This window comes from Streptomyces sp. NPDC002817 (assembly GCF_053592055.1).
This window is the reverse complement of the sequence record NZ_JBSFUY010000026.1, coordinates 1-57,671: the sequence shown is the minus strand read 5'-3', so window position 1 is coordinate 57,671 and position 57,671 is coordinate 1. Positions and strand designations below refer to the sequence as shown.

At 70.0% G+C, this 57,671-nt stretch carries 48 protein-coding genes, 1 pseudogene and 2 riboswitches (1 of these 51 running past the window's edge); of the genes and pseudogenes, 23 read left to right on the top strand and 26 right to left on the bottom strand.

Going from position 1 to position 57,671, the window contains the following annotated elements; genetic code table 11:
* A protein-coding gene (locus ACWD3I_RS35480) for an alpha/beta hydrolase (protein ID WP_365396205.1) crosses the window boundary here: on the top strand, positions 1 to 271 show its final stretch. The gene continues 950 nt to the left of window position 1, outside the view; only the last 271 of its 1,221 coding nucleotides appear in the window; the start codon falls outside the window, past its left edge; it ends in the stop codon at positions 269 to 271.
* On the opposite strand, the gene ACWD3I_RS35475 is transcribed toward ACWD3I_RS35480, so the two are convergent.
* The 9 genes from ACWD3I_RS35475 to ACWD3I_RS35435 form a co-directional block, all read right to left on the bottom strand.
* The gene (locus ACWD3I_RS35475) at positions 180 to 836 is read right to left on the bottom strand and encodes a trimeric intracellular cation channel family protein (RefSeq protein ID WP_046261652.1); all 657 of its coding nucleotides are present in this window, start codon (positions 834 to 836) and stop codon (positions 180 to 182) included. The two genes, ACWD3I_RS35480 and ACWD3I_RS35475, sit on opposite strands and share 92 nt — an antisense overlap.
* Before the next feature lie 66 nt (positions 837 to 902).
* A complete protein-coding gene (locus ACWD3I_RS35470) occupies positions 903 to 2,135 on the bottom strand; it encodes an ABC transporter ATP-binding protein (RefSeq protein ID WP_365396202.1) in 1,233 nt (410 codons plus the stop codon).
* 11 nt (positions 2,136 to 2,146) lie between these two features.
* Complete coding sequence (locus ACWD3I_RS35465; protein WP_266821713.1) at positions 2,147 to 3,244, bottom strand: ABC transporter ATP-binding protein; 1,098 nt, start codon at positions 3,242 to 3,244, stop codon at positions 2,147 to 2,149.
* A complete protein-coding gene (locus ACWD3I_RS35460; RefSeq protein WP_266887773.1) occupies positions 3,241 to 4,239 on the bottom strand; it encodes an ABC transporter permease in 999 nt (332 codons plus the stop codon). Before ACWD3I_RS35460 ends, ACWD3I_RS35465 begins: the two co-directional genes overlap by 4 nt.
* A gap of 110 nt (positions 4,240 to 4,349) precedes the next feature.
* Complete coding sequence (locus ACWD3I_RS35455) at positions 4,350 to 6,149, bottom strand: ABC transporter substrate-binding protein (protein ID WP_365396197.1); 1,800 nt, start codon at positions 6,147 to 6,149, stop codon at positions 4,350 to 4,352.
* 69 nt (positions 6,150 to 6,218) lie between these two features.
* Positions 6,219 to 7,229, bottom strand: a complete 1,011-nt coding sequence (locus tag ACWD3I_RS35450; protein ID WP_046261648.1) for an ABC transporter permease — start codon at positions 7,227 to 7,229, stop codon at positions 6,219 to 6,221.
* Positions 7,230 to 7,542: 313 nt separating this feature from the next.
* A complete protein-coding gene (locus ACWD3I_RS35445) occupies positions 7,543 to 8,343 on the bottom strand; it encodes an enhanced serine sensitivity protein SseB C-terminal domain-containing protein (RefSeq protein WP_365396194.1) in 801 nt (266 codons plus the stop codon).
* Between the two features lie 150 nt (positions 8,344 to 8,493).
* Positions 8,494 to 9,267 (bottom strand): enhanced serine sensitivity protein SseB, encoded by a 774-nt coding sequence (locus ACWD3I_RS35440; protein WP_365396191.1) that lies wholly within the window; start codon positions 9,265 to 9,267, stop codon positions 8,494 to 8,496.
* An 80-nt stretch (positions 9,268 to 9,347) separates the two neighbouring features.
* Positions 9,348 to 10,010, bottom strand: coding sequence for an AAA family ATPase (locus ACWD3I_RS35435; RefSeq protein WP_365396188.1), 663 nt, complete (start codon positions 10,008 to 10,010; stop codon positions 9,348 to 9,350).
* A gap of 221 nt (positions 10,011 to 10,231) precedes the next feature.
* A riboswitch (glycine riboswitch) is annotated at positions 10,232 to 10,341 on the top strand.
* Positions 10,342 to 10,447: riboswitch (glycine riboswitch) on the top strand.
* 38 nt (positions 10,448 to 10,485) lie between these two features.
* Here ACWD3I_RS35435 and gcvT point away from each other — a divergent pair.
* The 6 genes from gcvT to ACWD3I_RS35405 all read left to right on the top strand — a co-directional run bounded on the left by gcvT (position 10,486) and on the right by ACWD3I_RS35405 (position 16,046).
* Entirely contained in the window at positions 10,486 to 11,601 is a 1,116-nt protein-coding gene (gene gcvT, locus ACWD3I_RS35430) for a glycine cleavage system aminomethyltransferase GcvT (RefSeq protein ID WP_365396185.1), read from the top strand.
* 118 nt (positions 11,602 to 11,719) lie between these two features.
* Positions 11,720 to 12,097, top strand: a complete 378-nt coding sequence (gene gcvH, locus ACWD3I_RS35425; RefSeq protein WP_266887787.1) for a glycine cleavage system protein GcvH — start codon at positions 11,720 to 11,722, stop codon at positions 12,095 to 12,097.
* A gap of 16 nt (positions 12,098 to 12,113) precedes the next feature.
* On the top strand, positions 12,114 to 13,385 hold the full coding sequence (gene glyA / locus ACWD3I_RS35420; protein WP_451084272.1) for a serine hydroxymethyltransferase: 1,272 nt from the start codon (positions 12,114 to 12,116) through the stop codon (positions 13,383 to 13,385).
* 56 nt (positions 13,386 to 13,441) lie between these two features.
* Complete coding sequence (locus ACWD3I_RS35415; protein ID WP_451084271.1) at positions 13,442 to 14,809, top strand: L-serine ammonia-lyase; 1,368 nt, start codon at positions 13,442 to 13,444, stop codon at positions 14,807 to 14,809.
* Positions 14,810 to 14,925: 116 nt separating this feature from the next.
* Positions 14,926 to 15,483, top strand: a complete 558-nt coding sequence (locus ACWD3I_RS35410; RefSeq protein ID WP_365406932.1) for a glycoside hydrolase family 25 protein — start codon at positions 14,926 to 14,928, stop codon at positions 15,481 to 15,483.
* Between the two features lie 20 nt (positions 15,484 to 15,503).
* On the top strand, positions 15,504 to 16,046 hold the full coding sequence (locus ACWD3I_RS35405) for an MOSC domain-containing protein (protein ID WP_365406935.1): 543 nt from the start codon (positions 15,504 to 15,506) through the stop codon (positions 16,044 to 16,046).
* An 80-nt stretch (positions 16,047 to 16,126) separates the two neighbouring features.
* Here the strand turns inward: ACWD3I_RS35405 and ACWD3I_RS35400 are convergent, their stop codons facing one another.
* Entirely contained in the window at positions 16,127 to 16,810 is a 684-nt protein-coding gene (locus tag ACWD3I_RS35400) for an NADPH-dependent F420 reductase (protein ID WP_451084275.1), read from the bottom strand.
* 59 nt (positions 16,811 to 16,869) lie between these two features.
* Positions 16,870 to 17,247: a zinc-binding dehydrogenase gene (locus ACWD3I_RS35395; protein WP_365406941.1), complete on the bottom strand. Its 378-nt coding sequence runs from the start codon at positions 17,245 to 17,247 to the stop codon at positions 16,870 to 16,872.
* Positions 17,248 to 17,287: 40 nt separating this feature from the next.
* Here ACWD3I_RS35395 and ACWD3I_RS35390 point away from each other — a divergent pair.
* A pseudogene (locus ACWD3I_RS35390) lies at positions 17,288 to 17,563 on the top strand (helix-turn-helix transcriptional regulator); the annotation flags it as partial.
* Here ACWD3I_RS35390 and ACWD3I_RS35385 read toward each other — a convergent pair.
* Positions 17,511 to 18,248, bottom strand: coding sequence for a FadR/GntR family transcriptional regulator (locus ACWD3I_RS35385; protein ID WP_365406944.1), 738 nt, complete (start codon positions 18,246 to 18,248; stop codon positions 17,511 to 17,513). The pseudogene ACWD3I_RS35390 and the gene ACWD3I_RS35385 sit on opposite strands and share 53 nt — an antisense overlap.
* Positions 18,249 to 18,458: 210 nt before the next feature.
* On the opposite strand from ACWD3I_RS35385, the gene ACWD3I_RS35380 reads away from it, so the two are divergent.
* Both ACWD3I_RS35380 and ACWD3I_RS35375 read left to right on the top strand, forming a co-directional pair.
* Positions 18,459 to 20,108, top strand: a complete 1,650-nt coding sequence (locus tag ACWD3I_RS35380; RefSeq protein WP_365406947.1) for a 2-isopropylmalate synthase — start codon at positions 18,459 to 18,461, stop codon at positions 20,106 to 20,108.
* Complete coding sequence (locus ACWD3I_RS35375) at positions 20,105 to 20,884, top strand: ABC transporter ATP-binding protein (RefSeq protein ID WP_365406950.1); 780 nt, start codon at positions 20,105 to 20,107, stop codon at positions 20,882 to 20,884. Before ACWD3I_RS35380 ends, ACWD3I_RS35375 begins: the two co-directional genes overlap by 4 nt.
* A gap of 50 nt (positions 20,885 to 20,934) precedes the next feature.
* Here ACWD3I_RS35375 and ACWD3I_RS35370 read toward each other — a convergent pair whose 3' ends face one another.
* Positions 20,935 to 21,147, bottom strand: coding sequence for an EF-hand domain-containing protein (locus ACWD3I_RS35370; protein ID WP_266821747.1), 213 nt, complete (start codon positions 21,145 to 21,147; stop codon positions 20,935 to 20,937).
* A 51-nt stretch (positions 21,148 to 21,198) separates the two neighbouring features.
* A complete protein-coding gene (locus ACWD3I_RS35365; protein WP_365406954.1) occupies positions 21,199 to 22,116 on the bottom strand; it encodes a helix-turn-helix domain-containing protein in 918 nt (305 codons plus the stop codon).
* 50 nt (positions 22,117 to 22,166) lie between these two features.
* Between ACWD3I_RS35365 and ACWD3I_RS35360 the strand changes: the two genes are divergently transcribed.
* Entirely contained in the window at positions 22,167 to 22,835 is a 669-nt protein-coding gene (locus ACWD3I_RS35360; RefSeq protein ID WP_365406957.1) for a GNAT family N-acetyltransferase, read from the top strand.
* Here the strand turns inward: ACWD3I_RS35360 and ACWD3I_RS35355 are convergent.
* From ACWD3I_RS35355 to ACWD3I_RS35325, 7 genes are all read right to left on the bottom strand, one after another.
* Positions 22,789 to 23,382, bottom strand: a complete 594-nt coding sequence (locus ACWD3I_RS35355; RefSeq protein ID WP_365406960.1) for an ADP-ribosyltransferase — start codon at positions 23,380 to 23,382, stop codon at positions 22,789 to 22,791. The genes ACWD3I_RS35360 and ACWD3I_RS35355 overlap by 47 nt on opposite strands.
* Before the next feature lie 76 nt (positions 23,383 to 23,458).
* Positions 23,459 to 24,649, bottom strand: a complete 1,191-nt coding sequence (locus tag ACWD3I_RS35350; protein ID WP_365406962.1) for a YncE family protein — start codon at positions 24,647 to 24,649, stop codon at positions 23,459 to 23,461.
* Positions 24,649 to 25,404: a polysaccharide deacetylase family protein gene (locus tag ACWD3I_RS35345; protein ID WP_365406965.1), complete on the bottom strand. Its 756-nt coding sequence runs from the start codon at positions 25,402 to 25,404 to the stop codon at positions 24,649 to 24,651. Before ACWD3I_RS35345 ends, ACWD3I_RS35350 begins: the two co-directional genes overlap by 1 nt.
* Before the next feature lie 92 nt (positions 25,405 to 25,496).
* Positions 25,497 to 26,000 carry an ATP-binding protein gene (locus ACWD3I_RS35340; RefSeq protein ID WP_365406968.1) on the bottom strand — a complete coding sequence of 168 codons (504 nt, stop codon included), beginning with the start codon at positions 25,998 to 26,000 and terminating at the stop codon, positions 25,497 to 25,499.
* A 287-nt stretch (positions 26,001 to 26,287) separates the two neighbouring features.
* The gene (locus ACWD3I_RS35335) at positions 26,288 to 27,055 is read right to left on the bottom strand and encodes an enoyl-CoA hydratase/isomerase family protein (RefSeq protein WP_365406971.1); all 768 of its coding nucleotides are present in this window, start codon (positions 27,053 to 27,055) and stop codon (positions 26,288 to 26,290) included.
* A gap of 77 nt (positions 27,056 to 27,132) precedes the next feature.
* Entirely contained in the window at positions 27,133 to 28,377 is a 1,245-nt protein-coding gene (locus ACWD3I_RS35330) for a L,D-transpeptidase (RefSeq protein WP_365406974.1), read from the bottom strand.
* Between the two features lie 167 nt (positions 28,378 to 28,544).
* Complete coding sequence (locus tag ACWD3I_RS35325) at positions 28,545 to 29,765, bottom strand: L,D-transpeptidase (protein ID WP_365406976.1); 1,221 nt, start codon at positions 29,763 to 29,765, stop codon at positions 28,545 to 28,547.
* Positions 29,766 to 29,951: 186 nt separating this feature from the next.
* Between ACWD3I_RS35325 and glgX the strand changes: the two genes are divergently transcribed.
* From glgX to ACWD3I_RS35310, 3 genes are all read left to right on the top strand, one after another.
* Positions 29,952 to 32,195 carry a glycogen debranching protein GlgX gene (gene glgX, locus ACWD3I_RS35320; RefSeq protein WP_365406979.1) on the top strand — a complete coding sequence of 748 codons (2,244 nt, stop codon included), beginning with the start codon at positions 29,952 to 29,954 and terminating at the stop codon, positions 32,193 to 32,195.
* 80 nt (positions 32,196 to 32,275) lie between these two features.
* Positions 32,276 to 35,344: an NACHT domain-containing protein gene (locus ACWD3I_RS35315; RefSeq protein ID WP_365406982.1), complete on the top strand. Its 3,069-nt coding sequence runs from the start codon at positions 32,276 to 32,278 to the stop codon at positions 35,342 to 35,344.
* A gap of 89 nt (positions 35,345 to 35,433) precedes the next feature.
* On the top strand, positions 35,434 to 36,852 hold the full coding sequence (locus ACWD3I_RS35310; RefSeq protein ID WP_365406985.1) for a sulfatase family protein: 1,419 nt from the start codon (positions 35,434 to 35,436) through the stop codon (positions 36,850 to 36,852).
* On the opposite strand, the gene ACWD3I_RS35305 is transcribed toward ACWD3I_RS35310, so the two are convergent.
* The 4 genes from ACWD3I_RS35305 to ACWD3I_RS35290 are packed head-to-tail and all read right to left on the bottom strand — an operon-like array spanning position 36,849 to position 40,389.
* On the bottom strand, positions 36,849 to 37,478 hold the full coding sequence (locus ACWD3I_RS35305; protein ID WP_365406988.1) for a response regulator transcription factor: 630 nt from the start codon (positions 37,476 to 37,478) through the stop codon (positions 36,849 to 36,851). The two genes, ACWD3I_RS35310 and ACWD3I_RS35305, sit on opposite strands and share 4 nt — an antisense overlap.
* The gene (locus ACWD3I_RS35300) at positions 37,468 to 38,721 is read right to left on the bottom strand and encodes a sensor histidine kinase (RefSeq protein ID WP_365406991.1); all 1,254 of its coding nucleotides are present in this window, start codon (positions 38,719 to 38,721) and stop codon (positions 37,468 to 37,470) included. The genes ACWD3I_RS35305 and ACWD3I_RS35300 overlap by 11 nt, the downstream gene beginning before the upstream one ends.
* A gap of 25 nt (positions 38,722 to 38,746) precedes the next feature.
* A complete protein-coding gene (locus ACWD3I_RS35295) occupies positions 38,747 to 39,481 on the bottom strand; it encodes an ABC transporter permease (protein ID WP_365406994.1) in 735 nt (244 codons plus the stop codon).
* Positions 39,478 to 40,389, bottom strand: coding sequence for an ABC transporter ATP-binding protein (locus ACWD3I_RS35290; protein ID WP_365406997.1), 912 nt, complete (start codon positions 40,387 to 40,389; stop codon positions 39,478 to 39,480). Before ACWD3I_RS35290 ends, ACWD3I_RS35295 begins: the two co-directional genes overlap by 4 nt.
* Positions 40,390 to 40,585: 196 nt before the next feature.
* On the opposite strand from ACWD3I_RS35290, the gene ACWD3I_RS35285 reads away from it, so the two are divergent.
* From ACWD3I_RS35285 to ACWD3I_RS35255, 7 genes are all read left to right on the top strand, one after another.
* Positions 40,586 to 42,367 (top strand): ABC transporter ATP-binding protein, encoded by a 1,782-nt coding sequence (locus ACWD3I_RS35285; RefSeq protein WP_365407000.1) that lies wholly within the window; start codon positions 40,586 to 40,588, stop codon positions 42,365 to 42,367.
* A complete protein-coding gene (locus tag ACWD3I_RS35280) occupies positions 42,364 to 44,226 on the top strand; it encodes an ABC transporter ATP-binding protein (protein ID WP_365407003.1) in 1,863 nt (620 codons plus the stop codon). Before ACWD3I_RS35285 ends, ACWD3I_RS35280 begins: the two co-directional genes overlap by 4 nt.
* A gap of 19 nt (positions 44,227 to 44,245) precedes the next feature.
* The gene (locus ACWD3I_RS35275) at positions 44,246 to 46,030 is read left to right on the top strand and encodes an ABC transporter ATP-binding protein (RefSeq protein WP_365407006.1); all 1,785 of its coding nucleotides are present in this window, start codon (positions 44,246 to 44,248) and stop codon (positions 46,028 to 46,030) included.
* Positions 46,027 to 47,778 carry an ABC transporter ATP-binding protein gene (locus tag ACWD3I_RS35270; protein ID WP_365407009.1) on the top strand — a complete coding sequence of 584 codons (1,752 nt, stop codon included), beginning with the start codon at positions 46,027 to 46,029 and terminating at the stop codon, positions 47,776 to 47,778. The genes ACWD3I_RS35275 and ACWD3I_RS35270 overlap by 4 nt, the downstream gene beginning before the upstream one ends.
* Before the next feature lie 304 nt (positions 47,779 to 48,082).
* A complete protein-coding gene (locus tag ACWD3I_RS35265; RefSeq protein ID WP_451084274.1) occupies positions 48,083 to 50,092 on the top strand; it encodes a M4 family metallopeptidase in 2,010 nt (669 codons plus the stop codon).
* 297 nt (positions 50,093 to 50,389) lie between these two features.
* Positions 50,390 to 52,057, top strand: a complete 1,668-nt coding sequence (locus ACWD3I_RS35260; RefSeq protein ID WP_365407015.1) for a M4 family metallopeptidase — start codon at positions 50,390 to 50,392, stop codon at positions 52,055 to 52,057.
* Positions 52,058 to 52,127: 70 nt separating this feature from the next.
* Positions 52,128 to 52,634 (top strand): DUF1990 family protein, encoded by a 507-nt coding sequence (locus ACWD3I_RS35255; protein ID WP_266887848.1) that lies wholly within the window; start codon positions 52,128 to 52,130, stop codon positions 52,632 to 52,634.
* Positions 52,635 to 52,679: 45 nt separating this feature from the next.
* On the opposite strand, the gene ACWD3I_RS35250 is transcribed toward ACWD3I_RS35255, so the two are convergent.
* Positions 52,680 to 55,298, bottom strand: coding sequence for a glycosyltransferase family 1 protein (locus ACWD3I_RS35250; RefSeq protein WP_365407018.1), 2,619 nt, complete (start codon positions 55,296 to 55,298; stop codon positions 52,680 to 52,682).
* Between the two features lie 294 nt (positions 55,299 to 55,592).
* Between ACWD3I_RS35250 and ACWD3I_RS35245 the strand changes: the two genes are divergently transcribed.
* A complete protein-coding gene (locus ACWD3I_RS35245; protein ID WP_365407021.1) occupies positions 55,593 to 56,795 on the top strand; it encodes a S8 family peptidase in 1,203 nt (400 codons plus the stop codon).
* Between the two features lie 204 nt (positions 56,796 to 56,999).
* Positions 57,000 to 57,671: maltotransferase domain-containing protein (locus tag ACWD3I_RS35240; RefSeq protein ID WP_365407024.1), on the top strand; the 672-nt coding region annotated here is incomplete at its 3' end.

The following is a 57,671-nucleotide window of genomic DNA, read 5'->3' as shown; positions in this document are numbered from 1 at the left end:
CGACGGCTACGAGGCGGCCACCGGCCTCGAACAGGTCGCGAAGGCACCGACGACCGTGCACGTCGTCTACGTCCCGAAGAGTGCGGGCGGCCACAACATGGCGCTGTGGCGGCCGCAGGTGGTCCCGGCGTTCCGCTGGCTGACCGAGGAGATGGGACTGCTGCACGGCCGGGCGGGAGCTACTCCTCGCGTACGGTCGAGCGCCGGTTCCAGGCCCGCGGAGCTCGCCAGTGGAACCGCATCGCCAGCAACCGCAGCACGAAGGCCGTGAGGGCCGCGAGCCCGCTGGTGAACGAGGTGAGGGCGTCGTAGCGGATGCACAGGGCGACCATGGTGGCGCCGACGATCGCCGGGACCGCGTACAGATCGCGGTCCCAGCGCAGCAGCGAGGGCACCTCGTTGGCGAGCACGTCCCTGAGGACACCACCACCGACGGCGGTGGCGAGGCCGAGGGTCACCGACTGGGTGAGGCCGAGCCCGTACTCGTACGCCTTGGTCGTCCCGGCGACGCAGAACAGGCCGAGACCGGCCGCGTCGAAGACGTTCACGCCGACCTGGATGCGCTCCACATGCGGGTGCAGGAAGAAGACCAGGAGGGCGGCGAGCAGCGGGGTGACGAAGTACCCCAGGTCCGTGAAGGCCGCGGGCGGTACCGCGCCGATGATCAGGTCCCGGAACAGTCCACCGCCCAGCGCCGTGACCTCGGCGAGGACGGCGATGCCGAAGACGTCGAAGTTCTTGCGGACGGCCAGCAGCGCGCCGGAGATGGCGAAGACGAAGATGCCGATCAGGTCGAGCGTGTGCTGGACGGAGGGGCTGAACAGATTCTGGAACACCCCCATATTCTCACCCAGCAGTAAGCCCCCGCCTTACAAATGAAGGCGGGGGCTCGCTGGCAGGACTTACTTCTCCTTGGAAGGAGCCTCAGGCTCCTCGGAAGGGGCTTCCGGCTCTTCCGTCTCCTCGGCGGTGAGCTCGGCGACCTCCGCCGCCACCGCCGCCGACGTCTCCGCCGACTCCGCGAGCACCTCGTCCGCGACCAGCTCGGCCGCTTCCCTGGCGACCGTCAGCAGGACGGTGTCCTGCGGGGCCTGGTCCTCGAAGTTCTCCGGGTGGTGGCAGGCGACCTGCTGACCGGGCTTGAGCTCGATGAGCTTCGGCTCGGTCGTCTTGCAGATCTCCGTCGCCTTCCAGCACCGGGTGTGGAAGCGGCAGCCGCTCGGCGGGGAGATCGGCGAGGGCACGTCGCCCTTGAGCAGGATGCGCTCGCTCTTGGCGTTCCTGCGCCGCGGGTCCGGGATCGGCACCGCCGACATGAGCGCCTTGGTGTACGGGTGCATCGGCGCCCGGTACAGCGACTCACGGTCCGCCAGCTCGACGATCTTGCCGAGGTACATCACCGCGATCCGGTCCGAGACGTGCCGGACGACCGAGAGGTCGTGCGCGATGATCACGTACGTCAGACCGAGCTCCTGCTGGAGGTCGTCCAGCAGGTTCACGACCTGGGCCTGGATCGACACGTCCAGCGCGGAGACCGGCTCGTCGGCCACCACGAGCTTCGGGTTGAGCGCGAGCGCGCGGGCGATGCCGATGCGCTGGCGCTGACCGCCGGAGAACTCGTGCGGGTAGCGGTTGTAGTGCTCGGGGTTGAGACCGACCACCGACAGCAGCCGCTGGACCTCCGCCTTGATGCCGCCCTCGGGCGTGACGCCCTGGAGCTTGAAGGGGGCGCCGATGATCGTGCCGATGGTGTGGCGCGGGTTCAGCGACGAGTACGGGTCCTGGAAGATCATCTGCACATCGCGGCGCAGCGGACGCATACCGCCCACCCCGAGGTGGGTGATGTCCTTGCCCTCGAACTCGACCGTGCCGGCGGTCGGTTCGAGCAGCCGGGTGATCAGCCGGCCCATCGTCGACTTGCCGCAGCCCGACTCGCCCACGACACCGAGGGTCTCGCCGGACTTGACCTCGAAGTCGATGCCGTCGACCGCGCGCACCGCGCCGACCTGCCGCTGGAGCAGGCCCTTCTTGATCGGGAAGTGTTTCTGGAGCCCGGTCACCTTCAGCAGGGTCTCGCCAGGGGCGGCGTCGCCCTTGGTGATCACCGTGCCTTCGCTCTGCGCAGGGATGCTCACTTTGTCCTCGCTCACAGCTTCGGCGCAATCTCTTCGATCCAGATACGCTCCCGCTGCTCCTGCGACATGTGGCAGGCGGCCCAGTGCTGGCTGCCCACCTCTGACAGCTCGGGGCGGACCGTGCGGGTGACGTCGTCCTTCGGGATGTCCGCGTACGGGCAGCGCGGGTTGAAGGCGCAGCCGGACGGGATGTTGATCAGCGAGGGCGGGGAGCCCTTCACCGGGATCAGGCGCTCCTGCTGGTCACGGTCCAGGCGCGGCATCGAGCCGAGCAGACCCCAGGTGTAGGGGTGGCGGGGCTCGTAGAACACCTTCTCCGCCGGACCGCGCTCGACGCACCGGCCGCCGTACATCACCAGGATGTCGTCGGCGAGCTCGGCGACGACGCCCAGGTCGTGGGTGATGATGATGACCGCGGAGCCGAACTCCTTCTGCAGATCCCGGATCAGGTCGAGGATCTGCGCCTGGACGGTCACGTCCAGGGCGGTCGTCGGCTCGTCCGCGATGAGCAGTTCGGGGTTGTTGACCAGCGACATCGCGATCATCGCGCGCTGGCGCATACCGCCGGAGAACTCGTGCGGGTAGCTGTCCACCCGCTTGTCCGGCTGCGGGATGCCGACACGGTCGAGCATCTCCACGGCACGGCGCTTGGCGGTCTTCTTGTCCACCTTGTGGTGGATGCGGTACGCCTCCACGATCTGCTGGCCGATCGTGTAGTACGGGTGCAGCGCGGACAGCGGGTCCTGGAAGATCATCGCCATGTCACGGCCGCGCAGCTTGCGCACGTGGTCCGGGTCGGCGGTGAGCAGCTCGGTGCCGTCCAGCCAGATCTCGCCGGAGATCTGCGCCTTGCGCTTGCCGTACTGGCCGGCGGTGTGCAGGCCCATGATGCCGAGCGAGGTCACCGACTTGCCGGAGCCGGACTCGCCCACGATGCCGAGGGTCTTGCCCTTCTCCAACTGGAAGCTGAGCCCGTCGACGGACTTGACCAGACCGTCGTCGGTCGGGAAGTGCACCTTCAGGTCGCGCACTTCCAGGAACGCGGTCGGCGCGGGCGAAGCGGGGGTGGGCTCGCCCACGGCCGCTCCGCTCTTGCTGAGTTCGGTCATGCGAGCCTCACTCGGGGGTCGATCACGGCGTACATGACGTCCACCACGAGGTTGGCGATCAGCACGGCTACGGAAGTGATCAGGGTGACGCCCAGAATGATGGGCAGGTCCTGGTTCTTGATGCCGTTCAGCACCGCCTGGCCGAGGCCGGGGAGGCTGAACGTGGTCTCGGTCAGGATCGCGCCGCCGATGAGGGCGCCGAGGTCCATACCGAGCATGGTCAGGATCGGCGTCATCGTGGAGCGCATGGCGTGCTTGCCGATGACGACCTGTTCCTTGAGGCCCTTGGCGCGCGCGGTTCTGATGTAGTCCTCGCCGAGGATCTCCAGCATGGTCGCGCGGGTGATCCGGGCGTACATCGCGGCGTAGAGGAACGCCAGGGTGATCCAGGGCAGGATCATGCCGCCGAGCCAGCCGGTGAAGCTGTCCTCGAGGGGTACGTACTCGCCCTCGATCCAGCCCAGGCTGTAGGAGAAGATCGCCAGGCTCAGCAGACCGGTGAAGTAGATCGGGAGGGAGACACCCGCGAGGGCGACGACCATCGCACCGCGGTCCCAGAGGCTGCCCCGCTTGAGTGCGGAGAGCACACCCGCCGAGACGCCGAGGATCAGCCACAGCACGGCGGCACCGAGCGCGAGACCCAGGGTCACCGGGAAGCGGTCGGTCAGCACCGGCCAGACGGCCTGCTCGCTGCGGAAGGAGTAGCCGAAGCACGGCGCGGAGCAGTGGATGACGTCGCCGCCGCCCACATAGGTGCGGCCCGCGAAGATGCCCTTGAAGAACTCCCAGACCTGAGCGTAGATCGGGTCGCCCAGTCCCAGCTTCTGCCGCACGCCCTCGACAGCGGCGGGGTCGGCCTGCTTGCCCACGAAGCTCAGGGCGACGTCGACACCCGCCCACTTGGGGACGAGGAAGAAGATGCCGAAGACCACCATGATGATGACCACGAGCATCACTGCGGCGGCAAACAGCCGCCTGATGAGGTAAGCGAGCACAGCTCTCGGCCCGCCGCGGATCGCGGGCCACCGGAGGTCGTCCGGTGGCCCGCGATCACACGTCGCCGGCCTTCACCTGCCTTTCGTGCCGTTCGGCGGGTGTGCCGGGATTACTTCGAGGACTTCAGACCGAGGTTGACGAAGTCGTACATGCCGCTGTAGTTGTCCGACGTGTAGACGTTGGCCAGGCGGTCACCGCGCCAGTTCACGAACTTCTCGAAGACGAACGGCAGGTAGTAGCCACCGTCCATCACCGCGTGGTTGATGTCCTTGGCGAGCTGCAGCTTCTCCGCGTCACCCTGCGTCTTCACGTAGGTGTCGAACAGACCGTTGATCTTCTTGTCGTCGATCAGCGCGAAGTTGTTGTTGCCGCTCTCGAGGATGTACTTGCCGTCCCACAGCGGCAGACCGAAGCCCTGGACGGACGGGAAGTCCGCGCCCCAGCCCATGATGATGATGCCGAAGCCCTTCTTCTTCACGTTCGAGGGGCTGCCGATGATGCCGGAGGTCTGCGAGCCGTCGTACTGCTCGATGTCGACGTCGACGCCGATCTTCTTCAGCGAGGCCTGGAGGGACTCGGCGGTGGCCACCTCGACCGGCTTGTTGTTACGCACCGCGATGGTGGTCTTGAAGCCGTTCGGCTGACCGCAGGCCTTCAGCTCTTCCTTGGCCTTGGCGACGTTGCCGTTCTTGTTGGCACCGGCGAGCTCGTACGGGTCGTAGGACTGGCCCTCGGAACCCGGGACGGTCGGCGGGAGCATGTTGGTGCCGATGTCACCACCGGCGACCGGGCCACCGCGCGCGGTCTGCAGCGAGACGTGGTCGGCGCCGTAGATCACGGCCTTGCGGCAGTGCTCGTTGTCGAACGGCTTCACGCTCTGCGGGAAGACCGCGTAGCGGATGTAGCCGGAGACCGGGTTGTCCAGGTTGGCCTTGTGCTCCTGGAGGGCGGTGGTGCGGCCCTGCGGGGACAGACCGGTCTGGTTGATGTCCAGGTCGTAGTCACCGGCGAGCAGACGGGCGTCCAGGTCGTTGGCGTTCGAGAAGAACTTGACCGAGATCTTGTCCGGGTACGCCTTGCGGATCGGGTCCGAGGCCTGGTCCCACTTGTCGTTGCGGACCAGGACCAGGTCCTTGCCCGGGCTGTACGACTGGAACTTGTACGGGCCGGAGGAGAACGGCTTCAGGCCGTACTTGGACTTGGTGTCCTTGTCCTGGCGGACCGGGGAGGCCGAGACCAGGGCGAGGATCTCCTGGAAGTCGGCGTTGGCCTCGGGCAGCTTGAAGACGATGGTCTTGTCGTCCGGCGTCTCGATCGCCTTCAGACCCAGCTTGTCCGCGGAGGTGTCCTTGTACGGACCCTTGTACTCGCCCTTGGGGTCGAGGACGTCCTTCAGGTACACCGGACCGCCGGACAGCACGTCCTGCGCCCAGACGCGCTCGATGCCGTACTTGACGTCCTTGGACGTGATCGGCTTGCCGTCCTCCCACGTGACGCCGTCACGCAGGGTGTACGTGTAGGTCTTGCCGTCGTCGGAGACCTTGGCGAGACCGTTGGCGAGGTCCGGCGTGAGCTCGGTGCCCTTCTCGCCCGGCGCGGCGGCACCCGTCACGAGCTGACGGCTGTAGTAGCGCGCAAAGTTCCACATGAAGCCGTAGTAGCCACGCGTGGTGTCCCACGAGTCGGCGTCCTGGGCACCGGCGAACTTCAGCTCGCCGCCCTTCTTGGCCAGCGAGGCCTGGGCGACCTTGTTGTTCGCGGCGTTGAAGCCGGCCGCGCCCGAGCTGTTGTTGTTGCTGTCGCCGTCATCACCGCCGCCGCCGCACGCCGCCGTGGTCAGCAGCGCGGCGACCGCGGCGACAGCGGCAAACGCCTGCTTCCGCCGCCCTGAGGTGCGTTGGGTAGTCACGATCTCGGATCCTCCGGATTTGATGAGAGACCCCGTGTTGGTGCCACGGGACGCTTTGTGTACGGCAGTTCAGCGGGAACCCTTCGGGTCCAGCGCGTCACGCACGCCGTCGCCGAAGAGGTTGAAGGCAAGAACGGTGATGAAGATCGCTACACCGGGGACCACCATGTACGTGGGGTCCGACTTGTAGTAGTCGATCGCGTTCGAGAGCATCTGCCCCCAGGAGGCCGTGGGCGGCTTGACGCCCACGCCCAGGAAGCTGAGCGCCGCCTCGGTGAGGATGTTGGTGGGGATCATCATCGTCGTGTAGACGATGATCGGCGCGACCAGGTTGGGCAGCAGCTCCTTGAACAGGATGTAGAACCGCCCGGCGCCGAGCGAGCGGGCCGCCTCGACGTATTCGCGCTCGCGCAGCGAGAGCGTCTGGCCGCGCACCACGCGTCCGATGTAGGGCCACCCGAAGAAACCGATGACCAGGATCATCACGAACAGGCGCACGTCGGTGCCGGTCAGTCCCAGCATCTCGTTCGGCATGACGGAGACCAGCGCGATGATGAAGAGCAGCTGCGGGAAGGCCAGCAGGCCGTCCATGACCCGGCTGATGGCCGAGTCGATCCAGCCGCCGAAGAAGCCGGCCAGGATGCCCAGGACCGTGCCGATGACGACGGCGACGATCGCGGACAGGAAGCCGACGAGCAGGGAGATACGGGCGCCGTAGAGGACCCGGGCGAAGATGTCCCGACCGTTGACCGGCTCGACACCCAGCCAGTGGTCGCCGCTGACGCCACCGAAGGACCCCTTGGGGGTGCCGAACAGCGGGTCGATCAGGTCTTTGTCGTTGTACGTGTTCGGGTCCTGCCCGTACAGGCTGGTGATCACCGGCGCGAGCAGAGCGACGACGATGAGGAAGAGCACGACAATGCCGCCCGCGAGCGCGAGTTTGTCCCGCTTCAGTCGCTCCCAGGCGATCCGTCCCAGGGAACGCCCCTGTACGGCCTTGGCGTCGGCGCTGATAACCGCCGCTTCTTCGGCCGCGCTCGGGGCCGCTTCCGCGGTCGGCTCGTGCAATGGTGCCGTCATCTGGCAGGGGCCCCTCTCAACCGGCGGTAGCCGGCCTTCACTTGCCGCTGTGGCGGCGTGATCAGTCCGTCGTACACAGGGGCGAACCCACCCCTGCTGCGGGAGTCTTCAACGCTTTGGCGATCTGTTGCCAGACTTGGCGATGAAAGGATGCATAAACGTGATGCGGCTAGGAGGGTTCCGTTATCCGGACGCCGGGTAACGGCCGCCGGACGGGGACCAGTTGGGACAATGAGGGCCTCATAGGGGTCTTCTGCCCTCATCTACGCGCGCAGATACACTCCCGTAACAGAACAGCCTGTGCCGGTCTGGATCAGTAGCCGCCGGGCGCCGGAGGGTAGCCGTACCCGGCCGCCGGGGCCTGCGCCGGAGCCGCGGCATGTGCCTCGCGGTCGTAGAAGGGGCGGGCGCTCCCGCGCATCCACATCGCGACCGGGTCGTACTCGTCGGACATGGCGACGGTCGACACCGGCAGCCCGTCCGGGACCGCGCCGATGGACTGCTGCATCATCGCGCGCACCGAGTCCACGGCGGGCGGACTGGTGTCGTACACATCCAGACCGATGGCGAGATACGGCGCCCCGAGCGCGGGCTGCACCCAGGCGCGGCGCAGCGAGCGGACGGCCGGGGTGCGGTGGGCGTTCTGCACGATCAGGCCGTAGAACTGCGGAATCTCGATCCCGGGCTCCGACAGCCGCAGCGGGCCGGCGGGCTGGCGCTCCAGACCGGTGGCGATCCGGCGCAGGTCGAGCCAGGGGATGCCGACGCCGCCGCCGGGGGCGTGCGGGTTGAGCCAGAGGCCGAAGTGGTCGGGGTAGAGGGTGCGGGCGACGTCGACCCCGTCGACGACCTCGTAGGAGCGGTTCCACCCACTGGCGCTCAGCTCCTGGGCGGAGGTGACGCACGGGGCGTATCCGTACCCGCCCACCTCCATGTTTCCGTACTGCGCGTCGGGCGAGCCCGACTGGCCGTGCCAGAGGAGCATCCAGACCTGGCCGGAGGAGGGGGTGGCGAGGGCGCGGAGGAGTGCCTCGTAGGCGTCGTATCGCCCCGGCGTCACCTGGCGCAGCATGTGCTCGACCTGGCCGGTCGCGGCGGTGCCGCTCGCGCTCACCTTCTACCGCCCCTTCGGGAAAGTTGCGTGTGTCTGCCGACAGCTTAAGCGGTGAGAGCTCGGGGCTTGCGGTGGTCTGTCGGCTGCGGGTGTGTGGGGGTCGATCGCGCAGTTCCCCGCGCCCCTTGGCGGCGATGCCCCCAGCGGCGTCTACAAGGCACCCTGGAAGAAGGGCCTCACCTTCTCGCGCATCCAATGACCGACCGGATCATCGGCTACGTCCAACAGGACCAGGTTCACCGGCCACCGCACCGGGGTCTGGGTCAGGGCGCGGGCCAGTGCGTCCATCGGGAGGGTACGCAGGTCGCCCTCCCATTGGGAGAGTTCGACGCCCACGAACATCACGGGCTCCGCCGTCTCGATCGAGGCCAGACAGCGGCGGGCCGTGCGGACCACGCCGGTCGCGGCGAACTCGGCGGAGGCGGTCGCGAGGAAGTCGACCGGGTCCTCCTGCCAGTCCGGCTCGTAGAGCTTGACGCGGCCGCCGGTGCCGCCGGGGCCGTCCAGCGGGGTGCGGCCGATGCGGCAGAGCTCGGCGACGGCGGGCGGCGGGAGCGGGACGCCGACCACACCGTCCGGGTTCACGGCGATCCCGATGTGCGGGGGCAGACCGCGCGCGAACTCCACCGCGGGCGCGATCGTGTACGCCATGTGCCCGCCCGCGACCTGCCGGAACTGCTCCTCGGAGCTGAAGACCGGGACGTACGCCTGGCCCTCGATCTCCATGCTGGGCAGGTCGAGAGGGCCGCTGCGCGGGCCGCCGCCGTTCGGCAGCGGGATCCAGACGAAGCTCCGGCCCAGGACCTCGATGATCCGGCCGCCGGCCGCGGGCATCCCGAGGGAGGCCGAGAGCACCTCCTCCAGCTCGTTGCCGGGCCATCCGCCGCCGTGCGGATGGGGGTGCGCCTGTGCCGGGAATGCCATCTGTCCGTCCGCCTGCCGAGTGCTGCCGCTTGTGGCTTGTCTGTGGCTGAAAAGGCTAGCGGGTACGGCGGCGGCTGAGGTCAGCCCGTGAAACCGACCCGGCGCAGGGTGTCCGCCGCGTCCCGGTCGAGCAGCACCGCCGAGCCGACGCCCTGCGGCAGATCGCCCTTGGCCACGGAACGGATCAGCCGGGCGGCCGCCGTGCGGTGCCGCAGGAAGGCGTACTTCGAGACGCCGCGGCCGCGCTCGCGCTGGCCGGCCAGCGCGGTGTCCGGGGCGACGTCGAGCAGCAGCAGATGCAGGGTGCCGCCACGGCGGCGGGCCTCGCGGGCCAGCCAGCCGCGCACCCAGGACTGGGTGCCGCAGTCATGCACGACGACGCCCTTGCCGGAGCGCAGGGCACGGAACAGACCGAAGTAGTGGGCGACGCGGACGAGGGGGCGGTAGATCGCGTACGGCAGGAAGCGCGGCGCCCGGTCGTCCCAGCGGTCGCGGGTGTCCTGGGAGTCGATCCGTACGCCCTTGACCGCCCGGCGCATCAGGGTGGACTTGCCGCTGCCGGGCAGGCCGGTGATCACGACCAGGTCGTCCGGGGCGAAGAGCAGGGCGTGCGGGCTGTGGCCGGCGCGGTCGCGCAGGTCCCGGACGACCGGTTGCGCCGCGCACGTCTCGCGGGCCGGAGCGGCCGGCTGTGCGGGCAGCGCGACGGCCGAGGTCGTGGCGTACGCAGTGGTCCTGTTCACCGTGATCGTCCTCCCCTGGGGCGGGTCACGAGTTCCCCTCCCCGTCGAGTGTAAAGAGAAGGTAATCCGCGGCGCCTCCTGTTTCCGTCCGTTTCTCGCAACAGGCCTGCTACAGCGTGCGGCGAGTGACGGTGGAGGCTGCGCGACCCCTGTGGGAGCCACCCCTGCCCCGCCGGACGGATGCGTGCAATGATGTCCGCGCCAACTGCATACCGGCCGTTTGAATCCGCGCGGGAGAGTTCCGGGCCGTACGTTCTCGTACGAGTGCCCGGGCGCCGAAGGAGCAAGTCCCTCCCTTGAATCTCTCAGGCCCCGTTACCGCGCGGGCGAGGCACATCTGAAAAGCGAGCCGCCCACCGGCGGCTCCACCCAAGGTGCAAGTCATGTCCCCTGCGGTCATGGCGAACCTCTCAGGTTCCGATGACAGATGGGGAGGAACGACCTCGCCCGTCATGCCTTGGGAGACAACCGTCCGATGAGCAATGAACCCCGCCTTACCGCGCTCGATGCCCTGCATCGCTCGCTCGGCGCGACGATGACCGACTTCGCCGGCTGGGACATGCCCCTGCGCTACGGCTCCGAGCGCGACGAGCACAACGCCGTGCGCACGAAGGCCGGACTCTTCGACCTCTCGCACATGGGCGAGATCACGGTGAGCGGACCGCAGGCGGCCGCTCTCCTGAACCACGCCCTGGTCGGCAACATCGCCTCCGTCGGCGTGGGCCGCGCCCGCTACACCATGATCTGCCGCGAGGACGGCGGCATCCTCGACGACCTGATCGTCTACCGGCTCCAAGAGACCGAGTACATGGTCGTCGCGAACGCCTCCAACGCCCAGGTCGTCCTGGACGCGCTCGTGGAGCGTGCGGCCGGCTTCGACGCCGAGGTGCGGGACGACCGGGACGCGTACGCGCTGCTCGCCGTCCAGGGCCCGGAGTCGCCGGGCATCCTCGCCTCGCTCACCGACGCCGACCTCGACGGACTGAAGTACTACGCCGGGCTGCCCGGCACGGTCGCCGGCGTCCCCGCACTGATCGCACGCACCGGCTACACGGGCGAGGACGGCTTCGAGCTGTTCGTGAAGCCCGAGCACGCGGTCGAGCTGTGGCAGGCCCTGACCAAGGCGGGCGAGGGCGCCGGTCTGGTCCCCTGCGGTCTGTCCTGCCGGGACACGCTGCGCCTGGAGGCGGGCATGCCGCTGTACGGGCATGAGCTGTCGACCGAGCTGACCCCCTTCGACGCGGGCCTCGGGCGCGTGGTGAAGTTCGAGAAGGAGGGCGACTTCGTCGGGCGCGAGGCGCTCACCGAGGCCGCCGCCCGGGCTCAGGACAGCCCTCCGCGCGTCCTCGTCGGCCTGATCGCCGAGGGCCGCCGTGTCCCCCGCGCCGGGTACGCCGTGGTCGCCGACGGCCAGGTGATCGGCGAGGTCACCTCCGGCGCCCCCTCGCCCACGCTGGGCAAGCCGATCGCGATGGCCTACGTCGACGCCGCGCACGCCGCGCCGGGCACCACCGGAATCGGTGTGGACATCCGGGGCAGCCACGAGCCCTACGAGGTCGTGGCTCTGCCGTTCTACAAGCGCCAGAAGTAGACACTGGACGCGAGGTCGCGCGCCCGCGCGTGACCCTGCGCACATTTCCGCTGCTCACGCACGTTCCCAGCAGTCCCCCATCCACCAGCACTCCCCCGCGTACAGGAGAATTCAGGCCATGAGCAACCCCCAGCAGCTGCGCTACAGCAAGGAGCACGAGTGGCTGTCGGGCGCCGAGGACGGCGTCTCGACGGTAGGCATCACGGAGCACGCGGCCAACGCACTCGGCGATGTCGTCTTCGTGCAGCTCCCGGAGGTCGGTGACACGGTGACCGCGGGCGAGACCTGTGGCGAGCTGGAGTCGACCAAGTCGGTCTCCGACCTGTACTCCCCGGTCTCCGGTGAGGTCACCGGGGTCAACGAGGACGTCGTCAACGACCCGTCGCTGGTGAACTCCGCCCCCTTCGAGGGCGGCTGGCTGTTCAAGGTACGCATCGCGGACGAGCCGGCCGACCTGCTCTCCGCCGACGAGTACACCGCCTTTTCCGCCGGCTGAGAGGTCGTAGCACCACATGTCCGAGAAGTCGCTTCTTAACCAGACCCTGCACGAGCTGGACCCGGACGTCGCCGCCGCGGTCGACGCCGAGCTGAACCGCCAGCAGTCCACGCTCGAGATGATCGCCTCCGAGAACTTCGCGCCCGTCGCGGTCATGGAGGCCCAGGGCTCGGTCCTCACCAACAAGTACGCCGAGGGCTACCCGGGCCGCCGCTACTACGGCGGCTGCGAGCACGTCGACGTCGCCGAGCAGATCGCCATCGACCGGATCAAGGAGCTGTTCGGCGCCGAGTACGCCAACGTCCAGCCCCACTCCGGCGCCTCCGCCAACCAGGCCGCGCTCTTCGCGCTGGCCCAGCCCGGCGACACCATCCTCGGTCTGGACCTGGCCCACGGCGGCCACCTGACCCACGGGATGCGGCTGAACTTCTCCGGCAAGCAGTTCAACGTGGTCGCGTACCACGTGGACGAGGCCGGTCTGGTCGACATGGCCGAGGTCGAGCGGCTCGCCAAGGAGCACCGCCCGAAGGTGATCATCGCGGGCTGGTCGGCGTACCCGCGCCAGCTGGACTTCGCGGAGTTCCGCCGGATCGCCGACGAGGTCGAGGCGTATCTGTGGGTCGACATGGCGCACTTCGCCGGTCTGGTCGCCGCCGGGCTGCACCCGAACCCGGTCGAGTACGCCGACGTCGTCACCTCCACCACCCACAAGACGCTGGGCGGCCCGCGCGGCGGCATCATCCTGGCGAAGAAGGAGTTCGCGAAGAAGCTGAACTCCTCGGTCTTCCCGGGCTTCCAGGGCGGTCCGCTGGAGCATGTGATCGCCGCGAAGGCGGTCTCCTTCAAGGTCGCGGCTTCGGAGGAGTTCAAGGAGCGCCAGCGGCGTACGGTGGAGGGTGCGCGGATCCTCGCCGAGCGCCTGACAGCCGCGGACGCCCGCGAGGCCGGGGTGAACGTGCTCTCCGGTGGCACCGACGTGCACCTGATCCTCGTCGACCTGCGCGAGTCCGAGCTGGACGGCCAGCAGGCCGAGGACCGTCTCCACGAGGTCGGCATCACGGTCAACCGCAACGCCGTCCCCAACGACCCGCGCCCGCCGATGGTGACATCGGGTCTGCGGATCGGTACGCCCGCCCTGGCCACCCGTGGCTTCACGGCCGAGGACTTCACCGAGGTCGCGGACGTCATCGCCGAGGCGCTCAAGCAGTCGTACGACGTGGAAGACCTGAAGGCCCGGGTCAAGGCCCTGGCCGACAAGCACCCGCTGTACCCCGGTCTCAACAAGTAGTTCCCCGGCGGGGGCACCCGACGACGTGTGCCCCCGCCCTTTCTCTAGGAGTTCCCGTGGCCATCTCGGTCTTCGACCTGTTCTCGATCGGCATCGGCCCGTCGAGCTCCCACACGGTCGGCCCGATGCGTGCGGCCCGTATGTTCGTCCGCCGTCTGCGCAACGAGGGGCTGCTGTCCGCCACCGCCTCCGTGCGCTGCGAGCTCTACGGCTCCCTCGGCGCGACCGGCCACGGCCACGGCACCCCGAAGGCGGTACTGCTGGGCCTCGAGGGGGCGTCTCCCCGCACGGTCGACGTGGAGGGCGCGGACGAGCGGGTGGAGCAGATCAAGCAGTCCGGTCTGCTGAGGCTGCTGGGCGAGGTCGAGATCCCGTTCTCCTTCGACGACGACCTGGTCCTGCACCGCCGCAAGGCGCTCCCGTACCACGCGAACGGCATGACGATCTGGGCGTACGACGCTGCCGGTACGGAGTTGCTGTCCAAGACGTACTACTCGGTGGGCGGCGGCTTCGTCGTCGACGAGGACGCAGTCGGCGAGGACCGCATCAAGCTGGACGACACGGTCCTGAAGTACCCCTTCCGCACGGGCGACGAGCTGCTGCGCCTGACGAAGGAGACGGGTCTGTCGATCTCCGCGCTGATGCTGGAGAACGAACGCTCCTGGCGCACCGAGGACGAGATCCGGGCCGGCCTGCTGGAGATCTGGCGCGCCATGCAGGCGTGCGTCTCGCGCGGCATGTCCCGCGAGGGCATCCTGCCGGGCGGACTGCGCGTCAAACGCCGGGCGGCGGTGACGGCCCGTCAACTCCGGGCGGAGGGTGATCCGCTGGCGCACGCGATGGAGTGGATCACGCTCTACGCGATGGCGGTGAACGAGGAGAACGCGGCGGGCGGCCGGGTCGTCACGGCCCCGACGAACGGCGCTGCCGGCATCATCCCGGCCGTCCTCCACTACTACCTCAACTTCGTGCCGGGCGCCGACGAGGACGGGGTCGTGCGGTTCCTGCTCGCCGCGGGCGCGATCGGCATGCTCTTCAAGGAGAACGCCTCCATCTCCGGCGCCGAGGTCGGCTGCCAGGGCGAGGTCGGCTCCGCCTGCTCGATGGCCGCGGGCGCGCTCGCGGAGGTCCTCGGCGGCTCCCCGGAACAGGTCGAGAACGCCGCGGAGATCGGCATGGAGCACAACCTGGGGCTGACCTGCGACCCGGTGGGTGGCCTGGTCCAGATCCCCTGCATCGAGCGCAACGGCATGGCCGCGGTCAAGGCGGTCACCGCGGCCCGGATGGCGATGCGCGGGGACGGCTCGCACAAGGTGTCCCTGGACAAGGTCATCAAGACCATGAAGGAGACCGGGGCGGACATGTCGGTGAAGTACAAGGAGACCGCGCGGGGCGGGTTGGCGGTCAACATCATCGAGTGCTGAACTCCCCTTCGCCTGGCGGAGGGCGGCGTTCCTCTCAGCAGAAGCCGACGCCCATGGTGCCTAAGGTATGGGGTACTCCAACTCCTGTCCCCCTACGGCATTTCGAGGAGTCCCCCATGCTGCGCGGCATCGACGTCAGCTCGTACCAGTCCTCCTCCTACGACACGGACGGCATCTCCTTCGTCTTCATCAAGGCGACGGAGGGCCGCACGTACACCAACCCCAAACTGGCGGCCCAGACGAAGACGGCCCGCGACGCCGGCCTGATCGTCGGCCACTACCACTTCCTCTGGCCCGGCAATCTCACGGCCCAGGCGGAGTACTTCGTGAGCAAGGCACCGGAGCGGGCGGGCGACATCCTCGCGGTGGACTGGGAGACGACCGGCGACGGAACGCATGCGACCAACGCGGAGAAGGACCGGTTCATACGGAAGCTGAAGGAGCTGCGGCCGAACAACAGGGTCGCCCTCTACTGCAACCGCAATTTTTGGCTGAACATCGACAAGACTTCCTATGCCGGCGACGCCCTCTGGATCGCCGACTACGTGACCGCGGGGAAGCCCCGCATCAAGGCGAAGTGGCTCTTCCACCAGTACACCGACGATCCGGTGGACAAGAACGTCGCGGACTTCGCGAGCAAGGCCGATCTGCGGGCGTGGGCGGCCAACGCCTGACCCCGTTTATGCTGCTCGGCATGGGTGGGACAGTCGCTGCGGTGAGCAGCAATGGGACGTACTCGTTCACCAAGCCGAACCGGGAGAGCATCACGCTGCTCGCCGGGCTCGGGGTGGAGGGGGATGTGCATGCCGGGGAGACGGTGAAGCATCGGTTTCGGATGGAGAAGGATGCTTCGCAGCCGAATCTGCGGCAGGTGCACCTCATCCATGAGGAGTTGTTCGCGGAGGTGCGTGAGGCCGGGTTCGACGTCGCCGCCGGGGAGCTCGGGGAGAACGTCACCACTCGGGGGATCGATCTGCTCGGGCTGCCGGTCGGGGCTCGGCTGCATCTTGGGGCGCAGGCCGTTGTCGAGGTGACGGGGCTGCGGAATCCCTGTGCGCAGATCGACAACTTCCGGAAGGGGCTCATGAAGCAGGTCGTCGGGCGGGACGAGAGCGGCGTGGTGCGGTTCAAGTCCGGGATCATGAGCGTCGTTCTCGAAGGCGGCGTCGTGCGGCCCGGGGATGCCATCAAGGTCGAGCTTCCCGACGGGCCGCATGTGCCGCTGGAGATCGTCTGACGTCGGCCGGGAACCCCGCGACCAGCCACGACGGCGTCACTGACGAGCGACCGCACATCGCGGCTGGTCCAGCGGAGCGCTCAGCCGCGGAAGTCCGCCGGGCGCTCCGGGCTCGCCTCCGCCAGCGCCTTCGTGACCGCCTCGACGCCGTCCCGCAGTCCGTACACCGGCGTGTCCGGCTGCTGGCGCCAGGACTCGTCGAGGCCGCCCGAGTCGACCGTGTCGAAGCCGAGTTCGTCGATCAGGGCGCGGACCTTCGACTTGGCCGCCGCGTCGTCGCCGGCGACCGGGAGTGCCTGGCGGTCGGCGGTGCCGGCCGGGCGGTGGCGGTCCAGGATGTCCTGGGCGTAGGTGCCGTTGAAGGCCTTGATCAAGGGATGGCCGAGGTGCTGTTCCGTCCAGCGGCTCTCCGTGAGGCCCTCGTCCTCGATCGCGGCGATCCGGCCGTCGCGCTGCCGGGGGTAGTAGTTGCCGGTGTCGATGACCGCGACGCCGTCCGCCGCCTCGGCGAAGAGGCCCGAAGGCAGGTCGGGGATCGCTTTCAGCGGGATCGTGACGACGACCACCTCCGCGCCGCGCGCCGCCTCCTCGACCGGGACGGGCGTCGCACCTGTCTCCTTGGCCAGGTCGGCGAGCGTGTGCGGGCCGCGGGAGTTCGCGACGGACACCTCGTGACCGAGAGCGGTGAGCCTCCGGGTCAGGTTGCCGCCGATCTGTCCCGCGCCGATGATGCCGATCTTCATGAGAGCCCTCTCAAGGTCGATGCATGTGCATGCTTCTGAGCAGGGCAACCCGGGAGAGCCGGGGGGTATTCCGGGCGGCCTCAGATCCGTACGACGATCTTCCCCGTGTGCCGGTTCGACTCCATCAGCCGATGGGCGTCCTGGATACGGTCCAGCCCGTCGAAGACCTCGGCCACCACCGGCCGGAACCCCCCGTCCGCCAGCCCCGCGTTCAGGAACGCCGTGGAGCGGCGGCGGCCTCCCGGTGTCGCGGTGAGGGCCGTGTTGGCGTACGTGTGGATCGTGAACGGCCAGCTCCAGGGGATCTCGGCGGGACGGCGGTCCAGCCAGCCGTAGACCAGGACCGTGCCGCCCTCCGCGAGCGCTTCGGCGAGCGGGCGGAACCCGGGACCGCCGATCGCGTCGAAGATCACCTCGGCGCCCCGGCCGCCGGTGAGCCGTCCGACCTCCTTGGCCACCGTCTCGGCGTCGCCCCCGGAGACGATCACCTCCGCCGCCCCGGACCGCCCCCGGACGGTGGAGGAACTCGGCGCCCACGGCGGCCTGTCCCGCGCGGCCTTCTCCCGACGGTTCACCGCGCTCGTGGGGCGCCCGCCGCTGACGTATCTGACGTGGTGGCGCAGGACGACCGCCGGCCGGCTGCTCCGCGAGGACGACCTTCCCCTGCGCCTGGTCGCCCAACGCACCGGCTACACCTCGGAGTTCGCCTTCGCCAAGGCTTTCAAGAGGGAGTACGGGGTGGCGCCGGGGCAGTACCGGAGGAAGGCGTCCTAGCCTCGTCCTGGCCCGCGAAGGGATCCTCCAACTCCTCGCGCACCACCTCGGTCGCCGCCTCCGCGTCCCCGTCCGCGATGGCCCGCACCATCGCCTCGTGCGCCTCGTCCGCCGTGTTGGGGTCGTGCGTGCGCAGGCCGGTCAGGGACAGAAGGTCGATGAGGCCCTGCCGCAGGACCGGTGTGAACTCCGCGAACAGGTCGTCGAGCACGGGGTTGTGCGCGGCCGCCACCACGGCCGCGTGGAAGGCGATGTCCGCGTCGACGAACGCCGTGTCGTCCGCGCCCGAAGCCTCCCGGCGCCCCTCCAGCGCCGCCTCCATCGCCGCCACGTCCTCGGGCGTACACCGACGCGCGGCGAGGCGGGCCGCGTGGACCTCGACCGCCATGCGGACCTCGTAGACGTCGATGACCGCGGCGCGCCGCAGCCGGGCGGGCCAGTCCTGCGTCGGCTCGGTCGCGAGAACGAAGACGCCGGCGCCCTGGCGGGGCTGCACGAGACCCGCGCCGGCCAGCGCGCGGAGCGCCTCGCGGACCGTCGAGCGGCCCACGCCGAGTTCCCTGGCGAGCGTCGTCTCGCCGGGCAGCTTGCTGCCGACCGCCCAGTGACCGGCGGCGATCTGCTCGCGCAGACGCTCGGCGGCCTGTTCCACCAAGGGGCTGGGGCGGAGGGGACCTAGCGACATCGACCGTTCACCAACTTGTCTGAGGAGTTTTCCGTACCTCAGTCATTTTCACTTGTCTGAGGAGCTGAGGAGTGGTTAGCGTAGCCCCTATGACGTTCCGCGGTCTTCTTCTCGGCTGCCGCGGCGGGGCCTGACGCGACCGGCACCCCGCCGCGGGTCGCCGTGCTGCCGGTCACCGTCCGACCGAGCCGACGAAGGCAGCAGCAGACGATGACCCCCATCTGGAATCCGCAGCGGACCAGTGCCATGCCCTTCCACCGCTACCGCCCCTACGACCAGCGCGTCGACGTCCCCGTCACCGACCGCGGCTGGCCCTGCGCCCGTATCGAACGCGCCCCGCTCTGGGTCCCCGTCGACCTGCGCGACGGCAACCAGGCACTGGCCGAGCCGATGGACACCCCGCGCAAGCGCCGCTTCTTCGACCTGCTGGTCTCCATGGGCTTCAAGGAGATCGAGGTCGGCTATCCGTCCGCGAGCCGTACCGACTTCGACTTCGTACGGCATCTGGTGGCCGACGGCGCCGTACCGGACGACGTCACCCCCGTCGTCTTCACCCCCGCCCGGCGCGATCTGATCGACCGGACCTTCGACTCGATCGAAGGACTCCCCCGTGCCGTCGTCCACCTGTACATCGCGACCTCGCCGGTGTGGCGGGACGTCGTCCTGGGCCGGGACCGGGACGAGGTGTGGCGGACGGTGAAGGAGGCGGCCGCACACATGGTCCGGCGGGCAGCGCCCGGAGTCCGCTTCCAGTTCTCGCCCGAGACCTTCAACCTCACCGAGCCCGACTTCGTCCTGGAACTGTGCGACCGGCTGACCGAGCTGTGGGACGCGAGCCCGGACCGTCCGGTCACGCACAACCTCCCGGCGACGGTGGAGATCGCGACCCCCAACGTCTACGCGGACCAGATCGAGTACTTCCACCGCCATCTGTCCCGCCGCGACTCGGTCATCCTCTCCGTCCACCCCCACAACGACCGCGGCACCGGCGTCGCCTGCGCCGAACTCTCCGTGCTGGCCGGGGCGCAGCGGGTCGAGGGCTGTCTGTTCGGCAACGGGGAGCGGACGGGCAACGTCGACCTGGTCACCCTGGCGCTGAACCTGTACGCCCAGGGTGTGGACCCGATGATCGACTTCAGCGACATCGACGCGGTGAAGGCCACGGTCGAGCACTGCAACCGGCTGCCGGTGCATCCCCGCCACCCCTACGCCGGGGACCTCGTCCACACCGCCTTCTCGGGTACGCACCAGGACGCCATCAGCAAGGGCTTCGCCCGCCGCGCCGAGCACCCGGACGCGCCCTGGGACGTCCCTTACCTGCCGATCGACCCGGCCGACATCGGCCGTTCCTACGAGGCGGTGATCCGCGTGAACTCCCAGTCGGGCAAGGGCGGAATGGCGTACCTGCTCAAGGCCCACCACGACATCGACCTGCCGCCCCGCATGCGGCCCGACTTCTCGCGGGTCGTCCAGGAGGCCACGGACGACAGCGGGCGGGAGATGACGCCGAAGGAGCTGTACGACCTGTTCCGTGCCACGTACGTCGTGACGGACGGGGAGGTCGCCCTGGAGGCCTGGTCGGTCCACCGGGACGAGTCCGGCGCGCACCGCTTCGTCTGCACCCTGCGCACGGGGGACCGCACGGGCGACTACGAGGGCACCGGCGCCGGACCGGTGACCGCCTTCGTCGACGCGCTGGCCGGCGCCGGATTCACGGTCCGCGTCCGGGACTTCACCGAGGACGGCACGGCGGCCTACGCCGAGTGCGAGACCGACGGCCTCCCGGCCTGGGGCGCCGGCGAGGGCCGGGGCGCCTCCGTCCAGGCGGTGCTGTCGGCGGTGAACCGGGCGCTGCGGTGAGGGAGGTACTGCGCGCCGAGGGGGTGGATGTCGTACGGGACGGAACGCCGATCCTCCAGGAGGTGTCCCTCACCGTCCGGGCCGGCGAGCACTGGGCCCTTCTCGGCGCCAACGGGGCCGGCAAGTCCACGCTGTTGAGTCTGCTGGGCGCCCGGGTCCATCCGACCCGGGGGTCGGTGGAGGTCCTCGGCAGACGGCTGGGCCGGGTAGATCTGCGGGAGTTGCGGACCTACGTCGGTCATGTCGATCCGCGTCATCCGCTCGCCGAACCGCTGCGGGTGCGGGACGTGGTCCTGACCGGGCTGACCAACTCCGTCGCCCCGCCGCCCCGTTGGCGTCCGACACCGGAGCAGGAGGAACGCGCCGAACGGCTGATCGCCACGCTCGGTCTCACGGAACTCCGCACCGCCCGCTGGCCCACGCTCTCCCAGGGCCAGCGCGGCCGGACCCTGATCGCCCGTGCGCTCATGCCGGAGCCGCGACTGCTGCTCCTCGACGAACCCGCGACCGGCCTGGACCTGCCGGGCCGGGAGCAGCTGATCGCGGCGCTGGACGAGCTGCGCCGGGAGCATCCGACGCTCGCCACCGTCCTGGTCACCCACCACCTGGAAGAACTCCCCTCCGGCACCACCCACGCCCTGCTCCTGCGCGAGGGCCGCGTCCTCGCGCGGGGTCCGGCGGCCCACGTCCTCACCGGCGACCAGGTCGGCAAGTGCTTCGACCTGCCGCTGGCCCTGGTCCGGCACCAGGGCCGCTGGGCCGTGCGCCGGGCATGACGAAGGGGGGCGCCCAGCAGCCGAAGCCGGGCGCCCCCCTTTCGTGCGCGTCACTTGCTGAGGTACGCCCAGAACTCGTCGAAGGACAGCACCTTGTCGCCGTTGAGGTCACGGCTCTTGATGATCACCTCGGCGACCGATTCGGTGACGTTCCAGTCGCCTGCCTGGGCGAGGGCGGTCTTGAACTCGGCTGCGGTGATGAAGCCGTCACCGTCCGTGTCGATCCGTTCGAAATGCTTGCGTGCCTCGTCGATGTCCGCCACCGAGCCGCCCCTTTTTCGTCGTTCCTTGCCGTCTTGCTGACGGATGCCAGATTATCCGGCGCTCCGAGCGCGCAGAGCGGCGACCACCCACGCGAACTCTTCCTCGTACGACGGCTGGGGTTCGAGGCCGTTCACCACGGCCGACAGCTCGCGGTACCGGGCGAGCCGCAGGTTCGTTCCCGCCTCGAGACGCTTGAGCACCTCGGCCCGGTCGGCGTCCCCGAGAAGACCGGCCAGCAGTTCGTCCGCCTCCGGCGCCTCGGGGGCGATCCCGCGCCGCCGCGCATCCCCTGCCAGCTGGACGAGCCGGCTCATGAACCACAGGGACGTCCCGGCGGGGACATCGGGCCCCCGGTCCGCCGCGTTGAACTCGATCGCCCTGCGCATCAGCGCCCGGAACTCCGGGTCCTGGATGAGTTCGGCCAGCTCCACCCATGCGTCCACCTGCTCGGGGTTGGGATCGTCCGGCAGGTTGGCGGCGCCGACGAACCGCAGCCGGGTGCGGATGTCGGGATCCGCCGTGTCGAGCCCCTCGAAGATCTCCGCCATGAAGTCCTCGACGATCCTGCGCCGCTCCGCGGCGGACAGCCGCGCCAGCTTGTTCATCAGTGTCATCTCCTCCGCGGTCGACCCGCGTCGCGAAACGGTCGACAGCACCGCCCGGGTCACCTTCAGCGAGCGGATCTGCGCGTCCAGCGCCACCACATGTGCCGCCGCGACCTCCGCCACCGTCCGCTCCCCGTCCAGCACCTTGCGCACGTCCACCAGGCCGAGGCCCAGCTCGCGCAGCGTGCGGATCAGGTCGAGGCGGGCGACCGACTCCGCGTCGTAGAGGCGGTAGCCGCCGTCCGAGCGGGTCACCGGCGCGAGCACGCCCTCGTCGGACCAGTAACGGATGGTCCGGACGGTCAGGCCGGTGGCCCTCGCCAGCTCGCCGATGGTGAAAAGCCTGGTGCCGTCGTCGATCATGTCTGCGAGTCTGGGCCTTCCAGTGGGTGGAGACTCAAGGAGCGGGTGCGGTGGAGACTCTTCGGGACATTCTCGACGCGGCCGCCCTCGGTGTCTTCCCGCCGCCGGACGGCCGTACGACCGTCGTGCCGCAGGCCTGTGCCCGGGACGCGGGCGTGCTCGCCTTCACCGCGCACTCCGTCGTCTTCACGGACGAGGACCCGCGGTGGGTGTACGACACGCTGTCGGCCCTTGAGTGCGATCCGCTGGCCGCGACCATGAACCCGAATTTCCTGGCGGCCTTCATGGCGCGGACGGATCGGACGGCCGAGACCATCGACGCGATGTTCGTCGGCTCGCCCCTGCCCGGGGAACCTGCGCTCGCGCTGGTGGAGATCGCGGACGACGATCATCCGCGCATCGCGTACGCCCGCAGGCGCCGCGACGACGTACGGGCCTGGACGACCGACGGCGGAGTGCTGGTGGCGGGGCGCGGGATCGGTGGCCGGCTGGAGGTCTCGCTGGAGGTGGACGAGGACGTACGGCACCGGGGGCTGGGGCGTCTGCTCCTGACCGCCGCCCGGCAGCTGGTCGAGGAGCCGCTGTGGGCCCAGGTCGCCCCGGGGAACGCCCGCAGCACACGGGCGTTCCAGGCGGCGGGTTACCGTCCCGTCGGCGCGGAGGCGCTGCTGCTCAGTGCCAGGCCTCGAAGTGCGGGTTGCTCTGACAGCCGCTCATGATCTCGGTCTTGGTCGTCTTGTTCACCGGACAGACCCCGACGACGTACTTCCGCTCGATCCCGCCGGGGAAGGCGACCTCGACCTGGTCGGCCCACTTGTGGGTGTCGCCGATGGTCCTGTTCACGTCCACGCCGCCGGGGGCGTCGATGTAGTAGTTGTAGCCCGACTTCCACCACGTCTTGTACAGGTCGTGGTCGTACGTCGTGGAGACGTACGGGGAGGGCTGGTTGACCAGGACGTACTTCTCGATGTCGTACTGGCCGTCGATGACGTCCCTGGGCTTGAAGCCCTCCGCGAAGACGATCTCGGGGCCGCGGCCGTCGCTGCGGTAGAGGGTGCCGCAGGTCTTGCGCCAGACCGGGTCCGGGGTGATGCGCTCGACGTCGACGCGCTTGTCGACGGCCGCCTTGATCGGGTCGTCGAACTGGACGGGGCAGTCGCGGGGGGCGGGGGCCTTCGCGGGAGCGGCGGCCGCCGTGGTCGCGAAGACGGCGGCGAGGGACAGGACGGCGGCCACGGCCCGCCGCCGCAGCTGAGTTGTGATCATGGGGAGCACAATTCCGGTTCTGCGGCGGCGGGTTGTGGATCATCACTCGTACGGCGGCGTGTCAACTGAACCGGTGTCAGCGGAAGATGCCGGTGTGGCCGAGCGAGTACCGCCCCGGCTGCGGGTACACCGCGAGCCCGTGCGGGCCGCTGCCCACCGGGATCCGGGCCAGCTGCTCGCCGGTGCGGGTGTCGATGGCGTACACCTCGGCGTCGTAACGCCCCGACAGCCACAGCACCTTGCCGTCCGCCGAGACGCCGCCCATGTCGGGGCTGCCGCCGTCGGGCAGGTGCCACTTCCTGGTGACCTTGTTCTGCGCGAAGTCCCAGACGGAGATGGTGCCTTCGCCGCGATTGGAGACGTACATCTCGCGGGAGTCGCGGCTGACGTACAGCCCGTGGGTGCCCTTGCCCGTGGGCAGGAGCTTCGGCTTGTCGAACGTGTCGCCGTCGAGGACCCACATGCCGTCGGCCATCATGTCGGCGACGTAGAACCGCTTCCCGTCGGGTGAGATCTTCACGTCCTGCGGCATGGCCCCCTTGAAGGGGAGCTTCTGCTGCCCGACGACCTTCATCTTCTCGGTGTCGACCTTGAGCAGTTCGCCGCTGAACTCGCAGGAGACGATGAAGTACCTGCCGTCGCGGGAGAAGTCGGCGTGGTTGACGCCGTAGCAGGTGACCGGTTCGGTCTTGATCCGCTTCATGGTGTGCGGGTCGCGGAAGACGAGTTCGCGGTCGAGGGAGGCCATCACGACGGCGTACTTGCCATTGGGCGTGAAATAGAGGTTGTAGGGGTCGTGCACCTCGACCGGCTTGCCCGCCTTCCCCGTCCTCGGGTCGATGGGGGTGAGCGTGTGGCCGCGGTTGTTGTTGACCCAGAGGGTCTTCATGTCCCAGGAGGGGACGACGTGTTGGGGCTGACGGCCGACGCGGATGGTCTCGGTGATCCGGTATGTCTTCGGGTCGATGACGGAGACCGTGTCGGACTCGGTGTTGGGGACATAGACCCGGGACGGGAAGTCCTTGACCACCGGGGAGAGCTTGTTGGGCCGGTCGGCGGCGTACACGTCCTGCGGGTCGAGGACGGGCGGCATGCCGGGCAGGCCCTGGACGGGCTTCTTCTTCGGCGGGGCGGGGACGGCGGCGGCCTTGGTGGTGCGGTGTTCTTCCGAGGGGGCTCTGTCGCGGGTCTCGGTGCCACAGGCGGCGAGGGCGGCGAGTACGGCGCCCGCGACAAGGGCGTGCTTGGCGAGGTGGGTGCGGTGCATCAGCTGAACAGCTCCGTGGTGGTCACGGCGGCCAGGCCGCGGCGGTCGAGTTCTTCCAGTACGGCGGGGAGGGCGGCGACCGTGTCGACGTACCCGAAATGCAGGCTCACCACGGACCCGTTGCGGATCTCGCCGAGGACCTTGCGGGTGACGGCGGGGGCGCCGGGCGAGGTGAAGTCGAGGGCGTCGACGTCGTACGACAGAACGTGCGGATAGCCGGCGTCACGGGCCAGCCGTTCGACGAGCGGTGAGGCACGCGCGGCTCGCGAGGGCCGGAACCAGCTGCCGATCGAGCCGGTGAGCCGCCTCAGCCGCTCGGCACAGCCGTCGATCTCGGCCCGGGCCTCGGCCTCGGACATGTCGTTGACGCCGAGGTGGTGGAGGGTGTGGTTGCCGAGGTCGTGGCCGCCGTCGAGGATGCGGCGAGCGATCTCGGGGTGCTCGTCGAGCCAGGTGCCGACGGCGAGGACGGTGATGCGGGCCCCGGCCTGTTCTGCCTCGCGGAGCAGGGCGCGGGCGGTGGCGGGGTCACCGTAGCCGTGGAAGGTGAGGGCTACGCGGGGGTGGGTGCGGGGGCCGTGGGTGAGTTGGGCGGGGAGACCGGGGAAGCGGCGGGGGGCGGGGGGCGGCTTGGCCGGTGCGCGGGAGTGGGCGGGGTGGGCGACGGCACCGCTGGTGGCACACCCGGTGGCGAGGACGAGCCCGGCGCTGGCACGCAGCACGGTCCGACGATCGGTCGTGGTCACCCGGACCATTTAAGGGGCTTACATGGCGATATCGGCCGATTCACCCACCTAGGGGCGCGGGGAACCGCGCGACAAGCCACGACGCACCCGCAGCCGAACGACTACCGGTCAGCCACCCGCATCTCGAACCACGTCGTCTTCCCACGAGGCAGCAGATCGACGCCCCACCGGTCGGACAGCTTGTCCACGAGGAAGAGCCCCCGCCCACTGATGTCCATCTCCTGCACCGGCATCAGACAGGGCAGCCCACGGGAGGGATCACGCACCTCGACCCGGATCCACCCACGACGACGACGCATCCGGAGCCCGAAAACCCGGGCCCCCGTATGACGCACCGCATTGCCCACCAGCTCGGAGACGAGTAAAACCGCGTCCTCGGTCATCTTCGGGGTGAGCCCCCACTGGCGAAGGACCACGACCTGGGTCAGCCGGCGGGCCGCTGCTGCGGACTCAGGACGCGAAGGGAGCGGAACCTCCGCCTCAGTCGGGTTGCCGAACAACTCCAGCGCCTTGAGCGCGTGTTCGTCCTCGACCGTGGGCGACCAGCGCGCCGCGGTCGCACGGCTGTGTCCCCGCGGCTGTTCGATACCCTCCAGCCCCGCCATGCCACCATCATGGCCGCACCGGACGCCTTCCGGGGCCGTCTCTCCGGAATACGCCCCCCGGAATCCACCATTCCGCTGGTTCCGATCGACATATGCCAAAGGCATTTCAGAGCTCGACGCGACCCCAGTGACCTGCGATGAAGGCTCGACTGATGGCAATCGACAGCTCCCTCGACAAGGCAGGCTTAATGTTGCCTTAAGGCTCCCATAAACCGCCCCATCGAGGGACCCGGATCAGACACCCCGTCAACAGCAAGTGGTTCAGGCGAGTTTCCTCACGAGATTCCTCACAGGAACTTCGCCTTGCCAGGACCTTCCTCGACGAAGCTGCGCATGCCCGTCTCACGGTCGGCGGTGGCGAACAGGCCCGCGAACCAGTTCCGTTCGACGGTCAGTCCGGTGTCGATGTCGGTCTCCAGTCCGGTGTCGATGGACTCCTTCGCGGCGCGCAGCGCGATCGCCGGACCCTGCGCGAGCCGCGCCGCCCAGCCGTGCGCCTCGGTGTACACGTCGGCGGCCGGGACGACCCGGTCCACCAGGCCCAGCTTCTCGGCCTCGTCGGCCTTGACCATCCGGCCGGTGAAGATGAGGTCCTTCGCCTTGGACGGACCGATGAGCCGGGCGAGACGCTGGGTGCCGCCGGCACCCGGGATCAGGCCGAGCAGGATCTCGGGCTGGCCCAGCTTGGCGTTGTCGGCGGCGATACGGAAGTCCGCGCACAGCGCCAGTTCGCAGCCGCCGCCCAGGGCGTAACCGGTGACGGCCGCGACGACCGGCTTGGGGATGCGGGCGACCGCAGTGAAGGAGTCCTGGAGTGCTCGGGCGCGCAGGACCATCGCCGTGTGGTCCATGGCCTGCATCTCCTTGATGTCCGCGCCCGCCGCGAACACCTTCTCCCCGCCGTAGATCACCACGGCACGCACGTCCTCGCGGCGCGTGGCCTCGTCGGCGAGCTCCTTGAGCCGGTCCTGGACGGCGATGTCCAGCGCGTTCATGGGCGGGCGGTCGAGACGGATCGTGCCGACGCCGTCGGCCACTTCGAGAGTCACGGTCATGAGGGAAGGTTAACGGCCACTAACGACAGCGGCCCCGGTGCGATGTCTCACACCGGGGCCCCTCGTCGTCGTACGACTTACGCCTTCCACTTCTCCCAGGAGAGGTTCCAGCCGTTGAGGCCGTTGGCCGGGTCGACCGTCGGGTCGGTGGAGTTCTTCACCGTCACCACGTCACCGGCCATCGAGTTGTTGAAGAACCACGCGGCCGGTACCGAGCTGTCGTAGCCCCCGCGGACATCGCGCAGGCCGATGCAGCCGTGGCTGGCGTTGTAGTTGCCGAAGGCGCCGCCGCCCCAGTAGTTGCCGTGCACGAAGGTGCCGGAGTCGGTCAGCCGCATGGCGTGCGGGACGTCCTTGATGTCGTACTCGCCGTCGTAGCCGACGGTGTCGCCGTTCATCCGGGTCACCGTGAACTTCTCACTGATGACCATCTGGCCGTTCCAGGTGGCGTAGCCGGGCTTGCCGGTCGTGACCGGGATGGTCTTGTAGAGCTTGCCGTCCCGCATGACCTTCATCGTGTGCTTCTTGGCGTCCACGATGGAGACCTGGCTGCGGCCGACGGTGAAGGACACGGTCTTGGACTGCTTGCCGTAGACGCCGTTGCGGCCCTCGACGCCGTCCAGGTTCAGCTCGACGGTGACCTTGGTGCCGGCCTTCCAGTACTCCTCGGGGCGGAAGTCCAGCCGGTCGTTGCCGAACCAGTGACCCGCGACCTCGACGGCCGGCTCGGTCTTGATGGTGATGGCCTTCTCGACATCCTCGGGCTTGGTGATGCCCCGGGTGAAGCGGATGGAGAAGGGCATTCCGACGCCGACCTTGGAGCCGTCCTCGGGCGTGAAGGTGCCGATGAAGGTGTTCTGCGGCGTCAGGGTGGTGAAGCTGGAGTCCTCGGCGGCCTCACGGCCCTCGGAGTCCTTCGCGACCGCGTGCACCGTGTACTTGGTGGCGGCGGCCAGATGGCTGGACGGCGTCCAGGAGGCGCCGTCGGCGGATATCGCGCCGTCGATCTTCTCGCCCTTGGAGTCCTTGACCTCGACCGTGGTCAGCTTGCCCTTGTCGGCGCCGATCTTCAGAGCCCCGCTGGTCTCGACGGACTTGGCACCGTCCTTGGGGGCGATGGAGACGACGGCCACCGACTGCTTGCTCTGTGCGCTGTCCGCATCCTTGCCCTTGCCGGCACCCGTCCCGGAGTCCGAGCCTCCGCCGCCTCCTCCGCACGCGGTGACGGCGGTCAGCACGACCCCCAGCAGAAGTGCCGCCGCCCGCTTACGGCCACGCCCCCGCGCGTCAACCGACGCCCCCGATATCGGTCGCACGTTCAAGATTTTTTCTCCCCTCGCCGGGCCCGGTCCCAGGCCCGCAACCCCTGCGCGTCCCGCGCGTCCGGTGATATTAACCGCAAGATCAGGCCCGTCGGCGGGGTGCGATTGTCACCGTTCGGTCCCAACTGCGCCCGCTTCACCGGGGCCCGACCCCGCCCCCCACCTGGTTACTTCACCGCGCTGCCCGCCTTCCACTCCTTCCAGCCCATATTCCACCCTCCGAGGCCGTTGTCAGGAGCGACCTTTTTGTCATTGCTGTGAACGACCTCCACGACGTCCCCGATGAGGCTGCGGTCGAAGAACCAGCCCGCCGGGGTGTCCGAACCGCCCCCCTTCACATCCCTCAGGCCCACACAGCCGTGGCTGACATTGACCTTGCCGGGGGCGTCCGGCGCCCAGTAGTTGCCGTGCAGGAAGGTGCCGGAGTCGGTCAGCCGCATGGCGTGCGGGACGTCCGGGATGTCGTACTCGCCGCCGAAGCCGACCGTGCGGCTGTTCATCCGGGTGACCTCGAGCATCTCGGAGACGACCATCCTGCCGTTGTACGTCGTCGTCCTGGGGGCGCCCGCCGTGATCGGCACGGTCGCGAGCAGCTCGCCGTCGCGCCGCACCTGCATGGTGTGCTTCGCCGCGTCGACCAGGGAGACCTGGCTGCGGCCGACGGTGAAGGAGAACGTCTTGTACTGCAACCCGTAGACGCCGGGCGCCCCTTCGACGTCCCGCAGCCGCAGCCCGACGGTGACCTGGGTGCCGGGCTTCCAGTAGCGCTCGGGACGGAAGTCGAGGCGGCCCTTGCCGAACCAGTGCGGGCGGATCTCGACGGGCGGCTTGGACGTGACGTGGACGGCGCGTTCGACGGCGGTCCGGTTCTCGATCTCCCTGTTGAACTCCAGGGAGACGATCATTCCGGTGCCGACCGTGGAGCGGTTCTCCGGGCTGACGTATCCGATGAAGCGCTCGTCGGGGACGTACGTGGTGAAGGTGGTGTGCCGGGCCGAGCGGCGCCCGTGGCCGTCCAGGGCCACCACGTCGACGGTGTACTTGGCGGCGAGCGCGAGCCGCGCCTCGTCGGGTTCCCAGCGCAGGCCGTCGTCGGAGATGTGCCCGGACACCGGGGTCTCCTGCGCGTCCTGCGACTTGACGACCTTGACCGACTCCAGCCGCCCGCTGGGTACGCGGACGCGGAATCGGCTGTCCTGTCGGACGCCCTTGCTGTTGTCGTCGGGCAGGACGCGGATGACGTCCTCGGGTGCGGGGGGCTTGCCCAGCCCGCCCAGATCGATCCCTCCCGTGGATCCGGAAGTGCAGCCGGCCAGCAGTCCGGCCCATGTCAGTACGGCGGCCAGTGCGGCCCCTGCGCGCCGAGCGCGCCCTTGTACGTGCCTCACATCGCACCCAACGACGCGGCCCGCTCCGGGGAAACGTGAGTGCGAGCCCGGCTCTGGGCAGAACAGTGGGGAGGACGACGCGACGGGGAGCAGCGGCCGCGAAGCACCCCGGAGGTGAAGGAGCCGAAAGGAGTCGCCGCCGTGCGCCCTTTTTGACGTCGTTCCATGAGCCGTGGGAGGCCCCAGGTGTCCAGCGCAGCCGAGCAGAAGGCGGTGGCCGAGGAGCAGCTGCCGGCTGCCGTCGTCAATGGCACACGGCATGCCGCGCCGCCGCCGGTCCCCGTGTGGCCGGGTGCGCCGACGCCGCTCGGGTCGCGGTTCCGGGTGGGTCCCGACGGGGTCGCGGGCACCAACTTCGCGCTGTGGGCGGGCGGGGCCGAGGGGGTCGAGCTGTGCCTCTTCGACGAGCGGGGCAAGGAGACGCGGGCGCGGCTGACCGAGCTGACGCACGAGATCTGGCACGGCTTCGTGCCGGGCGTGATGCCCGGGCAGCGGTACGGCTATCGGGTGCACGGCCGCTGGGACCCGTGGACCGGCGGCCGCTGGAACCCGGCGAAGCTGCTTCTCGACCCGTACGCCCGCGCGGTGGACGGCGACTTCAGTCTGCCGCCCGAGGTGTACGGGCATGTCCGCGACTGGCCGCAGCAGCAGGTCGCCGACACGGTGCGCGACGAGCGGGACTCGGCGCCGTACGTCCCCAAGGGGGTCGTCGTCCACGATGACGCACCCGGCGACGAGTGGGAGGACGACCGCCGTCCGAAGACACCGTGGGCGGACTCCGTCATCTACGAGCTGCACGTACGGGGCTTCACGAAGCTGCACCCGGGGATACCCGAGGAACTCCGCGGCACCTACGCCGGGTTGGCACATCCGGCGGCCATAGAACACCTGGTGAAGCTGGGTGTCACGGCGGTGGAGCTGCTCCCCGTGCACCAGTTCGCCCACGAGGACCACCTGCTGCGGCGAGGCCTCAAGAACTACTGGGGCTACAACTCCATCGGCTACTTCGCCCCGCACGCCACCTACGCCGCCTCCGGTACGACCGGCCAGCAGGTCGGCGAGTTCAAGCGCATGGTGCGCGCCCTGCACGCGGCCGGGATCGAGGTCATCCTCGACGTGGTCTACAACCACACGGCGGAGGCGGGCGAGCTGGGCCCGACACTTTCGCTGAAGGGCATCGACAACCGGGGCTACTACAGGTTGCAGTCGGACGCGCGGAGGTACGCCGACTACACGGGCTGCGGCAACACACTGCATGTGGTGCAGCCGCATGTCCTGCGTCTCATCACCGACTCCCTGCGCTACTGGGTGACGGAGATGGGCGTCGACGGCTTCCGCTTCGACCTGGCCGCCGCGCTGGCCCGGTCGATGCACGACGTCGACATGCTGTCCCCGTTCCTGGCGGTGATCGCCCAGGACCCGGTGCTGCGGCGCGTGAAGCTGATCGCCGAACCGTGGGACGTGGGGTCCGGCGGGTACCAGGTCGGTGCCTTTCCTCCGCTGTGGACGGAGTGGAACGACCGGTACCGCAACGCCGTGCGGGACTTCTGGCGGGGCGCGCTGCCCGACGTGCGGGATCTCGGCTACCGCCTGTCGGGGTCCAGCGATCTCTACGCCTGGGGCGGCCGACGCCCGTACGCCTCCGTCAACTTCGTGACCGCGCACGACGGTTTCACACTGCGGGACATGGTGTCGTACGAGCGCAAGCACAACGAGGCCAACGGCGAGGGCAACCGGGACGGTTCGGACGACAACCGGTCGTGGAACTGCGGGGCGGAGGGCGAGACCGACGACGAGCGGGTTCGAGGGCTCAGGCGCCGCCAGTTGCGGAACCTGCTGACGACGCTGCTGCTGTCGACGGGGGTGCCGATGCTGGTCGCGGGCGACGAGCTGGGACGCACCCAGCGCGGCAACAACAACGCGTACTGCCAGGACAACGAGATCAGCTGGCTGGACTGGGAACTGCTGGAACAGCCGGGCTGGAAGGCTCTGTTCGACCTGACGTCCAGGCTCATCGCACTACGGCACCGGCACCCGGTCCTGCGCCGCCGGGCCTTCTTCTCCGGACGGGCGCACTCCGCGGACGGGCTGCGGGACCTGGCCTGGTTCACGGCGCGGGGCTCGGAGATGACGGAACGGGACTGGTACGCGCCGGCGGCCACACTCGGCATGTATCTGTCCGGCCGCGACATCCCCGGACGGGACGAGCGGGGTGCGCCGATCGTCGACGACAGCTTCCTCGCCGTACTCCACGCCGGGGACCGCCCGTCGAGCTTCGTCCTGCCGGGACCGCCGTGGGCGGAGCGGTACGAGGTGGTGGTCGACACGGCCCGGGAGGCACAGGCGGAGGAGCCGGGGGTGGTGCATCGGGCGGGGACGGCGATCACGGTGCCGGCTCGGGCGGTGCTGCTGCTGAAGGTGACGGGGTAGACGGTGGAGTCCACGGAACCTCAACTGTCTCTGCCGGCAAAGCCGTTCGGGGCACGGGGCCGAGCCGCTAGCCTCGTTCCGTGAGCGGACAGCTGCTGGGTTCCGTGCTGGGCGTCGGCGTCCTCGCGGTGATCCTGTTCGTGGCGCGCCCCTACTTCACCACTCTGGCCAACACGGCCGCGCAGGCGACCCCGCATGCCGTACGCAGGCTGTACCGGCGACTCCGCCCGGTCGGCGGCCGTCGGCTGAAGCGCTACCGCGATCAGGTCCGGGTCGAGTGCTCCAGGGTCCGGCTCGGCCTCTCCCACGGCGACCAGGACGGCGACGGCGGCGGGCCGCCCGGTCTGAGGGACGTCTATGTGCCGTTGCAGTGCGAGCAGGGCGGCGGTCGCACCGACGCGGCGGGGCTGCTGCACGGCCACCGCCGCACCGTTCTGCTCGGGGACCCGGGGGCCGGCAAGACCCTGCTGCTCAAGCACGAGATGCTGGACTGGGCGGACGGCGGGGACGACAAGGTCGTGCCCGTGATCGTCGAACTGCACGCGTGCAACCGCAGGAAGGACTCCTTCGAGGAGCTCATCACCGAGAAGTTCCAGCAGGCGGGCATCGCCACCGCCGCGGAGATGGTGGAGAGGCGTCTGGACTCCGGTGGGCTGCGGGTCTTCTTCGACGGACTGGACGAGGTCGGTTCCGAGGAGTTCGAGCGGGTGGTCCGGGAACTCCATGACTTCGCCGTCCGGCATCCCGACTGCGACATGGTCGTCTCGTGCCGGACAGCCGCCTACGACCAGCAGCTGCAGGATGTGTTCGACCAGGAGATCCGGGTCGCCGAGTTCGACGACGCCTCCATCCTGCGCTTCCTGGCCAAGTGGCCCGACCTCGCCGACCAGGTCACGGCGGCCCGGATCTTCCAGGCGCTCCAGGACGACCCGGAGCTGATGGTGCTGGCGCGCAGCCCGCTGATGCTCACCCTGATCGCCTACCTCCAGTCCGGCGACCGGCCCGAGAGCGTCGGCCCGCTGCCCAACTCCCGGGCCCGCTTCTACGACATGGCGGTCGCCCATCTGCTGGACCGGGACCGGCTGCTGAACCGCAGCGAGGCGATCGGTTCGTACCACGCGGGCCGCAAGACCCTGGTGCTCCAGCGGCTCGCCCTCAAGCAGCTGAGCGAGTCGTCGGCGCGCGGGGACCAGCAGGAGATCACCCGCGAGCAGTTCGAGTCCGTCATCGAGGAGCTGCTGCCCGGCTTCGACCTGGACCGCAGCCCTCATCTCCAGGGAATGCTGCGGGAGATCGTCAGCCGCAGTGAGCTGATCAAGGACATCGACCGCGGCCGCCACTACCAGTTCACCCACCTCACGCTGCTCGAGTACCTCGCCGCCTGTGAACTGCGCGCCGACGAGCAGACCTTGATGCACCACTACCGGCGGGACCCGAAACCGTGGCGGGAGACCGTACGCATGTGGTGCGCGGTCACCCGTGGCTCCTGCACCCGGGTGGTGCGGGAGGTCTTCGAGGACGCCGACATGTGGCGGAAGGTGCTCGCCCTGCAGTGCCTGGCCGACGCCGTGCACATCGAGGAGGACCTGGCCGAGGAGATCCTGACGTTCTTCCTGGGCCGCCTCGGCACCTCCGGCGACACCCGGGGCGACGTCGCCAAGGGGCTCGGCACGCTGGCAGCCAGCAACAGCCCGCGGGGGCGGCGGGTCCTGGAGGCGCTGGTCGAGACGGCACAGGGACCCGCCTCGGCGCGACGGACGGCGGCGCTGCGGGCCCTGACCGTGTCCGGGCGCCAGGAGGCGGCGCAGGCCCTGGCTCGGCAACAGGACGACGAGGCGCGTACGGCACTCCAGGCGATGGGTGACGTGGCGGTGTCGTCGCTGGCCCGGCGGGCCGAGCTGGGCGAGATCTGGGCGGTGCGCTCACTCAGGGCGGTGGGGACGCCGGCCGCGGCGATACAGCTGGCGGGGCTGCTGTGGGGCGGGCACCCGGTGGTCTTTCCCGTCGCGCGGGCGGCCGCTTGGAACCTGGCCTCGCTGATCTGCAACCCGGACGTGCGCGATGCCCTGAGCGAGTGGACTCCGCCCTCGGATCTCCCGCACGACCAGCAGTACGGCTGGATCTGGAGCGGGCTGCCCTACAGCGGCACACTGAAGACGATCGTGGCGCGGGTCGCGTGGCTGATGGACTGCGGGCGGCTCGACGGGCATCCCGCCGCCGGTCTGGCGGCCGACCTGGAACCGCCGGAGGGTGTGACGACCGTCCACCCGCATATCGGGATTCCCCTGTTCGCCTGCGCCACATTCCGTTGGGCGAGGCTGCCCAGCGGGGACGCCACCTGGCGCGAGGTGGACAGCCAGGTCAACGCGGCCTGGGAGCCGTTGGAGCTGTCGCCGAACGCCTGGGGCTCTCTGCGTGATCGCCGACGTCTGTGCGAGTTCGCCTTCGAGAGCCCGGCGGCGCCCTCGGACCGTGGCAGACAGGCTCTGGAACCGCTGCGCGACGTCCTGCTGAGGATCCACGGTGTGGCACCGACGCAGCAGGCGGTGTTGCGGTCCCTGCCCTGGGCCATGCAGGTGGAACTCATCAAGATCCGGTTCGGCAACCCGGCGGTCCGGTTCGGGTGGCGGCTGCGGCACAGCGCGCAGGATCTGCGGAACGAGTGGTGCCAGATCCAGGAACAGCCCGATCCACCGCGCACCATGAACGCCGTAGCCTGGGCCGCGGGAGGTCTGCTGGCTCTCCTCACTGTCGGAACCGGCGGCACGCGCGTCGTCTCGCAGGTGTTCGGCTGGCGCCCGTTCGGTCTCGGTCCCTGGGAACCCCCGGAACTGGCCAAGGTGGGCTTCCTCGTCCTCGTCGCCACCGCGGGACTGCTGTTCGTCGCGCTCAAGACCTCGTTGGACCGTGACTGGGACGACGTCATGACTCTGGTGGCCATCGCCTTCGGAGCGGTTCTCCTGCCGTTCCTGCTGTGGGTCGCGATCGACACCGGAAGGCAGCTGACGGGCAGCTGGCGGATCCCGCTCCTCACCACGGCCGCGCTGACCGGATGCTGCGCCCTGGCGGTCCAGTTGACCACCCAGATCAACAGGAAGCGGAACAACCCCCTGCGCGCCGCCTTCTCCGCCCAGCCGGACCTCGTCTGAGATCGGTTGGCTCAGGCAACGTTTCAGGTCCATGAACTCCCCGCCGGATTTCTGGCCAGGAGGTGGGGTCCGTTGATCCACTGAGGCACATGCCCGAGATATCCCGCCGCGCCTTCGGTGGCCTCGTCGGTGGCGGTGCCGTGACCGCCGTCGCCGGTACGGCCGCCGGCGCCGAGGCCGCTGAGAACGCCGCCCCCGCCGAGCGCCCCTTCCAGGCCCGCCACGCCGCCTCCTCCGGCAGGCGCCCCAACATCCTGGTCATCCTCGGTGACGACCTCGGCTGGGCCGACCTGTCCTCCTACGGCGCCCCGCACATCAGGACGCCGCACCTGGACCGGCTGGCCCGGCAGGGTGTGCGGTTCACCGACGCGTACTCCGGGTCGGCCACCTGCTCGCCGACCCGGTTCAGCCTCTACACGGGGCGCTATCCGGGACGTACCCCGGGCGGGCTCGCCGAGCCGATCGGAAACCGGACGCAGGGGCTGGACCCGAACCACCCCACGCTCGCCTCCCTGCTGAAGAAGGCCGGTTACGCCACCGCCCTGATCGGCAAGTGGCACTGCGGCTGGCTGCCGGACCACAGCCCCACCAAGTCCGGCTGGGACGAGTTCTTCGGCAACCACGGCGGTGTACTGGAGTACTTCTCCAAGCTCGGCCAACTCGGCGAATACGACCTGTACGAGGGTGACGCCACCTACAAGGACCTGCGCTACTACACCGAGGTCCTGACCGAGCGGGCCGTCGAGTACGTCGGCCGGGACCACGACAGGCCCTGGCTGCTGAACCTCAACTTCACCACCCCGCACTGGCCGTGGCTCGCGGAGGGCGACGAGGAGACGGGCGCCGAGATCGAGGCGAGGATCCGCGCCGCCAAGACGCAGGCCGACGTCGTCGCCGCGCTCAACCACTACGACGGCGGCTCGGTCGAGAAGTACAAGGAGATGGTGGAGAGCCTGGACGCCGCCGTCGGCGAGGTGCTCGCCGCGCTGCGCCGCTCCGGACAGGAGGAGAACACCCTCGTCCTCTTCGCCAGCGACAACGGCGGAGAGCGCTACTCCTACAACTGGCCGCTCAGCGGCGAGAAGTTCGTGCTGCTCGAAGGCGGCATCCGGGTCCCGACGATCGTGCGCTGGCCCGCCCGCGTCGACGGCCACCAGGTCAGCCACGAGCCCAACTTCTCCCCCGACTGGACGGCGACCCTGCTGGAGATCGGCGGCGCCCGCCCCGACCCGGCGTACCCGCTGGACGGCACCAGCCTCGCCGGATACCTGCTGAAGGGCGAGGAACCGCCCGAGCGGGACCTGTTCTGGCGGGTGCGGGCCAACCGGGCGCTGCGGCGCGGGGACTGGAAGTACTACCAGGACGCCGGCAAGGCCGACCACCTCTACAACCTGGCCGCCGACTCCCGTGAACAGGCCGATCTGGCCCCGGACAAGCCCGAGTTGCTCGCCGAGCTGAAGGCGTCCTGGGAGAGGATCGCCGACACCCTGCTGCCGTACCCGAACTAGCCGAGGATTCCTCGCTCGTACGCCGTCGCCACCGCCGCCGCCCGGTCCTTGACGCCCAACTTGGCGTACAGGTGGGTGAGATGGGTCTTCACGGTCGCCTCGCTGATGAACAGTTCACGGGCGATCTCACGGTTGGACGTGCCCCTGGCGACCAGGGCCAGCACCTCGCGCTCGCGCGCGGAGAGCGGCTCGTTGCCGGGGGCGCGCACGGCCGAGACCAGACGGGAGGCGACGGCCGGGGAGAGGACCGTACGGCCGTCCGCCGCCGCACGGACAGCCGTGAACAGCTCGTCGCGCGGGGCGTCCTTGAGCAGATAGCCCGTCGCGCCCGCCTCGATCGCGGGCAGGGTGTCCGAGTCCGTGTCGTACGTGGTGAGGACGAGGACTTTCGCGCGGGCGGCCCGGCGGGTCAGTTCCCGGATGGCGTCGACTCCCCCGCCGCCCGGCATGCGCAGATCCATCAGGATCACGTCGGGGTCGAGCGCGGCGGCCTGCGCCAGTGCCTCGACACCGTTCGACGCCTCGCCGAGCACGGTGAATCCGGGGGCGTTCTCGAACATGCCGCGCAGACCGTCCCGTACCACGGGATGGTCGTCGACGATCAGCAGCGCGATGTCATGGGTCATGGCGGACCAACGGTACGCGAGCCGACAGTGCCGTGCCGTGGCCCGGCTCGGACTCCACGGTGAGGGAGCCGGCGATGCGTTCGGCGCGGGCGCGCATCCCGTCGAGACCGAAGCCGCCGGTGCGGGTGCGTGCGGGGACGGCGAGGGGGTCGAAGCCCTGGCCGTCGTCGCGGATGTCGAGGATCACCTCGTCGCCCAGGAAGCTGAGGGTCACCCCGACGCGGGTGGCCCGCGCATGGCGGGCGGCGTTCGACAGGGCCTCCTGGACGATCCTCAGCAGGGTGGCCGCGACCTCCTCGTGCAGCTGCTCCGCCCGCCCGGTCACGGTGAAATCGGACCGTACGCCCGTCCGTTCACCCCATTCGGCGACCGTCTTCTTCAGCGCCTCCGGCAGCCCGGCGTCCTCCAGCGCCACCGGGGCGAGGTTGTGCACCGAGCGGCGGGCCTCGCCGAGGCTGTGCCGGGCGAGGTCGGAGGCGCGGGCGAGATGGGTGCGGGCGATGTCGAGGTCGGGGGCGTTGGCGACGACCTGGAGCTGGGCGATGATGCCGGTGAGGCCCTGGGCGATGGTGTCGTGGATCTCGGCGGCGAGCCGCCGGCGCTCGTCGGCGACGCCCGCTTCCCGTGCCTGGACGAGGAGTTGGGCGTGAAGGGCGGCGTTCTCGTCGAGCGCCTGCTGCAACGCCGTGTTGGTGCGCTCGAGTTCGGTGATGGTGACCGCCCGCTCGCGGGAGCGCTCCTCCTGCTGCTGGGTGAGATGGCCGGCCAGCCCCAGAAGGGCGGTGTTCGTGCACAGCATCACACCGAACAGCGGCCACTGGATCGTGTCGTGGAACGGCAGCCCGCCGGCCTGTGTGCCCGCCACGACGACGGCGGTGGCGAAGAGGCCGAGCCGCTGCCGCCAGAGGCCGGGGATCGTCTCGTCGCTGTCGAAGTAGCCGCAGGCCGCGTAGAACCCGAAGAACGGGTTGATCCAGGTGAGGCCGAAGGAGATCGCCCAGCGCAGGCCGAAGTAGACGGTGCCGCGACGGGACGGGGTCCGGCGGCCGCGGCGGGGGCCGTGCCACAGCTGGAGCAGCACCGCGGCGAGCACCAGCGCCCCGACCGAGTACCACTCCGCGGCGGTCCCCATGAGGCCGCTCGAGACGACCGCGAGGATGGTGGAGACGAGGAGCAGCCCGTAGACGCCCCAGGAATGGAACTGGTCCTGACGGTGCTCGAGCTGCTGGTCCGTCGCGGTCATCTCCCCAGTCTGCACGGCCGGTCCCCTACTCCCAGCGGAACCAGCGCTGCGCGGCGGCCGTGAGCAGCACCGTCCAGGCGACGAGCACGCCCAGGTGGGTCCAGCCCGGCCAGTCGCCGCCCGCGGCCCGGTTCAGTGCCTCGGCGGCCGCGCCGAACGGGGTGTACCCGACGATCCGGGCGAGGACGTCCGGCATGGTCTGCACCGGCGCCCACACCCCCGCGCAGAACATCGACGGGAAGAACACGGCCGACCCGATGGCGCCGGCGATCTTCGTCGTCCGGGACAGCGCGGAGATCACCGCGCCGAGCGCGAGGGCGACCAGGACGGCCAGGACCAGGGCGAGCAGGTATCCGAGGAGCTGCTCGGGCAGTCGTACGTCGAAGGCGAGCCGGCCGACGACGAGGGCGAGCAGCGCGGACGCCAGGGCGGCGGCGCCGTAGACCAGCATCTGCGCGGAGAGCAGGGCGGACGGCCGGACCGGGGTCGTGGACATACGGCGCAGGATGCCGCGCTCGCGGTAGCCGGTGAGGGTCTGCGGCATGGCCTGGAGGCCGCCCACGATCAGACCGAGGAGCACGGCCACGGGGACGTAGACGTCGATGGTCCGCAGGCCGCCGAGGTCGGCCTCGTGGTCGTGGAAGGCCGGGATCGAGCCGAGGATCACCAGCAGCAGGGTCGGGAACAGCAGGATCCAGAAGAGGGCGCCGGGTTCGCGGCGGAAGAGCCGGAGCTCGGTCCTGAGGACGGCGGTGTTCATGCCGCTGCCTCCTTGGTCTCGGTGAGGTCCAGGAACGCGTCGTCCAATGTGGCGTCGGTGACCCGGAGTTGGTGGGCGGTGATGCGGTGGCGGGCCAGCAGCGTGATGACGGCGTTGACCGTCTCGTCGGTGCCGGCGAGCGTGACGCGGCCGTCCCGGTGCTGGACCGACGCGAGCGCGGGCAGGGCGTTCAGGTCACGGTCGTCGAGGGGGACGGACGGCGTGAAGCTGATGACGGTGGCGCCCGCCGAGCGTCGGATGAGTCCGGCCGGGGTGTCCAGGGCCGCGATCCGGCCCTTGTCGATCACCGCGATCCGGTCGCACAGCCGCTGCGCCTCCTCCATGAAGTGCGTGACCAGCAGGACGGTGACACCGCTCGCGCGGACCTCCTCGATGAGCTCCCAGGTGTCGCGGCGGGCGCGGGGATCGAGGCCCGTGGTCAGCTCGTCTAGGACGACGACCCTGGGCTTGCCGATGAGGGCGAGCGCGATGAACAGGCGCTGCTTCTGACCGCCGGACAGCTTGCCGAACCGGGTGGTCAGCCTGCCGGTCAGGCCGAGGCGCTCGGCGAGCGGGCGCCAGTCGGCGGGCTTCTCGTGGAACGCGGCGTACAGCTCCAGGGCCTCGCGCACGGTCAGCTTGGGCTGGAGCTCGCTCTGCTGGAGCTGGGCGCCGAGGACGCGGGCGACCCGCTCGTGGTCGGCGATCGGGTCGAGGCCGGTGACGCGGACACGGCCGGCGTCGGGGACGCGCAGGCCCTCGACGCACTCGACGGTGGTGGTCTTGCCGGCTCCGTTCGGGCCTAGGACGCCGAAGATCTCGCCTTCCTCGACGGTGAAGGAGACACCGTCCACGGCGGGCCGGCCGCCGTAGGACTTGCGCAGTTCGGTGACTTCGATGACGGACATGGCATCAGCGTCGCGGTGGGCGGGCGGTGCGCACATCGGCCGTCACGCTCGAAGGGCCATCAGCCGATCGGTTGATGCGGGGGTACGACAGTGCCGTGCGGTCGGTCGAACGCGCAGGTCGTGGGTCCAGCGGCCGATTCGGGTCCGGCCAAAACTCGGTGGGCGTTGTCAGTGCCGATTTGTAGGCTCACTGCTGATGCCCTCGACACGTGCCACCACCAAGGAACACTCCGCCGTCCGTACCCTGCTGCGCCTGTGGCCGTACGTCAGGCCCGTCCGGGCGCGGCTGCTCGGCGCCGCGTTCGTGGCGATCCTCGCGTCCTGTGCGGGGCTGGTGATCCCGCTCGTCCTGAAGTGGATGGTGGACGGACCGGTCGCCGACCAGGATCCGGCGGGCGTGTGGCTCGGCGCGCTGTTCCTGCTGCTGCTCGGGCTCGGGGAGGCGCTGCTGTTCGGGCTGCGGCGGTGGCTGGTGGCGCGGCCGCTGTCCCATGTCGAGGCGGAGATGCGGGCGGATCTGTACGGGCATCTGCAGCGGCTGCCGGTGTCGTTCCACGACCGGTGGGCATCGGGTCAGCTGCTGTCGCGCGGCACCACCGACCTGATGCTGGTGCGGATGTTCCTGGCGTTCCCGCTGACGTTCCTGCTGGTCAACGGGGTGACGATCCTCATCGGCGTGATCATCATGCTGCTCCAGGACTGGACGCTCGGGCTGGTGATCCTGGGGCCCGCCGTGCCCGTGATCGTCACGTGTGTGCTCTTCGAGCGGCGGTACTTCCATGTGGCGCGGCTCGCCCAGGACCAGGTCGGCGATCTGACGACGGTCGTCGAGGAGAGCGTGCTCGGCATCCGCATCATCAAGGGCTTCGGGCGGCACCGCAGCCAGGCGCGGGCGTTCCGTGAACTGTCGCGGACCCTGCGCGGGACGGAGCTGCGCAAGGCCCGGCTGCTCGCGTCGATCTGGGGTGTCATCGTGACGCTGCCGGAGATCGCCATCGGGGCCGCGCTGGTGCTGGGGTCGGTACAGGTGGCCGACGGGGACCTGTCGGCGGGGACCCTGGTCGCCTTTCTGTCCACGGCTCTGGCGCTGCGGTGGCCCATCGACTCGATCGGCTTCCTGCTGGCGATCAGCCAGGACGCGGCGAGCGCGACGGAACGATATTTCGAGGTGCTGGACGAAACGCCGGAGGATTCCGCGGTGAGCGCGGCCGACGCCGACCGGAAGGACAGCGGGATGCGGTTCGACCACGTCGTCTTCCGCTATCCCGACGCTCCCTCCGACTCCCCGCCCGTCCTCGACCGCATAGACCTCCACATACGCCCCGGCGAGTCCATGGCCCTGGTCGGCGCCACCGGCAGCGGCAAGACGACCCTCACCGCCCTCGTCCCCCGCCTGCATGAGGTCACCTCCGGCCACATCACCCTCGACGGCCAGGACATCGCGGCCATGCCCAGGCAATCGCTGCGCGAACTCGTGGCCGTCGCCTTCGAGGAGCCCACCCTCTTCTCCGCGAGCGTCGGCGACAACGTCCTCATGGGAGCCGAGGACACCGCGGGGGACGCTGAATTGGACCGTGCCCTCGCCGTCGCCCAGGCCGACTTCGTGCACGCCCTCCCCCAAGGCACCGGGACCCAGGTCGGCGAGCAGGGGCTCAGCCTCTCCGGCGGCCAGCGGCAGCGCCTCGCTCTCGCGAGGGCGGTGGTCGGGCAGCCCCGGTTCCTCGTGCTCGACGACCCCCTGTCCGCACTGGACGTGCACACCGAGGCCGCCGTGGAAGCCGCGCTGCGGGAGGTGCTCGCCGAGACCACCGCGCTCATCGTGGCGCACCGGCCCTCGACCGTGCTGCTCGCCGACCGGGTCGCCCTGCTGTCGGAGGGCCGGATCGCCGCCGTGGGCACCCACCACGAACTGCTGCGCACGAACGCCGAGTACGCCCACCTCATGTCGGGGTCCGGGGAGACGGGGGAGGACCGATGACGGCGCCGACGAAGGCCGGGCCCGCCACCGCCGACGAGGAACCGGACGGCCACAGGGCCGCCGCCGGCGGCGACCCCTTCGACCGCGACGTCCTGCCCACCCCGCCCCGCGCGACCTCCGACCTCCTGCGCTCCCTGCTCGCACCGATGAAGGCCCGCGCCCTCGGCGCCGCGCTTCTGCTGCTGCTCCAGCAGGCGGCGGTGCAGGCGGGCCCGCTGCTGGTGGCGTACGCGATCGACCGCGCCGTACCGGCGTTCCGCGAGGACCGCCACGGCCCGCTGATCGCCGTGGGCGTCGGCTATCTGCTGTGCGCGCTGGCCGCGGGCGGGCTGCAGTACGTGTTCATCCTCGCCTCGGCGCGGGTCAACCAGGATGTGCTGCTCGACCTGCGCGGCCGTATCTTCCGCCATGCGCAGGCCCTCAGCGTCGACTTCCACGAGCGCTACACCTCGGGCCGGCTCATCTCCCGCTCCACGGCGGACGTCGAGTCGCTGCGCGAGCTCCTGAGCGAGGGGCTCCAGGAACTGGTGACGGTCGTCCTGTCCTTCGTCTACATCTCGGCGCTGCTGCTCTGGCTGGACCTGGGCCTCGGCGCGGTGGCGGTGGCGTCGTTCGTGCCGCTCTATCTCCTCGTACGGATCTACCAGCGGCGCGCGGGAGAGGTGTACACCCGGCGGTCCACCGCGATCGCCTCCGTGATCGTGAAGTTCGTCGAGACGATGAACGGCATCCGCCCAGTGCGCGCGTTCCGCCGCGAGGCGGCCAACGACGCCGACTTCGCCGTGCTCAACAAGCGGCACGAGCGCGCCAACGGCGACGCGCTCCTCGAGATGGCCCGCTATGTGGTCGGCTCCCGGCTCGTCGCCAACACGGCCGTCGCGCTGATCGTGCTGTGGGGCGCCCACCGGGTGGCGGGCGGCACGCTGGAGCTCGGTGTGCTGGCCGCGGCGGTGCTGTATCTGCGGCGGCTGTACGACCCGATCGACCGGCTCGGCATGTTCCTCAACTCGTACCAGTCGGCGGCGGCCTCACTGGAGAAGATCGCGGGCCTGCTCGCGCAGACGCCGTCGGTGCCGGAACCGTCCGAGCCCCGGCAGCTTCCGCCCCTGGAGTCCGAGCATCCCGGCCGCGAGGTCGTCTTCGACGGCGTCCGCTTCGCCTACCGCACCGGCGGCGAGGTCCTGCCCCGCTTCGACCTCACCCTCCCCGCCGGACAGACGGTCGCGGTGGTCGGCTCGACCGGTGCCGGCAAATCCACGCTGGCCAAGCTCCTCGCCCGCTTCTACGACCCCTCCGAGGGTCGCGTCCTGCTCGACGGGGTCGATCTGCGCGAGCTGGCCGTGCCCGAACTGCGGCGCGGGGTCGTCATGGTGACGCAGGAGGCCTTCCTGTTCTCCGGCACGGTCGCCGACAACATCGCCATCGGTCGCCCGGACGCCACCCGCGAGGACATCGAGCGGGCCGCGAAGGCGATCGGCGCCCATGAGTTCATCAGCGCCCTGCCCGACGGCTACGACACGGACGTACGCAAGCGGGGCGGCCGTATCTCCGCCGGTCAGCGCCAACTCGTCGCGTTCGCGCGGGCGTTGCTCGCCGACCCGGCGGTGCTCATCCTGGACGAGGCGACCAGCTCGCTGGACATCCCGGGCGAACGGGCCGTGCAGCGGGCGATGTCGACGGTCCTGCACGGCCGTACGGCGGTGGTGATCGCCCACCGTCTCTCCACGGTCGAGATCGCCGACCGGGTGCTGGTGATGGAGCACGGCCGGATCGTCGAGGACGGCCCGCCTGACGAACTCATCGCGGGGACAGGCAGGTTCGCGGATCTGCACCGGGCGTGGCAGGACAGTCTGGCGTAGGGAATCGGGGGAACGACAGGTGATCGACGCGTACGAGGATCCCGGCACGCCCGACACGCGAGGCGGCTGGTGGTACCTGTGGTGGCTCGTGCGGTGCCAGGCGGGCCGGTGCGCCCTCGGGGCGGTGATCGCCAGTACCTGGATGGTGCTGCTGGCCGCGACGCCGTACCTGATGGCCAAGGCGATCGACGAGGGTCTGGAACCGGGCGACTTCGGCGCGCTGACCGGCTGGTCCGCGGCCCTCTTCGTGGTGGGGTCGTTCAACGCGTGGCTGAGCATCATGCGGCACCGCACGATGACCCGGGTGCGGATGGACGCCAACTTCCGCACGGTGAAGGTCGTCGTCGGCCACGCGGTCCGGCTCGGCGCCGCGCTGTCGCGCCGGGCGGGTGCCGGGGAGGTCGTCACGATCGGGGTGGGCGACGTACAGACGATCGCGCAGGCCCTGACCGTGGTCGGCCCGGGCGTCGGGGCCGTCATCGCCTATCTGACGATCGCCGGACTGCTGGTCTCGGTCTCACCGCTGATCGCGGCCGTGGTGCTGCTGGGCATCCCCGCGATCGTCGTCCTCGTCGGCCCTCTCCTCACCCGCCTCCAGGGCACGGAGACCGAGTACCGCGAGCGTCAGGGCGTCCTGACCGCCCGTATCGCCGACCTCGCGAGCGGCCTCCGCGTCCTCAACGGCCTCGGCGGCAAGGGCCTGGTCGCGGACGCCTTCCACCGCGACTCCCAGCATCTGCGCGCCCAGGGCTACCGCGTCGGCGCGGTCACCAGTTGGGTCCAGGCCCTCGGCGTGGGCCTCCCGACGATCTTCCTGTCCGTGGTGACCTGGCTGGCCGCCCGCCTCGCCGCCCAGGGCGACATCACCGTGGGCGAGCTGGTCTCGGTCTACGGCTATGTCGCGGTCCTGGTGGGCCCGGTGGCCTTCTGGGTCGAGTGCGGCTACATGCTGAGCCGGGGCGTGGTGGCGGCCCGTCGTGTCGTACGTTTCCTGCGCCTGCAGCCCATGGAGGACGCGGGCACAAGCCCGGCCCCCGCGGAACCGTCGGTACTCCACGACCCCGAGTCGGGCGTGCGGGTCCGACCGGGCCGCCTGACGGCACTGGCGAGCGCACATCCGGCGGACACGGCAGCGGTGATCGACCGCCTGGGCAGATACACCCCGTCGCGAACGACCTGGGGCGAAGTCCCTCTGGACGAGATCCCGTTGACGGAAATCCGCGCCCGCATCCTGGTGGCGGACCACGAGGCGGACGTGTTCGCGGACACGCTGCGCAATGTAGTGAAGGGTGCCGGTAGATCTTCTAGGGGCGCGGGGAACTGCGCGACCAGCCACGACGAACCCGCAGCCGCCAAGCCACAGTCCGAGGCACCCCCTGAAGCGCACCTCGCCCAAGCCCTCCACGCAGCGGTAGCCGACGACATAGTCCAAGCCCTCCCAGACGGCCTGGACTCACAGATCGACGCCCAGGCCCGCAACCTCTCCGGCGGCCAACGCCAACGCATCCGCCTGGCAAGAGCCCTCGCCGCCGACCCAGAAGTACTGCTCGCCACAGAACCCACCTCGGCCCTGGACGCCCACACCGAGGCCCGCGTCGCCAACAGACTCCGCGCCGCCCGCGACGGTCGTACCACCCTCGTCACCACCACCTCCCCCCTGGTCCTGGACCACATGGACACCGTCCTCCACCTGGTCGACGGCAAGGTCGCGGCCACCGGCACGCACCGCCAACTCCTCGACACCTCCCCCGGCTACCGCGAACTCGTCGCCAGGGACACCGACTCCGAGGAGGCCGTACGGTGACGTCCGGACACCTGCCCGTCGCCGGACCCGCGGACGTCCGCCAGGCCTCGCTCCGACTGATCCGAGCCGACGGCCGAGCCTTCGCCGCCGCCCTTTCCCTCAACGCGCTGGCCGCGATCGCCGGCCTCGGCGGCCCCTGGCTGCTCGGCAGGATCATCGACGAGGTACGCGGAGGCAGCGGAGTGGGCGCCGTGGACCGACTCGCCCTCGCGCTGCTGGTGTGCTCCGTCGCGGAGCTGCTGCTCGCCCGCTGGGCCCGCTACGTGGGCCACCGCTTCGGCGAACGCACTCTCGCCCGCGTCCGCGAGGAGTTCGTGGACCGCACCCTCGCCCTGCCCGCGTCCGTGGTGGAACGCGCGGGAACAGGCGATCTCACCGCCCGCGGTACGGCGGACGTGGCCACGGTCGGCACGACACTGCGCGACGCCGGCCCCGACCTGTTCATCAACTCCGTGCGGTGCCTGTTCGCGCTCGTCGCCATCCTCCTGATCGATCCGGTCCTCGGCGCCGTCGGCGTCGTCGGCCTCACCCCGATCTGGTTCGCCCTGCGCTGGTATCTGCGCCGGGCCCGGGAGGGCTATCTCGCCGAGGGCGCGGCGACCTCGGACGTCGCCGAGATCGTCGCGGCGACAGCGGCGGGCGCCCGTACGGTGGAGGCGCTCCGGCTGGAGGAACGGCGTGTCCGGGCCAGCCGGGACACCCTCGAGACCGCCCGGCGCACCCGCTTCCACACCCTCTACCTGCGCAGCGTGTTCTTCCCCTCGGTGGAGGTGGCGTACATCCTCCCCATCGCCGGGATCCTGATCATCGGCGGACTCCTTCACACGCACGGGGCGATGAGCCTGGGCTCGGTCGTGGCGGCCGCCCTCTACCTCAACCAGCTGATCAACCCGCTCGACCAGATCCTGATCCGGGTCGAGCAACTGCAGAGCGCCGGTGCCTCGTTCGCCCGCGTGGAGGGGCTGGCGCGCGCTCCGCGGGCCACCGAGGCCAAGGCCCTGTCTCCGGACGGCGACCGGATCGACGTGAGCGGCGTGCGGTATTCCTACGGGCGGGGCGGCGAGGTGCTGCACGGGGTCGACCTGACGGTACGGCCCGGGGAGCGGCTCGCGGTCGTGGGGCCGTCCGGCGCCGGGAAGACCACGCTCAGCCGACTCGTCGCGGGCGTCGACGCGCCCAGTGCGGGCACGGTGACGGTCGGCGGGGTGCCCGTCGTCGAGCTCGGCCCCGAGCAGCTGCGCCGCCAGGTCGTCCTGGTCACGCAGGAGCACCATGTGTTCCTGGGCTCGGTCCGGGACAACCTGCGGATCGCCGAACCGTCCGCCGGGGACGAGGAGTTGTGGTCCGCGCTGGCCGCGGTCGGCGCCGACGCCTGGGTGCGGGAGCTGCCCGACGGCCTCGACACCGCGCTGGGCGACGGCGGTCACCCCACCGACGGTTCGCAGGCCCAGCAACTGGCCCTGGCCCGGGTGGTCCTGGCCGACCCGCACACCCTGATCCTCGACGAGGCCACGGCGCTGCTCGACCCGACCACCGCCCGGCACACCGAGCGTGCCCTGGCAGCCGTACTGGAGGGACGTACCGTCATCGCGATCGCGCACCGGCTGCACACCGCGCACGACGCGGACCGGGTGGCGGTGATGGAGGACGGAATGCTCACCGAACTCGGCTCGCACGAGGAGCTGGTGGCGGCCGACGGGGCGTACGCGGCGCTGTGGCACTCGTGGCACGGGGACCGGCCATCCTGACGATGAGGCAAATTGCCCGTATAACGAACATGACCATCCGGGCAACGGACGATTTCCAGCCAACTTCCTGACGCGCTCCTGACAGAAACCGCGAACTGCTGCCACTCTTCCCACGACCCCGCCACAGCAACCCCACAGCACCTGCACAGCGCTGTGCCGCGGCCGAACTCCCGCACGCGCAATTCCCGTTCTGCCCGGCCGGCCCACCCGCCGCCCGGTCTCCCCCGGCCGCGCGACCCGCGGCCCGCAGACGCAGGAGTCAGTGTTGAGAGCGAGTTCCTCCCACAGACGCACCTCCCACACCATGCACCGCCGGGCCGCCGCAGTGGCACTGGTCGGTGTGTCCGCCCTGATCGCCGCGGCCGTCCAGTCGGGCGCCGCGTCCGCAGCACCGGTGAAGGCACCGTCGGCCGCGGGCAAGGTCATACCGGGCGCCGAGTCCGTCAAGCTCACCCCCGCCCAGCGCGCCGAGCTGATCCGCACAGCCAACGCCGCCAAGGCGGACACCGCCAAGGAACTGGGCCTGGGCGCCAAGGAGAAGCTGGTCGTCCGTGACGTCGTCAAGGACGGCAACGGAACGGTCCACACCCGCTACGAGCGCACCTACGACGGTCTGCCCGTCCTCGGCGGCGACCTCGTCGTGGAGTCCACCAAGGCCGACGCGACCGAGGCCGTGGTGAAGGCGACCCGCGCCGCCATCAAGCCGGCCACCACCACGGCCGCCGTCTCCGCCGCCAAGGCCAAGAGCCAGGCCCTCGGCGCCGCGAAGGCGGAGGACGCCAAGAGCCCCGCCGTCAACCGCGCCCCGCGCAAGGTGATCTGGGCCGGCGACGGCAAGCCGACCCTGGCGTACGAGACGGTCGTGGGCGGCTTCCAGCACGACGGCACCCCGCAGGAGCTGCACGTCGTCACCGACGCCGCCACGGGCGAGAAGCTGTACGAGTGGGAGGCCATCGAGACCGGCACCGGCAACACGGTGTACTCGGGCACGGTCACCCTCGGCACCACACAGTCCGGGTCGACGTACAACCTCACGGACGGCACCCGCGGCGGTCACAAGACCTACAACCTCAACCGCGGCACCTCCGGCACCGGCACCCTCTTCTCCGGTGCCGACGACATCTGGGGCAACGGCAGCCCGTCCAACCTGGAGTCGGCCGGCGCGGACGCGCACTACGGTGCCGCGCTGACGTGGGACTACTACAAGAACGTGCACGGACGCAGCGGTATCCGCGGGGACGGCGTCGGGGCGTACTCCCGCGTCCACTACGGCAACAACTACGTCAACGCGTTCTGGTCCGACAGCTGCTTCTGCATGACGTACGGCGACGGCTCCGGCAACGCCAACCCGCTGACGTCGATCGACGTGGCCGCGCACGAGATGACCCACGGGCTCACCTCGAACACGGCCGGGCTCAACTACAGCGGTGAGTCCGGCGGTCTGAACGAGGCGACTTCGGACATCTTCGGTTCGACCGTCGAGTTCTACGCCAACAACTCCTCCGACGTCGGTGACTACCTCATCGGCGAGGAGATCAACATCAACGGCGACGGCACGCCGCTGCGTTACATGGACCAGCCGAGCAAGGACGGCTCGTCGTACAACAACTGGACGTCCAGCATCGGCAACGCCGACGTGCACTACTCGTCCGGCCCGGCGAACCACTTCTTCTACCTCCTGTCCGAGGGCAGCGGCGCCAAGACCATCAACGGCGTCAGCTACAACTCGCCCACCGCGGACGGCCTTCCGGTCACCGGCATCGGCCGCGACAAGGCGGAGAAGATCTGGTTCCGCGCGCTGACCACGAAGTTCACCTCCACGACCAACTACGCGGCGGCCCGCACCGGCACCCTCGCGGCGACGGGTGAGCTGTACGGCACGACGAGCGCGGAGTACACGGCGGTCCAGAACGCCTGGGCGGGCGTGGCGGTCGGCTCGCGTCCCGGCGGTGGCGGTGGCGGCGGTACCTCCTTCGAGAGCACGACCGACGTATCGATTCCGGACAACGGGGCCGCGGTGACGTCCTCGATCGCCGTGACCGGTCGTACGGGCAACGCGCCGTCGAACCTCGCGGTCGCGGTCGACATCGTGCACACCTACATCGGTGACCTCCAGGTCCAGCTGGTCGCCCCCGACGGCACGGCGTACACGCTGAAGGCGTACGGCACCGGTGGGAGCACGGACAACCTCAACACCACCTACACGGTGAACGCGTCCTCCGAAGTCGCCAACGGGACCTGGCAGTTGAGGGTTCAGGACAACGCGGCCATCGACACCGGCTACATCAACAGCTGGAAGCTCACCTTCCCGTAGACCGGGTGGTGCTGAGCGACTGAAGGACAGGGCGCCGCCCCGGTGGTTCGACTCCCCGGGGCGGCGCCCTCTTTTTGCCAGTGCCTTACCGAGGGCTTGTTGGGCCTTTGCCGAGGTCAAGTCGCTTTACATTGCCGCAATGTTCACTCAGGAGCCGGTTTTCGGCCAACATCACGACGGGGTCATGACATTTATGCGGCCCTGATGCCACTCTTCCTCACACCCGCCGCACAACTTCACAACCACCCCGGGCAGGTTGCCCCACAGCCGTCCGGGCTCCCCCACTAAGGAGCTTGTGTGACCCCCGTCTACGCGCGTCACAAGCGCACCACTCTGGCCATCGCCACCGCTGTCGCGGCCGGAGCCCTCCTCGCCACCGGTCTGACCAGCGGCAGCGCCGCGGCGCAGAGCCCGGCGGAAACCACGGGCAAGGCCACGCTCGCCGCCGCCCCCCTCCAGCTGTCTCCGGCCGCGCGCACCACGCTCATCAAGCAGCAGCAGGCCGGCGCCTCCGACACCGCCCAGGAGATAGGCCTCGGCGCCAAGGAGAAGCTGGTCGTCAAGGACGTCGTGAAGGACGCCGACGGCACCGTCCACACGCGTTACGAGCGCACCTACGCCGGTCTGCCGGTCCTCGGTGGCGACCTGGTCGTCCACGAGTCGAAGTCCGGCGCGGCCAAGGGCGTCTCCAAGGCGACGGCCAAGACCATCAAGGTCGCCTCGCTGACCCCGAAGCTCACCGTCGCCAAGGCCGAGAAGCAGGCGCTGACCGCCGCCAAGGCCGCGGGCTCGGAGAAGACCGCCGCCGACGGCGCGCGCAAGGTCGTCTGGGCCGGCTCGGGCACCCCCGTCCTCGCCTACGAGACGATCGTCGGCGGCTTCCAGGACGACGGCACCCCGAACCAGCTGCACGTCATCACCGACGCCGCCACCGGCAAGAAGCTCTTCGAGCACCAGGGCATCGAGAACGCGACCGGCACCGGCAGAAGCCTGTACTCGGGCACGGTCAGCCTCGAGACCACCCTGTCGGGCTCGACGTACCAGCTGACCGACGGCACGCGCGGCAGCCACAAGACGTACAACAAGGCCCACGGCACCAGCTCCTCCGCGGGCACGCTCTTCACGGACGCCGACAACACGTGGGGCACCGGAGCCGCCTCCAGCTCCACCACCGACCAGACCGCGGCCGTCGACGCCGCCTACGGCGCGGCGACCACCTGGGACTTCTACAAGTCCACCTTCGGCCGCAGCGGCATCAAGAACAACGGTGTCGCGGCCTACTCCCGGGTCCACTACGGCAACGCGTACGTCAACGCGTTCTGGGACGACAGCTGCTTCTGCATGACGTACGGCGACGGCGAGGGCAATGTCAGCCCGCTGACCTCGCTGGACGTGGCAGGCCACGAGATGAGCCACGGCGTCACCTCGAACACGGCGGGCCTGAACTACAGCGGCGAGTCCGGCGGCCTCAACGAGGCGACCTCGGACATCTTCGGCACGGGTGTCGAGTTCTACGCGGCCAACTCCAACGACGTCGGTGACTACCTCATCGGCGAGGAGATCGACATCAACGGCGACGGCACTCCGCTGCGCTACATGGACAAGCCCAGCAAGGACGGCGGCTCGGCGGACTCCTGGTCCTCGTCGGTCGGCAACCTGGACGTCCACTACTCGTCCGGCGTCGCGAACCACTTCTTCTACCTCCTGTCGGAGGGCAGCGGTTCGAAGACGATCAACGGCGTCAGCTACAACTCGCCGACGTCCAACAGCTCCACGGTCACCGGCATCGGCCGCGCGAAGGCGCTCCAGATCTGGTACAAGGCGCTGACGACGTACTTCACGTCGACGACCAACTACAAGGCGGCACGTACGGGCACGCTCTCGGCGGCCTCCGCCCTGTACGGCTCCACCAGCACCGAGTACAAGGCGGTCGCCGCGGCCTGGTCCGCGGTCAACGTGAGCTAGCCCGAGGGGGGCTTGCTGGGCGGCACCCGGGACGAAGGCATTCCGGGGTGCCGCCCTACCCTTGTCTCCCATGTCCTTCACGTACGACGACGTAGGCGCGACCCAGCGGAACGGTTTCTGCCCGCCCGGCTTCCGCCCCCTCCACGTCCGCACCCGCATCGGCGAGGGCGAACAGGTCTTCCGCCGCGCCTCGGAAGCGGTCCTGACCTGGGAGATGCACCGCGCGATGGGCGTGGGCATCGACGCCTCCGCGGACCGCGCGGCGCCCGACGTCGACGTCACGGTGACGCTGGCCGGCCTCATAAAGGCGCCCTGCCGCGTGGTCTGGACGGTGGAGGAACGCCGCCGCGCGGGCTGGGCCTACGGAACGCTTTCCGGCCACCCCGAGTGCGGCGAGGAGTCCTTCGTCGTGGACCGGACCGGGGACGGCACGGTGTGGCTCACCATCTCCGCGTTCAGCCGGGCCGCGAAGTGGTACTCCCGGGCCGGCGGGCCCGCGACGCGGGGGTTGCAGCATGCCTACGCGCGCAGGTGCGGGGTGGTGCTGCGGCGGCTGAGCGGCGGGGACGAGGACTGAGTCCTGCGCGGCCCGCATCAGCCGCCTGGCCGACACCCTCGGGTGTCACCTCATCAGCACCCCCGCCGCCTCCACCACGTCCTCGGACGGCACCGCCACCAGCCCCAGCTCCGCCCCCGACGCCAGCAGTCGATGCGAGGGCAGAATCCGCACCGTGTACCCGAAGGGCCCCGTCCGATCCAGCGACAGCGGCCCCTCGTACACCCACCGCCCTTCCGGGTCGGGCCCGCCCACGGGCTTCAGGGGAACCGTCAGCGCGTCCGCGATCCGGTCCTCCTCGTCCACGCGCCCGGACACGGCCTGGACCTCGACGTCCTCGGGGCTCAACTCACCGAGCCCCACCCGCACCCGTAGCCCGAGCGTGGACCCGAGTTCCGCCGTGGTCGTCGCGACCGACGTCTCGACGTGGTCGACGGTGACCGAGGACCAGGCACCCCGCACCCGCGCCTTCCAGACCGCGAGCTCCCGCGCCAGCTCCGGCGTCATCGCGCGATGCGCGTGTGCGGCCGGGGTGTAGAGCCGCTCCACGTAGTCGCGGACCATGCGACCGGCCAGCACCTTCGGACCGAGCAAGGTCAACGTCTGGCGGACCATCTCGATCCAGCGGTCCGGCAACCCGCCCTGGCCCCGCTCGTAGAAGCGTGGTGTGACCCGCTGCTCCAGCAGGTCGTACAGCGCCGCCGCCTCCACGTCGTCCCGGTGGTCGGGATCCGTCCCCGTGCCGTCGGCCGTCGGGATAGCCCAGCCGAAGTCGGGCTGGAACCATTCGTCCCACCAGCCGTCCAGGACGGACAGGTTGAGGCAGCCGTTGAGCGCCGCCTTCATGCCTGAGGTCCCGCATGCCTCCAGCGGTCGGAGTGGGTTGTTGAGCCAGATGTCGCAGCCCGGGTAGAGCTTCTGCGCCATCGCCATGCCGTAGTCGGGGAGGAACACGATCCGGTGGCGGACACGAGGGTCGTCCGCGAACCTCACCAGCTCCTGCACCAGCCGCTTCCCACCGTCGTCCGCCGGGTGCGCCTTCCCCGCGACCACGATCTGGATCGGGCGCTCGGGATGCAGCAACAGGTCCATCAGACGGTCCCGGTCGCGGAGCATCAGGGTCAGGCGCTTGTACGACGGGACGCGCCGCGCGAATCCGATCGTCAGGACGTCGGGGTCCATCACCCCGTCGATCCACCCCAACTCAGCGGTTCCCGCGCCTCGTTGGCGCCACGAGACCCGCAGCCGCTCCCGTACCTCGGTCACCAGCTGCTCGCGCAGCACCCGGCGCAGCTCCCAGATGTCCTGGTCGGGGATCTCCCCCACCGCGTCCCACCGGTCCGAGCCGCCGACCGTCAGCGCGTCCTCGGTGCGCTGGGCGCCGATCTGGCGGGCGCCGAGGCGGAAGACCTCCGGGGCGACCCAGGTCGGGGCGTGCACCCCGTTCGTCACGGAGGTGATCGGCACCTCGTCGGGGTCGAATCCCGGCCAGAGTCCGGAGAACATCTCGCGGCTGACGTGACCGTGGAGCAGGGAGACGCCGTTCGCGCGCTGCCCGAGGCGCAGGCCCATCACGGCCATGTTGAAGAGGTTGGGCTCGCCTCCCGGATATGTCTCCATGCCCAGCCGCAGGATCCGTTCGACGTCGATGCGGGGCAACTCGGCATCCGCCCCGAAGTGCCGGGCGACCAGCTCGCGGTCGAAGCGGTCGATGCCGGCGGGGACGGGGGTGTGGGTGGTGAAGACCGTCCCGGCCCGGACCGCCTCCAGCGCCGCATCGAAATCAAGCCCTTGATCGCCCAGTTCGGCGATCCGCTCCAGCCCCAGGAACCCCGCGTGGCCCTCGTTGGTGTGGAAGACCTCGGGTGCGGCGTGGCCGGTCAGCCGGCAGTACGTACGTACCGCCCGGACCCCGCCGATTCCCAGCAGCATCTCCTGGAGCAGGCGGTGCTCGCTGCCGCCGCCGTAGAGCCGGTCGGTCACCCCTCGTTCGCCGAGGTCGTTCTCCTCGACGTCGGAGTCGAGCATCAGCAAGGGCACGCGGCCGACCTGGGCCAGCCAGATCCGGGCGTGCAGCTGTTTGCCGCCGGGCAGGGCCAGCGACACCTGTGCGGGCGTGCCGTCGGCCTCCTTCAACAACCCCACGGGCAGCTCGTTGGGGTCGAGGACCGGGTAGTGCTCCTGTTGCCAGCCGTCGCGGGACAGCGACTGGCGGAAGTAGCCGTGGCGGTACAGCAGCCCCACGCCTATCAGGGGGACGCCCAGGTCACTGGCCGCCTTCAGATGGTCGCCCGCCAGGATGCCCAGGCCGCCGGAGTACTGCGGCAGGGCCGCCGTGACGCCGAACTCGGGTGAGAAGTAGGCGACGGCGGCGGGGAGCTCGCCGGACTGGGTCTGGTACCAGCGCTCGCCGGAGACATAGTCGTGCAGATCGTCCGCGGCGGCCGTCAGCCGGCGCAGGAAGCGGCGGTCCTCCGCCAGCTCCGCGAGGCGCCGGGGCGGTACGTCGCCCAGCAGGCGTACGGGGTCGCAGCCCGAAGCGGCCCAGCACTCCGGATCGACCGACTGGAACAGGTCACGGGTCTCCGCATGCCAGGACCAGCGCAGATTGCGCGCGAGGTCACTCAGCGGCCGGAGGGGTTCGGGCAGTACGGGTCGGACGGTGAAGCGACGGATAGCCTTCATTGCCACCTCGTACGACGTGCGGAGGGGGACGCACCGCGCTGTGCGCCCCGTCGTCACCGTCGACGGTATCGGCCGACGGCCGTCGTAACCACGGTGCCGCAGAAGCAGACAGACCGGAAAACGCCGCAACCTTCACGCGCCCCCCATGGACGATATGGCCGATTCCGCCCCCGTAGGCGTCCTTGTGGTGGCTTCGCACCCCACGAGAGGCTGCACGTGGCGTATCGGCCACGCCGGTCGACTCCCGGTGAACCACGGCCGCCGTACGCCGAGTTGAGGAGGGGAACTCACACCATGGCACGGACGCGCACACGGCGTCTGCGCTGGGCGGGGGGCTTGACCGCGGTGACCTGTACCGCCGCGCTTTCGGCCATCACCCTGCCCGCGCACGCCGCACCGGAGGGGAAGATACTCGGCGCCGGGAACCCCGGTTCCGTCGGGGGAAGCTACCTGGTGACTCTCAAGGGGGAAACGAAGGCTCCGTCGTCGGCGGGAAGGAGTCTCGCCGAGAAGTACGGGGCGAAAATAAGCCATACCTACGGCACGGTCCTCAACGGCTATGCGATCAAGGCCAATGAGAGACAGGCCAAGTTGCTCGCGGCCGACCCCCGCGTGGCGTCGGTCGCCCAGGACACCCGTGTGACCCTGGAGCACAGCCAGCGGAACCCGCCCTCCTGGGGGCTGGACCGCGTCGACCAGAAGAACCTGCCGCTGGACAAGAGCTACACCTGGCCCGAGTCCGCGGGCGCCGGAGCGACGGTGTACGTGATCGACACCGGCATCCGCATCTCGCACAAGGACTTCGGCAAACGCGCCAGTCACGGCTGGGACTTCGTCGGCAACGACAGGACCGCGAGCGACGGGAACGGCCACGGCACCCATGTCGCCGCCACCGTCGCGGGCACCAAGTACGGCGTAGCCAAGCAGGCCGAGGTCGTCGCCGTCCGTGTCCTCGACAACGCCGGATCGGGCACGACCGCCCAGGTCATCGCGGGTATCGACTGGGTGACCAAGCACGCGAGGAAGCCCGCGGTCGCCAACGTCAGCCTCGGCGGCTACCGCAACGCCCAACTCGACGCCGCCGTACGCAACTCGATCAGGTCGGGCGTCACGTACACGGTCGCGGCCGGCAACGACGCGCTGCCGGCGAGCCTCTACTCGCCCGCGAACGTCACGCAGGCGATCACGGTCGGCGCGAGCGACAAGAAGGACGCACGGGCGGACTTCTCCAACTTCGGAGCGGCCCTCGACCTGTTCGCCCCGGGCGTCGCGATCACCTCGGCCTCCAACAAGAGCGACACCGCCAAGGCCACCTACTCGGGTACGTCGATGGCGTCGCCGCACGCGGCGGGCACGGCCGCGCTCTATCTGGCCGACCACCCCAAGGCCACACCCGCACAGGTGTCCAAGGCACTGGTCGCACAGGCTGTTTTCGGCAAAATCTCCGGCCGAGGGCTTGCCTCGCCGAACAAACTGCTGCAGGTTCCGGCCTCGTAGCGACAGCGTGCGGAGACCGGCCCCGTTCGTCTCGAACGGGGCCGGTCTTGTGTGTAGACATACGCGTGAGTAGTTAACAAAGTGCCGGATTGCCCACCCGAATAGGGTGGGAAGGCTCCTCCGGTACAACTCTCAGGAACACCACGCAGGACCCACCTCCCCACAGCCATCCGCCCACCCACGTTGACGCGGACAGGAGCGGTCATGCCCGCCACGCACCACTCGTCAGCACCCCCGACGACCGGCACCGAGACACCCCCCGAGCAGCACTCGGCAGACATCCAGCCACCGCCTCCGGAGCCACCCTCCACCGGCGACGGCATCGGGCGCATACCCGTCCTCGACGTCCGTCCGATCGTCCAGCGCGGACGCCGGCCCGCGAAGGCGGTCACCGGCGAGACCTTCGAGATCTCGGCCACCGTGTTCCGCGAAGGCCATGACGCGGTCGCCGCCAACGTCGTACTGAAAGACCCCGAAGGCCGCCCGGGCCCCTGGACGCCGATGCGCGAACTGGCCCCCGGCACCGACCGCTGGGGCGCCGACGTCAGCGCCGGCGAACCCGGGCACTGGACCTTCCAGGTCGAGGCCTGGGACGATCCGATCAGCACCTGGCGCCACCACGCCCAGATCAAGATCCCGGCGGGCATGGACACCGACCTCGTCCTGGAGGACGGCGCGCGCCTGCACGAGCGGGCCGCCGACGGCGTCCCCAAGGGCGAGGGCCTGCGCAAGGTGATCCGCGCCGCCGTGGCCGCCCTCCGCGACGAGACCCGCCCGGCCGCGGCGCGGCTTGCGGGGGCGTTGACGCCGGAGGTGGACGCGGTGCTGGCGCGGTATCCGCTACGGGATCTGGTGACCGTCTCGGAGGTGCTGCCG

Excerpts from the sequence above, each read along its gene's own strand:
- ACWD3I_RS35335 (WP_365406971.1), bottom strand. The coding sequence starts at position 27,055 with ATGACCGTGACTCTCGAAGTGGCCGACGGCGTCGGCACGATCCGTCTC.
- ACWD3I_RS35440 (WP_365396191.1), bottom strand. The coding sequence starts at position 9,267 with ATGGCATTCCCGGCACAGGCGCACCCCCATCCGCACGGCGGCGGATGG.
- ACWD3I_RS35280 (WP_365407003.1), top strand. The coding sequence starts at position 42,364 with ATGACGGCGCCGACGAAGGCCGGGCCCGCCACCGCCGACGAGGAACCG.
- ACWD3I_RS35345 (WP_365406965.1), bottom strand. The coding sequence starts at position 25,404 with ATGGTCCGGGTGACCACGACCGATCGTCGGACCGTGCTGCGTGCCAGC.
- ACWD3I_RS35250 (WP_365407018.1), bottom strand. The coding sequence starts at position 55,298 with ATGAAGGCTATCCGTCGCTTCACCGTCCGACCCGTACTGCCCGAACCC.
- ACWD3I_RS35450 (WP_046261648.1), bottom strand. The coding sequence starts at position 7,229 with ATGACGGCACCATTGCACGAGCCGACCGCGGAAGCGGCCCCGAGCGCG.
- ACWD3I_RS35295 (WP_365406994.1), bottom strand. The coding sequence starts at position 39,481 with ATGAACACCGCCGTCCTCAGGACCGAGCTCCGGCTCTTCCGCCGCGAA.
- ACWD3I_RS35380 (WP_365406947.1), top strand. The coding sequence starts at position 18,459 with ATGACCCCCATCTGGAATCCGCAGCGGACCAGTGCCATGCCCTTCCAC.
- ACWD3I_RS35340 (WP_365406968.1), bottom strand. The coding sequence starts at position 26,000 with ATGGCGGGGCTGGAGGGTATCGAACAGCCGCGGGGACACAGCCGTGCG.
- ACWD3I_RS35300 (WP_365406991.1), bottom strand. The coding sequence starts at position 38,721 with ATGACCGCGACGGACCAGCAGCTCGAGCACCGTCAGGACCAGTTCCAT.
- gcvT (WP_365396185.1), top strand. The coding sequence starts at position 10,486 with ATGAGCAATGAACCCCGCCTTACCGCGCTCGATGCCCTGCATCGCTCG.
- ACWD3I_RS35365 (WP_365406954.1), bottom strand. The coding sequence starts at position 22,116 with ATGATCGACGACGGCACCAGGCTTTTCACCATCGGCGAGCTGGCGAGG.
- ACWD3I_RS35310 (WP_365406985.1), top strand. The coding sequence starts at position 35,434 with ATGCCCGAGATATCCCGCCGCGCCTTCGGTGGCCTCGTCGGTGGCGGT.
- ACWD3I_RS35355 (WP_365406960.1), bottom strand. The coding sequence starts at position 23,382 with ATGATCACAACTCAGCTGCGGCGGCGGGCCGTGGCCGCCGTCCTGTCC.
- ACWD3I_RS35465 (WP_266821713.1), bottom strand. The coding sequence starts at position 3,244 with ATGACCGAACTCAGCAAGAGCGGAGCGGCCGTGGGCGAGCCCACCCCC.
- ACWD3I_RS35405 (WP_365406935.1), top strand. The coding sequence starts at position 15,504 with ATGGGTGGGACAGTCGCTGCGGTGAGCAGCAATGGGACGTACTCGTTC.
- ACWD3I_RS35385 (WP_365406944.1), bottom strand. The coding sequence starts at position 18,248 with ATGTCGCTAGGTCCCCTCCGCCCCAGCCCCTTGGTGGAACAGGCCGCC.
- glyA (WP_451084272.1), top strand. The coding sequence starts at position 12,114 with ATGTCCGAGAAGTCGCTTCTTAACCAGACCCTGCACGAGCTGGACCCG.
- ACWD3I_RS35285 (WP_365407000.1), top strand. The coding sequence starts at position 40,586 with ATGCCCTCGACACGTGCCACCACCAAGGAACACTCCGCCGTCCGTACC.
- gcvH (WP_266887787.1), top strand. The coding sequence starts at position 11,720 with ATGAGCAACCCCCAGCAGCTGCGCTACAGCAAGGAGCACGAGTGGCTG.
- ACWD3I_RS35245 (WP_365407021.1), top strand. The coding sequence starts at position 55,593 with ATGGCACGGACGCGCACACGGCGTCTGCGCTGGGCGGGGGGCTTGACC.
- ACWD3I_RS35410 (WP_365406932.1), top strand. The coding sequence starts at position 14,926 with ATGCTGCGCGGCATCGACGTCAGCTCGTACCAGTCCTCCTCCTACGAC.
- ACWD3I_RS35255 (WP_266887848.1), top strand. The coding sequence starts at position 52,128 with ATGTCCTTCACGTACGACGACGTAGGCGCGACCCAGCGGAACGGTTTC.
- ACWD3I_RS35265 (WP_451084274.1), top strand. The coding sequence starts at position 48,083 with ATGCACCGCCGGGCCGCCGCAGTGGCACTGGTCGGTGTGTCCGCCCTG.
- ACWD3I_RS35350 (WP_365406962.1), bottom strand. The coding sequence starts at position 24,649 with ATGCACCGCACCCACCTCGCCAAGCACGCCCTTGTCGCGGGCGCCGTA.
- ACWD3I_RS35290 (WP_365406997.1), bottom strand. The coding sequence starts at position 40,389 with ATGTCCGTCATCGAAGTCACCGAACTGCGCAAGTCCTACGGCGGCCGG.
- ACWD3I_RS35305 (WP_365406988.1), bottom strand. The coding sequence starts at position 37,478 with ATGACCCATGACATCGCGCTGCTGATCGTCGACGACCATCCCGTGGTA.